The sequence below is a fragment of the uncultured Eudoraea sp. genome (assembly GCF_947258925.1).
Lineage (GTDB): Bacteria > Bacteroidota > Bacteroidia > Flavobacteriales > Flavobacteriaceae > Eudoraea.
The window spans coordinates 1-42,082 of record NZ_CAMYKG010000042.1 but is presented as its reverse complement, the minus strand read 5'-3'; the positions used below and the strand labels follow the sequence as shown (position 1 = coordinate 42,082).

The window sequence follows — 42,082 nt, the reverse complement described above, 5'->3', positions numbered from 1 at the left end:
CTTAACAGAATGGTGTACTTTATGAAAATTCCATAAGAAGGAATATTTGTGAAGGAGTATGTGCGTAAACCATTGTACAAAATCCAGAACAATAAAAAATAAAAGTAATTGCAACCACATGGGGTATGAAGAAATATCTACAATGGCCAGGCTTTTGGCTGTTATACCCAAATCGCTAAATAGAGCCTCTAACAATTTATAGAAACCACTAATGGCAATTGCGAAAAGGAAGAAATTAAAAAACATATAAAAAGCATCCAGCCAAAAATCCTTTCTAAAAATTGATTGGTCTTTTCTCCAGGGGAAAAGAATTTCAAGAATCCAAACGACTAATGAAATACCCACAAGGCCCCAAAAATAATTGGTATACCAGGGTACTTCAAACAGGATGGACTTCCAGGTCCATTCTACACTTCCTGTAAAAGCTGAGACAAACGCATCGATATATTTTTCCATAACTTTTTATTTTATAATATTAAACTATCTTTTTCATAAGGTAATTCGTCAAAAAAACTCCATTCCACCCAGGATCCATCATAGTTCCTGACATTTTCAAACCCCATTAACTCTTGCAGTACAAAGGTAGTTAAAGATGATCTGTAACCGGTATGGCAATAAACAACAACTGTATCTTTTAAATTCATTTCCAGGGCGTTGTATAACACTTGCAATTCTTCAATAGACCTGAACTTTTTACTATTCCTGAGATCAATCGCTTCTGCCCAATCTATATGAATACTATTTGGTATTCTCCCTGCTTTTGATGCTCCTTTTTTAATGAGGGTTCCACTGTATTCTTCTGAACTGCGAGAATCAACAATAATAATATTACTGTCCTCGTTACCTAGTAAGCTAATTAGTTCTTCCTTATCAATCCATATATCCTCATTGCCTTTTTCGGGAAGGATGAATTGCGTGGGATCGTATTTTACAGGTGTTACAGTAAGTTTTTCACCTGTCCCTACCCAGCTCTTTAAACCGCCATTTAATATCTTCACAGAATCAAAATTATACTCATCTAAGATACACCATAAACGTGCTGCATCAGACGATCCTTTATCATCATAAATTATAATTAGATCGTTATTTTCTATACCTAACCTACTAAAGAGCCGTTCAATGTTTTCCTTATCTGCTCTTATTCCTTGGTAAGGGAGTGAGTTATCTGAAACGTCTGTACGCCAAATATTTATAGATCCATATATATGCCCTGTCTGATAGTTCTCCGGACTTCTGAAATCAACTATTTTTATATTTTTATCTTCAAAAATTCCAGCCAGTTCTTTTGCCTCAATAAGATGTTCTCTTGACACATAATCATTTTGGGCAATACCTGGTTTTTCTTTTACTTCGTTGCATGAAACCAGCAAAAAACAAAATAGAGCAAATTTGCTAATCCTTGAGATCATACCATTCAATGTTGGATAAAATTTCCCGTCTTCCTTTTTTCCCCGGCGGATAATTTGTTACCAGATAGTCTACTATAATTTCTTCATTTTTTCCAAGGTCCCACAAATTTTGGGTTTCCTGCATCCATCGGATAGTAGCGATCCATCTTTCTTCGTTCATCCTGTTTTGGGTGACCAATTTTGCAGAATGGCAATTGGTACAATTGTTTACTACCGTCATCAGACCTTCTGCATCAACAAGTCCGGTTCTTATATGGATCCCATTTTCAATTTTGTCGAAATCGTCCTCTTCCGGAATAGCAACATACTCCTGCTCCGTTTCCGGTGCTTTTTTTCTGGTCCAATCAGGATTTGACAACAACAAGAGGATTCCAACAGCCCCCACAATGAATAAACCGAATAAACCTGCCATAAGCCTATATATGGCTTTTACCTGTTGTTTAAACGTTGAGTGTTCCTGCATTTACGTAACTTTTACTGCTATCCTGTGACATGCGTTATTCAGGTAACCTTTCGGATTCCAGCCGGGTAAAAGCATTGGCTGACTTATTCCGCGGGAATCCGTAGCGCGAGCCCAAACTTCGTAATAACCTTCCTTTGGGAATTCTACAGAAGCTTTAAAATGCTGCCATGCCAGTCTGTTTGCCGGTTTTTCAAGAGGACACGATTGCCATGTGGAACCAAAATCTATTGAATATTCCATTTTTAAGACTTCAAGTTCACCTGCCCAGGCATGGCCCCGGATATCCAGTTTTTTGCCTTTATTGATCATGGCCCCTGATTTGGGATAGGTGATCAAAGATTTCACAGGCATAGATTCAATAATACACATATCCTCATCTTTAACCTTATCACCCGGCGCAACCGGATTACAAGGGACTCTGTATGCCGTACCAGTCATTTTAGGACCATCATGCACCTTATTTCTGATACTAATCCTGTTAATCCATTTTCCTGAAACTGAGGCCGGCCAACCCCCGGCCACCAGTCTTAAGGGGTAACCATGAGCTAAAGGTATATCCTTGTCATTCATTTTGAAGGCCAGGAGGGTTTCTTCCTGAATTGCCTTAGCTATAGGGGCACCTCGAGAAATTGGCTCTTTCCCAGGGTCCCGGCTCAAGTGTATATCTGCAGCATGATACCCAATATAAACCGCGTCATCTTTTAGTCCAACATCTTCCAAAACGTCTTTTAATCTGATTCCGGTCCAGTTAGCGCAGGAAACAGCCCCAACCGTCCATTGATTTCCCTTTGCCGGTGGATCAAATTCACTTCTTCCATTGCCACCACATTCCAGGGTTAATTGATAGGTATACTGCGGGAATTTAGATTTTAATTCTGCTAGCGTATATGTTTTTTGTTGGCGTGCCGATTCCCCGTCGAAAGTTAAAGTCCATTTATTTATGTCTATATTTTCCGGGATTAGGCCATTATTTCGAATGAACATAAACTTGTTTGGTGTTACTTTGTCATCCAAAAGGTGGGCCTTTGCCTCAATATTCCATGGTTTATCGTTCAACACTTCCATTCCGGTGTCCTTTTCAAACATTTTAAAAGGGTCAGGGTCCTGTAGAGCCAGAGGTTTATAGCCTTCTGGAAGAACCGCACCAAATACAATATCCGCACCTATTACTGATGCCATGGAACCTAAAGTTGCCTTTTTAACAAAGTTTCGTCTTTTCATTAGATTAGTTTATATCCAAAATATTAAAATTAAGAATTTATTTAATAAAGTGCATGTAACAAATGTTACTAATCTCAAAATGATTTTTAGGGACAGCAAGGAAATAGCATGCTACTAAAAATCGTATAACACGACTAGATTTCGAGTTTTTTATGTTTGGCGCACTTCTCATAAAATAAAAGACATGGGTAAATTTTAAAGTCCAATTTGCAACCTATTGTTCAATTCATTTTTCTTATATTTAGTAAGATTCTCATTTTAAAATTCAGGTTATGATCATTCATAATTTCGGAGCTGAAAACTCCTTGCTAAATCAATTTGTTGCTGAACTCAGGGATATAAACATTCAAAAGGATTCCATGCGTTTTCGACGGAATATTGAGCGGATTGGGGAAATCCTTTGTTATGAACTAAGTAAAACACTGAATTATAAAGTAAGTACAGTTCAAACACCATTTGGATATAAACCTATGGCCCTGCCATTGAATAATTTAGTCCTATGTTCAGTCCTAAGAGCAGGGCTGCCTTTACATAGGGGGCTATTAAATTATTTTGACAAAGCGGAGAACGCTTTTATTTCGGCATACAGACAACATCCTGACGGAGGAGACGATTTTGATGTCATTGTTAAGTATTTTGCTGCTCCCGCTTTGGGTGGTAAAACATTGGTGTTAACAGACCCCATGCTCGCAACAGGAAAGACGCTGGAGAATGTTTTCAAGGCCTTAAAAGGACATGGCGAACCCAAACAAATTCATATAATTTCTGTAATTGGTTCTACTTCCGGAATTGCATATGTAAAAAGTGTTTTTCCTGAAAATACCCATCTGTGGATTGCTGCAATTGATGATGAACTAACCGGTAAAGGGTATATAATTCCTGGATTAGGCGATGCGGGTGATCTCTCTTACGGTACCAAACTCTAAATGGTCAATTATCCAAATCAGATACTATATTAATCAGGGCCCTATACTTCCCATATAAGTAAAATGTCTTAAATATTCTGTAACAAAAGTCACCGGATATTGGTAACATTGGTTACTGTCTGCGCATTTTTCTAAAACTAATTTTGCTTCAAATTTATTGGTTGATGAAGAATATATTACAAATACTGGCCTTACTTAGCGTTCTTATGCTGAATGCGCAAAAGGATGTACTAATTACCAGGGGGGAGGTTTTGAACCGAGTAATGGAGCAGAATACCTCTTTAAAAATTGCTGAGAAGGGCATAATTTCTGCTGAAGGTGATTATAGACAAACCAATGCCGTGCTTTTACCAAATATTAGTGTGTCACATACAGGTTTGGCCACTAATAATCCGTTAATGGCTTTTGGGGTAAAACTAAATCAGCAAATTGTCACCCAAGCCGATTTTAATCCTGACCTACTGAACAACCCACGTCAAATTGAGGATTATGCAACCCGTTTTGAGATTCAGCAGCCTTTGCTGAATTTCGATGGCTTTTACCAGCGCAAGGCGGCGAAGGCTAAACTCAATGCCACAGAATACCAATCTGAACGTACCCGTGATTATTTAACCATGGAGGTGGAAAAAGCCTATATGCAGTTGCAACTGGCTTATAAAACCGTAGAAGTTCTGGAAAAGGCCAAAGAAACTGCAATGGAGAACAAGAGGTTGGCCGACAACAGTTTTAAACAAGGATACCTTCAAAGATCCGATGTACTGGCTGTAGAAGTAAGGGCAACTGAAATTGAAAATCAACTGCAGTATGCAAAGAGTAATATTAAGAATGCTTCTAATTATTTGTCGGTCATGATGAACGACTCTACCTACAACATTTGGACTCCTGCAGATACCCTTCAAGTTTTTACGGATAATTTTTCTATGATAAAAGTATCAGAAAATAGAAAAGATATTTTGGCAATGGAATCATCTAAAGAGGCTTATTATCAAATATATAAATCAGATAAAATGAGCTTTTTACCTAAGCTGAATGCTTTTGGAACTTACGAATTGCATGATGAAAAAGTGTTCCGGGGTGGCGCCAGCGGCTACCTCTTTGGAGCAGAATTAAGATGGGATATCTTAAACGGAACGAAACGTTTCGGCAAAGCACATAAAAGCAAGGCGGAATTTGAAAAAGCCAAATTGGAATTAGAGCTATATAGATCAGAGAGTCAGGTTGAGTTAAACAAGGCTAGACGTATGCTGCAGGATACCAAAAATAATCTGGAGCTTACTGCTCTCGCTTTAGAACAATCAAGGGAAGCTTTTAGAATTCGTAGTAATCGTTTTGCACAGGGTTTGGAAAAAACAACGGACCTGCTTTCTGCGGAAACGCAATATGCCCGGAAGCAACTGGAATATTATTTTACAATTTTTCAGCATAATTCTGCGGTAGCCTATATAACATATTTAACCAAAGAATAATTAAAAATTGATAATCAAAAGAAATCGAAATATGCAAAAAATATATATCATACTTGTTATGCTTTTTTTATGGAGCTGTGGAAAAACAGATAAGGAGGTGCAGAATACCAATCTGCCGGCAATTGCTGTAAAAGTAAGCAAGGTAGGTGAGCTTGATAGTCATCCTGTGATTTCAACCAGTGGTAAGATAGAAGCTGTTAAAAGTGCCAACCTGAGTACCCGCATTATGGGGCACGTAAATAAAATACATGTGCAGATAGGGGATAAGGTTGTTAAAGGGCAGTTGTTGTTGAGCATCAATAATACGGATCTTTCTGCCAAGCTTGCTCAGGTTAATGCCGGGATTGCTGAGGCTACAGCAGCTTATAACAACTCTGAGAAAGACTTGAAGAGATTTACCATATTATTTAACGAAAATAGTGCCACACAGAAAGAGCTGGATGATATAACGGCGAATTATAATATGTCTAAAGCGAGATTGGAAGCCGCAAGGCAAATGAAAAATGAAGTGAATGCACAATTTTCTTATTCAGATCTGCGGGCTCCTTTTAATGGGGTGGTTACCAATAAGTTTATAAAACCGGGAGATATGGCAAGTCCGGGAATGCCTCTTCTTGAAGTAGAAGCCCCTGGGAAGTATCAGGTATTGACTTTAGTACCGGAATCTGATATAACAAAAATCAAAAAGGGCATGAAAGTGGCAGTGAGCCTAAACTCCATAAATGAAAATATTGAGGGAGAAGTAGTTGAATTAAGTAGCTCATCTAAAAATACCGGTGGACAATACCATGTTAAAGTGGCCTTATCAGAGACAAACGTCCCAATCTTATCCGGGATGTATGCCACAGTTGATTTTCCTGTAGCAGCCGATAATCAATCCAGAGCAGTTTTAATCCCTATTGATGCGATTATTCAAAAAGGGCAATTATCAGGGGTTTATACAGTGAGTGAACGTAATACAGCACTACTCAGATGGCTTCGATTGGGCCGGTCTTATGGTGATAGGGTTGAGGTTTTATCGGGCTTAACAACAGGTGAAAGTTTTATTCTTTCATCTAATGGTAAATTATATAATGGGGCGAAAATATCCATACAGTAGATCAGTAATTGTTATATGAGACAATTGTTGGGTAACAAAATCTAAAGGAATAATAAGCATATGAAAGAAGGATTAGCAGGAAAAATTGCAAAGTCGTTTATAGGATCAAAACTAACCGTGCTCCTGATGATCGTTTTTATGATCATTGGGGTATATAGCTCCTTTTTAATTCCAAGGGAAGAGGAACCTCAGATTGACGTTCCCATCGCTGATATTTTTGTGGGTTACCCGGGGGCCAGCCCGGCCGAAGTTGAATCCAGGGTATCCAAACCACTCGAAAAACTTATCTCCAATATCAAAGGTGTTGAATATGTTTATTCTACTTCGATGAATGAACAGGCTATGGTTATAGTACAATTTTATGTGGGCGAGGATATTGAAAGATCATTTGTTAAGCTCTATAATGAAATTAATAAGCATATGGATATCATGCCGGAAGGTGTAACCTTTCCTTTGGTTAAAACCAGGGCTATTGATGATGTACCAATGCTGGGCTTAACGCTCTGGAGTGAAAATTATGATGATTACCAATTAAAGCAGATAGCACAGGAACTAACAGATGAAATTGAAAAGATAAATGATGTTTCAGCCATACAAAAAATTGGCGGCAGAAACAGGCAGCTGCGCATAGTATTGGATAAAGATAGGATGGCGGAAAGCGGTCTTGATTTCCTTACCGTTGCCCAAATGATTAAAGCCAATAACAGTCAGCTTAGTAGCGGATCCTTTGATAAGTATGATACAGAGTTTATAGTAAGAACCGGAAGGTTTTTGGAAACTACACAGGATGTTGAAAATCTGGTAGTAGGGGTACAGCAAGATCAACCCATCTACCTCAAGCAAATTGCCACAATATTTGACGGGCCCGAATTGCCAAAAAATTATGTTGCCCTTGGTTTTGGACAGGCAAGTGAAAATGCACAACATTATAATTCTGAATATCCTGCTGTTACCATTTCCATAGCCAAACGAAAGGGGGCAGATGCAATGAAGATTTCTGAAGTTATTATCAATAAAGTAGATCACTTAAAACGAAATTTGATCCCTTCAGACGTACATGTAGAAGTTACCCGTAATTATGGTGAAACTGCTTCTCAAAAAGTGTCTGAATTACTTATGCACCTCATAGGTGCAATTATTGCCGTAACCTTTGTGGTAATGTTGGCGATGGGCTGGCGCGGTGGATTAGTGGTCTTTTTATCTGTTCCGATTACCTTCGCCCTTACGCTGCTCAGTTACTATATGTTAGACTATACACTGAACAGAATTACACTTTTCGCTCTGGTATTTGTGACAGGTATTGTAGTGGATGATTCTATCATAATTGCGGAAAACATGCACCGCCATTTCAAAATGAAGCGTTTGCCGTTCAAACAAGCCGCACTTTATGCTATAAATGAAGTTGGGAACCCGACAATTTTAGCAACTTTTACGGTTATTGCATCCGTATTGCCCATGGCCTTTGTCTCCGGGTTAATGGGGCCATATATGTCACCTATGCCTATCGGAGCTTCAATTGCTATGATATTGTCTTTGTTTGTGGCACTTACAATTACACCTTACCTCGGTTTTATATTTCTTCGCGAAAAGGAAAAAAAGGGAAAGAAAAAAGAAGAGAAACAAATAGAGGAAACCCTTATCTATAAGTTCTATGAGAAATTTGAGAAACCGTTGCTCGAAAACAAAAAGAAACGCTGGATCTTCCTGGGAATAACCTTCTTTTTATTATTGGCTTCTGTTGCTATGTTTTTTACAAAGTCCGTTGCCGTAAAAATGCTCCCATTTGATAATAAAAATGAATTTCAGGTGGTAATAGATATGCCGGAGGGTACGACTCTTGAACGTACTGCTGTAGTTGCAAAAGAAATTTCCCAGTATTTAGCAACACGTCCGGAGGTTATAACCTATCAGAGTTATGTTGGAACTTCGGCTCCGATAACCTTTAATGGGCTGGTCAGGCATTATGATCTAAGAGAAGGAAGCAATGTTGCCGATATCCAGGTAAACCTTGTGGACAAGCATAATAGGAAAGCTCAAAGCCATGAGATAGCCAGTCTCATGCGTCCGGAAATTAGAAAAATTGGAGAAAAATACAATGCAAACATAAAAGTGGTTGAAGTGCCTCCGGGCCCCCCGGTTTTATCAACTATTGTGGGAGAAATTTATGGACCTGATTACAACGGGCAGATTTCTGTCGCCAATCAGTTAGAAAACCTGTTAAACAACACCGAAGATGTAGTGGATGTGGATTGGATGGTAGAGGCAGATCAAACCGAGTATGAATTCATCATTGATAAGCAAAAGGCAATGCTATATGGTGTGGCACCGGCGCAAATTACCCAAACCTTAAATTTAGCTCTCTCTGATGGGGCAATTACTAATCTGTATGATGAAGATGCATCCAACCAGGTGGGACTGGTACTATCCCTGGATGAAAAAGAGAAATCCACTATTAATGATATTTCACAACTCAAAGTCAAGTCCCAAATGGGTACAATGAATAGTATTGGTGATTTGACAGAAATTAATAAAACCATTTCAGCCAAAAGCATATATCGAAAAAATCAAAAACGGGTGGTTTATGTGACTGCTGATATGGCTGGCGAATTGGAGAGCCCGGTCTATGCTATCTTGGGGATGACAGATAAATTAAAGGAAATAAATGTTCCGGAAGGCTATAAGCTGGACGAACTCTATATTAAGCAACCCGATTTTGAAGATGATTATACTGTAAAATGGGACGGGGAGTGGCAGATTACGTTGGAAGTATTCCGGGACTTGGGAATAGCATTTCTTGGGGTAATTGTCATTATTTATATCCTGATTGTGGGATGGTTTCAGAATTTTAAAGCACCTGTTGTGATGATGGTAGCAATTCCACTTTCTCTGATTGGGATCGTTTTAGGGCATTGGTTATTGGATGCATTCTTTACTGCCACCTCATTTATTGGGATGATTGCCCTTGCAGGAATTATGGTAAGGAATTCGGTATTGCTTATAGATTTCATTAATCTTCGGGTTACGGAAGGAGTTCCATTAAAACAAGCGGTTATAGAAGCCGGGGCAGTTCGTACCACTCCAATCCTTCTAACTGCAGGTACTGTTGTAATTGGAGCATTTGTTATCCTTTTTGACCCCATATTTCAGGGATTGGCCATTTCACTAATGGGTGGTACAATTGCATCAACAGTCCTTACTTTGTTAGTGGTACCACTGGTATATTATTTAATAGAACGAAAAAATCACACGATATGAAACTACTAATTGTAACTGTTGTTGAGCAATACGAAGAAGCTATTCTAAAACTTTTTAAAGAAGCCAATATTGAAAATTTTAGCGGCTCTGAAATTGATGGATATAAACAGCATGCATCTCTATTAATGACTTCAAATTGGTTTCCGGGTGTGAAAGGAGGCGTAGAATCAAGCCTGTTTTTTTCTTTTACAGAAGATGAAAAAATTGATACCCTTTTCAATTTGATTACAAATTTTAATGATAACCTGGTAACTAATAATCCTGTAAAGGCCATTGTAGTTCCCATTGAAAGATCAATATAAAACTCAAATTATGAAAAATAGAATTGTTAGGGCAGTAGCCGGAACATTTATCTTACTTAGCTTATTATTAGCGATTTATGTGAATATCAATTGGTTGTGGTTTACCGCTTTTGTTGGTGCTAACTTGTTGCAGTCTTCTTTTACCAAATGGTGTTTAATGGAAGATATTTTGACTAAATTTGGTATAAAAGATTGACTTAATTTGATTTGCCTAATAAAATCTAGGTCAAACTTTCGGCAAACGCACTTCAATTAGTCTGCACTTATTAAATTAAAGGCCCCGAAGGATTGACTATGATATTTTTATAGAATCATAATAACTTTTTATAACTTTTAAAGTAAGGTTTAGCTCGAAAAACCTACTTTTATGCAGTAATAAGTATAGTTTAATTTGTTGATTATGTCAGAAAAAATAGAACGTGTTAAAACACTAATATTAGGCTCAGGACCAGCTGGTTATACTGCAGCTATATATGCCGCAAGAGCTGATCTAAAGCCTGTTATGTATACAGGAATGGAGCCGGGGGGGCAATTAACTACAACTACAGAAGTTGACAATTTTCCGGGATATCCTGATGGTATTGACGGGCCAACTATGATGGTTCAGCTACAGCAGCAGGCAGAACGTTTTGGAACAGAGGTCCGGATTGGAATGGCTACCTCGGTGGATTTCAGTGAAGAGGTTGGCGGAATTCATAAAGTTACTGTAGATGATTCTAAAGTTATTGAGGCAGAAACGGTTATTATTTCCACAGGTGCAACAGCAAAATACTTAAACATTCCCAGCGAACAAAGATTGCGAGGGGGAGGAGTATCTGCATGTGCTGTTTGTGATGGATTCTTCTACAAAGGTCAGGATGTAGCTATTGTAGGAGGAGGCGATACAGCTGCGGAAGAAGCATCTTATCTGGCCAATATTTGTAACAAGGTTACTATGTTGGTCCGTAAGGATTATATGAGAGCTTCCAAGGCTATGCAGCATAGAGTTAACAGTTTGCCAAATATTGATCTTCGATATAATTCCGAAGTGGACGAGGTCTTAGGGGATCAGGTTGTAGAGGGCTTACGAATTGTGAATAACAAAACAGGAGAAAAGGAAGAAATACCTATTACAGGGTTCTTTGTTGCTATTGGCCATAAACCGAATACGGATATCTTTAAAGGTCAGTTAGAGATGGATGATACCGGTTATTTGATAACACCTGGTAAGTCTACCAAAACTAGTAAGCCCGGAGTTTTTGCCAGTGGAGATGTTCAGGACAAAGAATATAGACAAGCCGTAACGGCAGCAGGAACAGGCTGTATGGCAGCTTTGGATGCAGAACGCTATTTGGCTACTATAGAATCTCCGCAAGCAGTTTCCTGAAAAATAGCTTAAATTTTCACCACACTTAATAAAAAAGACCGCCAGGGATGGCGGTCTTTTTTATGGCTAATTTATTCTTAATCTATTCGTTTGTAGTTTTCTGAAAAAGTTCGTTCACCCTCGGCATCAGTACTTATTTGACTATATGTTTCATTTCCCAGTACCAGCTCAAAAGTAAATTTTCTTAGAGCCTCCAGATCTCTCATCATACCTTTATCGCCGTATTCTATGGTTTCTATTAACTCATTCTCCGTTAATGTATAAGTTCCATAGCCGAACCTTCCAACAACGTCATTCCCATCGGCGTCTTTGGTATCGCTCGAAGTAGTACGAGACCACATTACCTTACCGTTGTAATACATTTTAACTTGTCTGTAACCTTCGGCAAGAGGTACGGTATCAATAACATTTTCGCCATCGTAGTTATAAAAGCTTTGTAACTCCCATGTGCCTTCAATTGAATGCATCGTATCAGGTTTCAAAGATGTTAGCGCAGCAGCACCGATCAGGAGCACCATCAATAAAACCAAGCCCATTAATTTCTTCATGTTAGTGTATTTTAAAATGATTCTTAAATATACGTTAAAAGTTACAATTTTTTTTATAAAAATAACTGTTTCTCAGTGATTAAATTAAGAATTAGTGAGGGCTGATTATTGGTTTAATGGTATATCAAAGAAGGAATTAACCAATGATGCAAGTTTTGTGATGTCCTTCTCAGTATGCAAGGCAGTTAACACGAGCCTGCTTCTTATACTGGTCGCTTCAGAAGGATAATTAAAATCTGTAACTATAATACCATTATTGTAAAGAAATTTAGTTAAGCCGGGCTTAGAATATCCAAATACCGGGAATCCGGGGATAAAGCTGAAATTTCCCAGATCATTTATCTGATCTAAAAATAATATTGTATGTTCATCCAAGATCTTTTTTTTGGTCTTATAAATTGGTTGGGCTTGTATTAATGTAGCCATGCTCGCTGGCGATGCCGGGGAAGCCCCTGCAAAAAAATCCGTTTTCTTAACCTTTTGCAACAAGATCTTAGTTCCAAAAATAGCACCTGCATCAATCCCTAATCCTTTGCTTACGGAACAACATACCAGTAACTCTTTTGGTTCAAATTTGGAAAGGATACTAAAAATCCCACTATTTCCGGGTCCAATTTGACCAATACCGTGGGAGTCATCGGCCACTAGCACACATTTGCTTAAAGGAAGCGATCGCAATCCATCAAACTTCGGATAATTATAACCAGAGAAATCAATGGAATCTAACAGGATTACAGGAGTTATTCCCGAATCAGATGCCAGATGCTCCCTTAGTGCGATATTCAACGCAGAATAGGTAATATAAGGTTTAACATCGGATTGGTATAGGGCAGAATGGCAATTTGGTGTATAAAACAGCCTATATTTATTGTTATTAAATAAGCTACATAGCAATTGGCCTGCCAGATACCCGGAAGATAAGGTCACACAATCTTCGCTACCTACCCAATTCGCAAGATATTTTTCGGCTTTACCGTAAATTGATAACTGGATATTAGAGTTTCTGGATGCGCCATAACTGGTGCCATACTTTTTAATATTTGCAATAAAGGTTTTCCGGAAGTCAATATCCACTTGCACCCCAAAATAGGAGGTTCCACCAAAATAAAGGAATTTCCGCTGATCAATGGTAATCTCACGACCGGGAAAAGAATCGATATCTGCAGTCATCTTATTAGTTCTATTCCGCTGCCATTTATTTTTGGAAATACAACACGGCCGCTATCTTCAATAATAACCCCTTTTGCAATATCGTCAGCCAATAGCATTGCCCCATCCATATCTACATAGTCCAACATGGGTAATAACTGTGCAATTGCAGAAATTCCGACCGTTGATTCGGTCATACAACCTACCATTACTTTTAGTCCTAATTGCTTTGCGTTATCTATCATTCGCAAGGCTGGCGTTAGTCCGCCGCATTTGGTTAATTTTATATTTATCCCATTAAAATGCAGAGCGCATTTGGCTACATCATTTTCATGGATACAACTTTCATCTGCAACTACAGGAAGAACACTATGATGCATTACTTTTTCCATTCCCTCCCAGTCATCAGCTTTTAATGGTTGTTCTAAAAACTCAACGCCTAACTCCTTTAACAAGGGCGCATTGTGGATAGTCTCTGCAGCAGTCCAGGCACAATTAGCATCAATTCTGAAGATTGCGGATGTATGTTTACGCAGCTCTTTTATAATTGTTACATCATTTTCTGTACCTAATTTAATTTTGTAAATGGGCCAGGGTTTTTCCCTCATTTTAGCAACCATTTTATCAACAGTATCCAAGCCAATAGTATAATTCGAAATGGGATAGTTATCAATAGATGTACCCCAGATCTCATATAAGGGCTTGCCCAAAATCTTTCCATAAAGATCATGAGCGGCAAGGTCCAGTGCACAAAGGGCAAAATTACTCAAACCCTCTGCCGCAATAAACGTGTAAAACTCTTTTGCAGTTTTAAAATTATAGGCCTCTATGGTCGGGCGAATTGCTTCAATTTCAGAGATCATGCTTTCACAGCTTATCCCGTAATATGTATTGGAAGTTGCTTCCCCATAACCTGTAAAGCCAGCTGATGAAAGTGAGACTATTAGTGTGGATTGGAAATCATGTGATTCCCTTGAAATAGTAAAAGTATGTTTTAGAGGTAAGAGGTACTCCTTTAGGCTGAGATCCATTAACGGGTTATTTACTACTAATATAAATAAATCCCATATATCATAAAATAAAACCCCGGCATTCTAGCCGGGATCTACCAATTATAATTTGGGATGCTGTATAATTTTAATATTTCTTTTAGTTCTTATGTACACTACCGGAAACAGATTTTTTCTTTTGTACAGTTGCTTCCCCGGTATATGAGATATCAGCACCACTGCTGGCATCTGCGATAAGTGATTCAGAGACATTTACTGAAATATCCGCCCCACTACTTGCATTAGCGCGGCAGGTTTGCACTTTGAAATCCCTGGCTTTAATATCTGATCCACTGCTTGCACTCGCATGCAATACGTTTGCTTCTCCGGATATTTTAATATCTGCCCCACTGCTGGTATCTGCATCTACTTCGTCTGCGTTTAATTCAATTTGTAAATCAGATCCACTACTCGCACGCAATGTTATTTTATCTGATTCAATTACACTTTTTCCTATTAAATCCGCACCACTGGATGATTGAAGTCCGGTAATATCCGGCATGGACACATATACTTTTTTAGTTGCTCTTCCAATATTTTCTATGGCATGGATTTTTAACTTACCATCTCTGATATCTGTTCCGATTAGATCGATAACATTTTCGTCGGCTTCCACCATAATTTCAAAATCTTTGGCTTGTGTGACATAAACATCCAGACCTTCTGAGGCTGATACCACCGTAAATTCATCGGTAATCTCGCGGCGGTCTTCTGCTATAACTCCGTTTCCTTTTTTGCCGTCACCAAAACTAATATCGAAAGCACAAGAGGAAAAAAAGAGTGCCAGGATTAATGCGATTGTAATTCTTGCTAAAGTTGTCATGATAGTTGTTTTTGTATTACCCAAATTTGCACTTGAGATTTGATTAATGATTGTTTTTAATTTATAGGTTAAAATTCTCTGTTTTTATTTGAAATATAGAATTTGAATTACTGAACTGTTGAATTCGAATTACGAATTGTTGAGATTCAGTTGTTATCATCGGTTTTGATTCGTACCCCATCCTCATCAATTTTCATTTTAAAGGAATCCCCGTTGTCTTTGATGTCAATATCTACACCTTCTCCATTTATAATTATTCGACCATCCTCAATTTCATCATCTTCCTGTTCCAGATCCTCCGGACAGTCCAGGCACTGCAGTACACCATTGGCATTCATAAGCCACTGATAATCCACAATTTCGCTTCGATAAATGTCTTGGTCATATCGTGTAAGTCGTCCTATGTGACGTTTTGCAGATTCAAAAAACCGTGACACGCACTTCCTGGTCCCTCACTTTGTTTTTGGCATCTGTAGTATGGAAATTATCTAATAACAGCGTATTGCCGGTTGTCGCATAATTATAATTGATCTCGCTCGCCCGATCCCTTGCTGCACTAAAAGAGCTGCCATCTGCATCCTTTCTGATTCGAATATGAGCTATGGAATCCTCAGATTTCCTGATGTCAAAGCGTACATCGTCGTTAAACAATATTCTATCCCCATTTTCATCATAAGCAATTGTCATCCCGTTTATGCCAACATTTTCCTGATCTTCGTAAAGCTCACTGGATCTTAAGCTAATTCGAAGGCTGTCAGTACCCTGATTAAAATTCAGGTCATCCTTTACCGTAATTGTTCCGTTAAAAGCATGAGCTGAAGCCTGCTGAATACCAAGGACAGTTAATCCGATTATGGATAGTAACCACAAGCCCAGCAAGGAGAATTTAGCTATGTTTCCGATAGACTGTAGATTGGTCACTAGAATTTTCAATCCCAGGTACAACAGGAAGAAGAATGGAATTCCTACTGCAAAAAAGCAAAGCAGGGAAACAAGCCAAACCGGTGCTGACGTGGAATTTACCATATCATAAAAATCGATACCTGGGATATGTACTATATCCAAAATTCCAACTGTGAACAGACCAACAAAGAGAGCAATTAAAGTAGCTGCACCTATAATTATTAACAGGATTCCGATAAATTTTCCAAAAACTTTGAATAAAAACATTATGATATCGCCAAGGGCATCAAAAAATGTCCGTCCACCACTTTTTACTTTATTACCTACTTTTTCATAGTCTACGCTCTTTACTTTATCCGCAACGTCATCAAAACCCTCTTTGACTTTTTTTTCAATGTTACTGATGTTTACCGGCTCGCCACGCATGTCTAATTTCTGAGAAGTTGTTACCGCTTCCGGTACCAAAATCCACAGAAGGATATAGGCAATAAATCCAAACCCACCGGTGAATATGGCCAGTATTATGAAAATAAGGCGTAGCCATATCACATCTAACCCGAGATAATGTTCCAATCCGGCACATACCCCACCAATATATTTGTTGTCGATATCCCTGTATAGTTTTTTAATTCTTTGACGTGGTTCACCAGTTCTTCTGGGTTCATCTTCAAAGATGTCTTCATCGACCATATAATCTTCAGGTTGCCCCATGACATTAATGACCTCATCCACCTCTTTAAGAGTAATAACCTGTCTGTCGTTTTCCACTTTCTCCTGAAAAAGTTCAGCTATCCTGGATTCGATATCAGCAATGATTTCATCGCTACCTGTCGTTCCTGCAAATGAGCGCTTAATGGATTCCAGATATCGCTGTAATTTGTTAAATGCTTTCTCATCAATATGAAAAAGTATATTTGCGAGATTTATATTTACTGTTTTATTCATTGTTAGATATTTTTAGCATTGGTAACCAAATTCACTGCACTTCTCAACTCGTCCCATGTAATATTTAATTCTTTCAGGAAAAGTTTTCCTGTTTCGGTAAGTCCGTAATATTTTCTGGGTGGTCCCGAGGTTGATTCTTCCCACCGGTAATTTAATAACCCGGCGTTTTTTAGCCTTGTTAGCAGGGGATAGATTGTACCCTCAACCACAAGCATTTTAGCGTCTTTCAAGGTTCCGAGTATTTCGGAGGCATACTTGTCTTCCCCTTCCAAAATGGAGAGAATACAATATTCCAGAACCCCTTTGCGCATTTGTGCTTTTGTGTTTTCTACGTTCATAATTTCATAATTCTATTAATTAACTGTTCGTTTTTACTAACTCATTTGATCGATGTTTAAACTCCTTTTTTATGATGAATAATTCCAATAATTCAGCTTGATTAAGACTGATTATTATTTTATAAAATTTATAGTTATCGGGTATTTAAAATACTCACCTTCATTTGTTCTCAATGTTGCTAAAATGGTGTAAACGATATTAATGATAAACAGGCCGACTTGAAGCATACCCGTAATTCCAATGGGCCATAACCACCATCCAAAATGTAAATTTTCACCCAAAAAATGTAAGTTGATATTGTTGAACTCATTATAATGGCGAAGGTTGAAAAAACCCCCATCAAAAATGTTCGGCAAAAATCCAAGAATAAATGGAACTGCGATGATTCCCAAGATAATGGAGTACAATAAGAGGCTAATTTGAAAATTTAGCGCTTGCTTACCATTATAATCCACAAAGCTTTTTTCGTTCTTATTTGCAATCCACAGTACCAGTGGCAAAAGGAAGTTTCCAAATGGAATAAAGTACTTGCTCAGGGTAGATGCATGAATAACTGCAGATAAATTTCTTTCGTGTTTGGTCAATGTCTCTGTCATGGCATATTAGTTTCTTATGCAAATATATATACAAAAGAAGGTATTGTGCAAAACATAGTACTATAATTTAACACTAATTTAACATTTATTGGTTGAACAATAATCTCTACATTTACAAATATTTTAGTTTCAATGAGCATGAACGCCGGGAAATTCAATGTCTATATATTTTTTAAGTTACCATCGGCCTGGTGGAGTGGTGTACGTCTTCGATATATAGATCATGAAAAAGCCATAGTTACGGTAAAACACAGGTGGTTTAATCAGAATCCTTTTAAATCTATGTTCTGGGCTGTACAGGGAATGGCGGCTGAATTTTCAACCGGGGCTATGGTAAGTACACAAATTAGGGAGCGCGGGAAAAATATATCCATGCTTGTAGCCAATAATAAAGCGAATTTTTCTAAAAAGGCAACGGGTAAGATCACCTTCACCTGCCAAGATGGACATAAAATAAAAGAAGCATTGGACCAAACAATAGCCACCGGAGAGGGCCAAACCTTTTGGATGAAATCCGTGGGATTAAACGAACAGGGACTTGTGGTTTCTACTTTTGATTTTGAGTGGACTGTAAAACTAAGAAGCTGATTTTTGTAATGTGATGTGATATTGTAACATTTTGCTATTAAAATCAACTAATTAATGTTAACCTAAAATTTTAATAATGAATGCACACGAAATAGACTATCAGATTTACGGGGAAGAAATGCAATATGTAGAAATAGAACTGGATCCGCAAGAAGCAGTGGTTGCCGAGGCTGGCAGCTTTATGATGATGGACACAGATATACAGATGGATACCATTTTTGGAGATGGATCAAATCAGGATAACAGTGTTCTTGGAAAGATATTTTCCGCTGGTAAGCGCATACTTACAGGTGAGAGCTTATTCATGACTGCTTTTTTAAATGTTAGTCAGTCTAAAAAAGAAGTTAGTTTTGCTTCTCCATATCCGGGGAAGATAGTACCGATTGATTTATCCGAAAAACAGGGAAAGTTTATTTGTCAGAAAGATGCTTTTCTCTGCGCGGCTAAAGGGGTTTCAATTGGAATAGAATTTTCTAAACGCCTTGGCAGGGGTTTGTTTGGTGGGGAAGGTTTTATTATGCAAAAACTGGAAGGAGATGGTATGGCTTTTGTTCATGCCGGTGGTACCCTCGCCAAGAAAGAATTAGGTCCCGGTGAGATTTTAAAAGTGGATACGGGTTGTATTGTTGGATTTACAAAGGATATTGACTATGATATTGAGTTTGTTGGAGGAATCAAAAATACCGTATTTGGTGGTGAAGGCCTTTTCTTCGCCTCTTTGAGAGGTCCCGGAACGGTCTATATTCAATCTCTGCCTTTTAGCAGGCTGGCCGGAAGAGTTTTGGCGGCTGCACCTAAAGGAGGGGGAAAGGACAAAGGCGAAGGTAGTATTTTAGGAGGATTGGGGGATCTTCTGGACGGCGACAACCGTTTCTGAACAAAATTCCAATACAAATAGATACTAGACTGGTTTCCTGATGGATTTTAAAAAACTATTTGATTTCTTAGAGGCTTTAGCAAAGAATAACTCCAAGCTCTGGATGGATAATAACCGAAAGAGGTACAGGGAAATCAGGGAAGAATTCATTCTATGGCTTGATGATGTGGATCAAACCCTGGCTGGTTTAGACCAATATTATTATCCTACTCCCGGCAAAAAAGGAATCAACAGGATTAATAATAACCTCATGTTCCATCCAAATAAACCGGTTTATAAGGATCACTTTGGGGCCGGATTAGATAAAGCACCCGGTACAGGGGATTTCTATATTCAGATTGGGATAAATGAATCTTTGCTTGCAGGGGGTATTTGGCGACCAGAACCAAAGGCGCTCCGAAGTATAAGGGATGCCATAGATTATAATGGGGAAGAATTATTGAAAATCATAAATAAAGAATCATTTAAAACCAGCTTTGGTTCTCTATATGTTGATGAAAAGTTGAAATCTGCCCCTAAGGGGTTTACCAAAGAGCATCCTTACCTTGACTTATTACAGCACAAATCTTTTGGGGTGGTTTACCCCCTTACCAAAGAACAGGTTTTAAGTGATGATTTTAAAGAAAGTATTATTGATGTTTATAAAGAAATGCTTCCTTTTAGAAGGTATTTGAACAATGCACTAACAGTCTAATCAAACTTTATTCACCTTAAAATGGAACTCAGTCAACATGAGTAAAAGCAACATCCAAAAGATCAGAAAAGAGGTTTTATCAGATAATTGGTATACTTTATACAAGTACACCTATGAATATCAAAAGAGCGACGGGCATTGGGAGAATCAGATGCGCGAAGTATATGATCGGGGAAATGGCGCGGCTATTTTATTGATTAATAAGAAAAAAGGCAGCATTATCCTTACTAAACAATTCAGAATGCCCACTTATGTCAATGGAAATACATCCGGAATGATGATAGAAGTATGTGCGGGTCTTTTGGATGGGGCTCATCCGGAGGACTGTATTAAAAAAGAAGTGGAGGAAGAAACCGGTTACAAAATAAACCAGGTGCAGAAAGTATTTGAATCCTATATGTCTCCCGGATCTGTAACCGAAATACTACACTTCTTTATCGGGGAATATGAAGATCAAATGAAAATAGGAGAAGGCGGAGGTGCTGAAGATGAAAGTGAGAATATTGAGGTATTGGAAATCTCATTTGATAAAGCCATGGGGATGCTAGTGAATGGGGAAATCAAAGATGCAAAAACGATTATGTTGTTACAATATGCCAGTTTAAACCACTTACTTTAAAGGTTATCCCTTATCCATTTAAATAGATATTCCATTTGTTCTTTTACCTCACTGGTAGAATTTGTAAAATGATTATTCATAAAACTGAAGATTAGGGTTTTACCTGATTTTGTTATCAGATAGCCACTAATATTATGATTATTACCCAGTGTTCCTGTTTTGGCATAAACATAAGAATCAGGATTACCAGGGTACCAGTCGGTAATTGTGCCCGAAACACCGCCCTCGGCAAATAAACTGAATAATCGATCTTTTGGAAATTCCTTATACATCGCATTTAAAACATATACCATGGATTCGGGAGTAAAAAGGTTGTACCTCGAGAGTCCGGACCCATCCACCCATCTGGGGGGCTGATTTAATTCTTGCAGATGATTTTCTAACATATGCCCAATGGTAATTTCAGTGTTTAATGAGTCTGACAAAGTTGATGAAGCAAGAAGTAATAATTGTTCCGCTAAAAAATTATCACTTTCCTGCATCATCCTTTTATTAATGCTATCCGTGGGTAGACCGGGCAGTACCATTTTGTTTTCACAGGGGATATTGTTCGTTAATCCTATTTTTTTGTCTAAAGCCTCCTCTAAAAGTACCCGGACAATTTCATTATCCAGCTTAAAAGGGATTTCCAGTGTGTCCTTCCTTTGTGGATCAAAATAGAAAATATTAGTGGAAATATCCCTGTTCTTAGGATGCTTCAAGAGTCTAACATTATCCTTAAAAGAATTTGGGTATATATTTAAAGCATCAGTTAATGTATCGGTGTGAGATATGGTCACCACATTGCCAAAAATTGGCAAAGCACTTCGCTCGGGAGAATAATATCCATCGTAATCCTCCCAGGCCCATCCCGGCCCATAACGGCTGTCTGTGAAGTTACTTTGGTTTAATGCTATATTTTTAAAACCTTTTAGAAATTGTATTACCGTACTATCCTTAAAAAATGGATGAAGCATTGATGGATCACCTGTACCTTCTATAAACAAGGAGTCCTTGATAATACAATATTTCAATGCCGGCAGGTTTTTGGGCAGCATGACCAAGGAGGAATAAAGGGTAAAAATTTTTGTATTACTCGCCGGGGTAAAATATTTATCGCTGTTGAAACGGTATAAAGTATCCATGGCAATTGGATCATAGATCATAATCCCCGTAAAGTGATTTTGGAAAGTTTCCAGCTTTAAAGTACCTGTAACAGTTTTGTTTAATTTTCTAACAACTTTAGTCGATGTACAGGCTCCAGTAAAAAGAGTGAAATATGATAAAGAGCAAATAAGTAGTATTTTTTTCAACTTAGTTATCTTCATATGCTTGGTGAGATCACAGACCTTAACATGAATTTATTCAATTTTTAACGAAATGTACGCAATAATATATAGCTTTTTTTGGTTATTTTTGACTTAACAATCACAATTAAAACAGATTTTTAATATGGCTAAATCAATGCTGGAGTATTATAAAACGGTACTTCAAAAAGTTAGTTTTGATGTAAAACTCTTTAGTAAAGAACTGAAAAAAGCAATTTCTAAACTTTTACCTGACGAAATTGAAGAATTGAAAGTCTGGTTGCAAAATTTTATTACAGATAAACCAGAGTTACAACCCACATTAATTTATCTAAACGCATAATCTTAAAGCCACCTAAAAAGGTGGCTTTTAATTTTTTTGAATGGGACTGATAATTTTTACATCCTGAAAAGCTATCGCTCCGCGTACAATTCCCGAAATCACATCTTTTAGTGCATTGGTAATCTGTATTTTAAGTTCGCTCTTGTGATAAATAAGGCTTACTTCCCTGGCCGGTGAGGGCTTGTTGAAATATTTCAAATTTTTCTTTTTCTTTTCATCTAATTCCAGCGTATTGAGGTAAGGTAAAAGGGTCATACCCATATTTTCATCCGCCAGACTTACCAAAGTTTCAAAACTACCGCTTTGCAATTGGAAATGCTCATCCTCATATTTTTTTGGGGTCTTACAAAGGTTAATTATTCCATCACGAAAACAATGCCCGTCTTTTAGCAACAAGATATCGTTGATATCTAAATCGCTCGGATTAAGTTTTGCTGCACCCCTCAGTCTATGATTATCCGGAACGTAACCAACAAAAGGTTCGTAGTATAAAGGGCGTTCTATAATATATTCAATTTCCAGTGGTGTTGCAGCAATGGCCGCGTCCAAATGCCCTTCATGGATATTCCTTATTAGGGTTTCCGTGCTTTGCTCCTTAATGATCAGATTTACTTTGGGGTATTTGTTGATAAAAGTTTTGAGAAACATTGGAAGTAATGTGGGCATTACTGTTGGTATTATACCCAAAGTATATTCGCCTCCTATAAACCCTTTTTCCTGATCTACTATATCTTTTATTCGTTCGGCTTCATTGACAATGTTTTTTGCTTGTGCAACAATTTTTTCACCCGCCTCGGTAATTCGGATAGGTTTTTTGCTTCTGTCAAAAATCAGAACATCTAATTCATCTTCAAGTTTTTGTACCTGCATACTCAGCGGCCAGCGTAAAATTCTGGTATTCTGCAACAGCCAAAACGTATTGCAATTGTGTAATGGTCATCTGTATAATTTTGAGTAATACAAATATAAAAACTATCAATAAAATTTATATTAAGGAAGATAGATATTTGTTAATTTTATAGAAAATAATATTAAAATGGAGAAATTAAATAGTATTGGTCTTAATGCTGCTAAATCCAAGGCACTCAGTAAAGATTTGAACGAATTGTTAGCTAATTTTCAAACTTACTATCAAAACCTAAGGGGAATTCACTGGAATATTAAAGGAAAAAGTTTTTTTGACTTACACGTAAAATTTGAAGAACTGTACAATGATGCAAATCTCAAAGTTGATGAAATTGCTGAACGTATTTTAACGCTTGGTGAAGTCCCACTGCACACTTTTGAAGACTATAGGGCACATTCTATAGTACCCATTGGTAAAAATGTACGAAAGGATGAGGAGGCCATTAAATTAATAGTCAATTCCATCAAGGAACTACTAATAATTGAACGTAAAATCCTGGCTGATTCGGATGAAGCCAATGATGAGGGAACTAATTCGATGATGAGTGATTTTATTACGGAACAGGAAAAAACGGTATGGATGATGAAAGCCTGGTTGGCAGAAGAGATTTAAAATACCATCATTAAAATTTTGGAGTAGGGCTGCTCATGTTTCATTTTTTCAGTGGCCCTCTTTATAGAACACAAAATGCCCGTTCAATTCGGGCATTTTGTGTTTAGACAAACCTCTCCTTACACCTTATAGTCGAATATTTATCTCAAGATTTTCTTCTTTAACTTCAAATTGGGCATTCTGAAATGTTGGAGGTCCCATAGACATTTCACTATTGCTCATCCCATATTTTTCCGTGGGCATGCCCGAATAATCATAATCCATTTGTTTATTTTCATTGGTGTCATGAAGCGTGGAAATAGCATACAATCCGGGTTTTACATTTTCAAAGTTAAAGGTGATACTGCCTTCTTTCGCGTCATTCATATAATTTTGTATACCCGGGCCTTTCATGAATGTTTCCTGAGTATGCAGGGCCGTAAGAATTTGGCCATTGTTGCTTGAAATATTTTCAATAGTTACGCTTATAGACACACCTTCTGTGTCCTGTGCATTTGCAATGATTCCTGAAATAATGAAACTTAAAATAAGTGCTAATGTTTTCATGTCCTTGTTGTTTAGATGTTAATGATAGTTCAAAACTCTAAATACCCGGAATAATTTAAAATTATTAAGTACTGAACTGTAATAAAAAGGGATTGAATTGTATTCCTTTTGGCGGACCTCAATTCATCATGAATAAATTACAGCTGGGTAAACATCTTTATAGCTTACCAAAAAAGTGACCCAATTTTGCCAGGATAACACCAAATAGTTACGTTATGAAGTGGTTTACCTGGCTACTGGTTTTTCTCCCATGTTACTGGTCTGTATTCGGGCAAGTTACTATAACGGGCAATGTGAAGGATATAAAGGATAATTCTATTGCCGGTGCTAATGTGTATCTGGAAGGCACCTACGATGGGGGTTCTACCGATTCATCCGGAAATTTCTCATTCGTTACATCTGAGCTTGGAACTCATGTGCTAATAGTTTCTATGATAGGTTATGAAACTCATATGGAAGCTGCTGATGTAAGTTATTTTTCAGATCAAAAAATAATTTTGAATGAAGCCATAAATAACTTAACCGGAGTTACCCTTACGGCCGGAGCATATGAAGCCGGAGGCGATTCAAAGGCTTCTGTACTTAAACCTTTAGATATTGTTACGACAGCAGGAGCATTAGGGGATGTTTATGCTGCCATCCAGACTTTGCCTGGCACTTCTACCGTAAACGAAGATGGCAGATTGTTTGTAAGAGGAGGGGAAGCGGAAGAGACCCAGGTTTTTATTGATGGCTTACGAGTATTTCAACCTTACAATGCTACTGCAAATAATGTACCTACAAGGGGTCGTTTTTCGCCCTTTCTTTTTAAAGGTATTACCTTTAGTACCGGAGGCTATTCCGCGGAATACGGACAAGCTTTGTCTAGTGTTTTATTGCTAAATACAGAAGATAAACCTGTACAGGAAAAAACGGATATTTCCATAATGAGTGTTGGTTTGGGAGTTGGCCATACTAAAATTTGGGGTGATGAGTCCCTTAGTATAAACACTTCTTATATTAACCTGGCGCCCTATGAAGCATTACTTCCTTCGGATCAGGGCGTTCTATGGAATTCACCTTATGAATCCTTATCCGGTGAGGCAGTTTTCAGGAGTATTAAGGAAAATAGCATCTTCAAGGCTTATGCGGGCTTTACCCATGCCGATTTTGATATTGAACAAGAGAACATAAATTTCGAGGAATTTGTACCCTATCAATTAAAGAATAGTAATTTTTACCTAAACACCAACTACAAAAGATTTCTTGCCAATGAATGGTCTTTTAAAGCCGGAGCCAGTATCTCATACGATGGGAATGACATAGGTATATTCCAGGATAGGATAAAAACCAATCAGCTTGCTGCACATTTAAAATTTAAAATTAGGAAAGGTTTTACAAATCGATTTAATCTCATTTTTGGAGTTGAGCATTTTATAACCGATTATTCAGATAATTTCGAGTCTCTGGATGATTTAAATTTAGAAAGTTATTTCAACGATAACCTCAGTGTTTTTTTTACTGAAGGATCACTTTTTTTAAGTAACCATTTTGCAGTGAAGTTGGGGGCAAGGGCCGAATATTCAAATGCATTAAAGGAGTTTAACTTTTCGCCCAGGGTTTCGTTTGCCTACAAAAGTGGGGATTATGGACAATTTTCACTGGCCTATGGAGATTTTTACCAAAACCCTAAGATTGATTATTTGAAGTATGATACGGACTTAGAGATGTCCAAAACCAAACATTATATTTTAAATTATCAATTTATAAATAGCGGTAGAACTTTTAGGGCAGAGGCTTATTATAAGGACTACAGAAACCTTGTTAAATTTGATACCTCCCTACCTCAATTCGACTCTGGTTTTAACAATAATGGAAGTGGATATGCCGCAGGATTGGATCTCTTTTGGAGAGATGACAAAAGCATTAAAAATTTGGACTACTGGGTTTCTTATTCATATTTGGATACGGAACGGGATTATCTAAATTATCCCCAAAAAGCAACACCAAACTTTGCCCCAAATCATAGCTTTTCAGTGGTTACCAAATATTGGATTGATAAATTCAGATCCCAGGTGGGCTTGTCTTACACTTTTGGTTCCGGAAGACCATATGATAATCCTAATACGTCGGGTTTTCTGGCTGAAAAGACCAGCCCATATAATAACCTGAGTTTTAACTGGGCTTATCTGATTGATCAGCAAAAAATCCTGTACTTCTCTGTGAGCAATGCACTTTCTTTTAATAATGTCAGTAACTATGAATATGCCAATACCCCTAATTCAAATGGTGTTTTTGAAAGATTGGCCATACGGCCACCAGCCGATTCTTTCTTTTTTGTTGGGTTCTTCTGGACAATTAGTACAGATAAAAAAAGTAATCAGTTGAATACCTTATAAAGCTCTTCTATGCCCTAAATAAGAAGATATTAAGGTTAATTTTTTGCATCATCATTCGTAATTTCATTATCGTCGACAAAAATGCACAAAAAACCGGCAATAATCATGGAAAATCCGCCGATAATCAAAGCATAGATCGAGATATTCCCAAAAAAGGTTTTTAGTAAAAATCCTAGAATGCCTGCAGCTACAATTTGGGGAATAACTATAAAGAAGTTAAACACTCCCATATAATAGCCCATTTGGTTTGAGGGCAGAATACTGGACAACATTGCATAAGGCATAGATAATATGCTGGCCCAGGCAATACCCACTCCAATCATTGATACCAGTAATAAATTAGGATCGGATATAAAATACATTGAAAGTAATCCCAAACCTCCCAAAACCAGCGCAATTAAATGTGTCATTTTTCTACTCAGTTTTTTGGCAACTACGGGCAATAGAAAAGCCACCAGAGCAGCAATTCCATTATATATAGCAAAGCAAATTCCAACCCAATCTGCTCCTTCGTTGTATAGTGCCGACGCCGTATCCGAAGTTTCATAGATATGGCTGGTCACGGCTGAGGTCGTGTAGATCCACATAGCAAAAAGCGCAAACCAAGAAAAAAATTGAACAAATGCCAGTTGTACCATGGTTTTGGGCATTTTAAAAATACCCATAAAGGACTCCTTAAGTCCGGTAAATACCCCAATTTCAGCATTTTCACTTCTAAGTTTTTCAATATCATCCGGTGGATATTCCTTGGTGTTAAAAACGGTCCACATTACAGCAGTGAAATAGGCAATACCCCCTATATAGAATGACCATTTTACAGAATCAGGGATACTTCCATCCGAGGTTACATTTTCTACACCAAACCAATTAGTCATTAGGTAGGGTAGGGCCGAGGCAATTACAGCTCCTAAACCAATAAAAAAACTTTGCATTGCAAATCCACTTGTCCGCTGTTCATTGGGCAGCATGTCCCCTACAAATGCTCTGAATGGTTCCATGGAAATGTTAATAGAGGCGTCTAAAAGCCACAACATTATTACAGCCATCCAAAGCGCGGTTGAGTTGGGCATTGCGAAAAGAGCTATTGTGGCCAGGATTGCACCAATGGCAAAAAATGGTCTCCGCCTTCCCCATTTAGGATGCCAGGTTCTGTCACTGTAATACCCAACAATAGGCTGCACAAGAAGACCGGTTACCGGTGCCGCTAACCATAAAATTGGCAATTCGTCTTTGGAGGCTCCCAGGGTCTCAAATATTCTACTCACGTTGGCATTTTGCAAAGCGAATCCGAATTGTATTCCCAGGAAACCGAAGCTCATATTCCAGATTTGCCAAAAGGTTAATCGGGGTTTAACGGAGCTAATCGAAATTTGTGACATATTTTTAGTTTGGATGGTAGGGATGTAGTTAGGTGATAAAAATAGTTTTTTTTTATGAATATACCCGATAACAAACATTGGCAACAAGCAACCGTGAAATAGCTATTAATTTCTCACCTATCAATTTTACTATCTGAATTGAATTGCATTTTTATCATCTTTTATTATGGGCACCCAATAGATGAGTACAGTCCATAAACACTCTTTGTTTAATACTACTAATCCGGTAAATGGTGGATTGCATTAAAGGACTTTTTCGTAAAAATCCAAATTCACACAGGCCATAGAGTTTCTATGGCTCTGGAATACTATAATAGTTGGGGCGCTTATGTTTAAATCCGCTGAGAATTAATAATTGCCTTAATCTAAATTGAGCAAGACTTTTTCAATCAGCGCTTTGGTAGCCCGTATACCTTCGGGTTCACTTAATCTTTCACCTTCATACTCAATTCCGATATATCCATTGAACCCTGAATCTTTTACGATTTCAAGGAACCTTCTATAATCCAGAAAAGTTTCAGTACCATTCCGGTCAAAATTGTAAGCCTTGGCACTTACTCCTTTTGCATACGGTAAAAATTCTGTAACTCCTTGATAAGGATCATACATTTCCGTGCATTTGTCGTTCTGTGTGCTTCCCCATTTGGCATTAAGGCACCAGTTACCAAAGTCCGGTAAGGTCCCTAATTTGGGATGATTAACTTCTTTTATTATTGAGGTTATAAACTTTGCGTCAGACGTATGTAGTCCATGATTTTCAATCAGAACATTTATATTTTCCTTGCCCCCATACTCAGATAAGTTTCCCAAACCATCCACTAAGGAATTCTTTAAAGTATTTCTATCTCCCTTTCCGAAAGCATTTACCCTTATGGAATGACATCCCAGTAATTTAGCGGCATTTATCCATTTATAATGATTTTCTACCGCTTGTTTGCGCTCACTTGTATTCGGATTTCCCAAATCTCCTTCATCATCAACCATAATTAAAAGGTTTTGGACACCGGCTGCATCTGATTTACTTTTGAGTTGATTCCAAAACTTTTGATTGGTACTGTTTTCTTTATAAAATGCATTTACGTATTCAACGGCATTGATACCAAATGAGTTTTTTGCGATGTCCGGAAAATCAATTGCTTTTAATTCTCCTTTGAAAAAAGCCCTGTTTAAGGACCATTGTGCAAGTGATATCTTGGGGCCGGAGGACTTCATAATTGAATATGAAGAAAAAACCTCTGTGAAGGGCATTGAAAGAGCGGTACCTCCAAGGAGCGCCTTTTGAATAAAGGATCTTCTGCTTTCCATTAGTGAGATTGTTCTAATTTTTCATTTTGACCTCTCTTGCCCACTATTTCAACAATCCAATAGATCAATTGACCCAATCCGCTGACAAAAATGAACAATAAGATCCATAGCAGTAGTGTATGGCCTTGCTTGAGATTCGGATTTTGAAGGGCATGGACGATAAAAAATACTAAACTTGCAATTGACAATAGGATTACTAAAAAAATCATAATCATAAATTGACCCACCCATTGAAAAACTAATTCCGGGGGTCCATCATGAGTTTGTTCTAATTCGGGAATATTACTTAATATGGAAAAAATAAAAAGAAAATACCCCAACATGATAATAAAGAAAATTATTATCGGCGACAGGGCAAAGAATGCCTGCCAATATTTATTGTGAATCATACGCCGGTTGTATATCCATAAAGTTAAGAAATATTTTCTTCAACCGGTATAATCCATTTTATGGATTATTCGCAAGATTATTCGTTTTTATATTTTTCAAACCAGGCTAATACACTTGCTATCTTGGCCACCAAATTGCTGGGTTTATTGGCAATACCATGAGAAGCTCCGGGAATTCGAACCATTGCAGTTTCTACTTTTTCCAGTTTAAGTGCCGCGTAAAACTGCTCGGACTCGGCGATGGGAGTACGGTAATCTTGCTCACCGGTCAATAGCATTGTTGGAGTGGAAATATTTCCCACATAGGAGAGGGGTGATCGTTTGAGATAACTGCTCGGATCTTCCCAGGGTTTGTTAGGGAACCAATATTTATAGAAAAAACCCGGACCATCTGCATAAAGAACAAAACTATACCAGTTAATAACAGGTTTAGCTACCACGGCTGCTGCAAATCTGTCGGTCTTTCCAACTATCCATGCAGAAAGGACACCTCCTCCGCTACCTCCTGTGACAAACATGTTCTTTTCATCAACTATACCTTTTTTAATTACTGCATCAACTCCAGACATCAGGTCATCATAATCGTGGTTGGGGTAATCATGGTGAATAAGATTCCCAAATTCTTCTCCATAACCGCTACTCCCTCTGGGATTTGTGTATAAGACCAAATATCCCTGAGCGGCGTATAATTGAATTTCTGCTGAAAAAACAGATCCATAACTCGCAAAAGGTCCGCCGTGAATTTCGAGAATAAGAGGGTATTTTTTGGAGGGATCATAATTCGGTGGTTTAACCAACCAGCCTTGTATTTTTCTTTGGTCAAAGGAAGATTCCCACCAAAGCTCTTCAACCTTTGCAAGGTTTCTATATGAAAATATATCATCATTTAGGGCCGTAATTCTTCGGGCACTGTTTTTGTAAAATGTTCCTAAATCTGCCGGATGCCCTGTACTCCCCAGGGTATAGGCAAATTTGTTGTTATTGGAAACGGTAAAGGATGCGGCATTGTAGGGCCTGCCTAAAGATAGACCCCCCAATTTATCTACCATCTTCGTCATTTTACCCGATGTAGAAATGAAGCCAATTTTCGTATCTCCTTTGTCATTGTATTGAAAATAAAGTCCCTTGCCATCACCGGACCAACGTATGTTCTGGATGGTCCTGTCAAAATCTCCGGAAAGTAGCCTGGAATTTGTTCCATCAGCATTCATGATGTATAATTTTGAAATCTGATAGCCTTGATATTTATCATCCAAGCCGGTATAAGCAATATGCTTTCCATCTGGTGAAAGTACTGGCCCATTATCCGGGCCAAGCCGATTTGTAAGTGCTCTGACTGAATTATCAGCCAATTTTAGTTCGTATATTTCACTATTTCTGGGTTCAAATTCATGATTCTCATGAAGATTTGCTGAAAAATACAAGCTGCTATTATCCTTAGACCAAATAGGAGTACCGTGATTATGTTCAGAAAAGGTAATTTGCCGGGGAGTTCCTCCATCCGTGGATAGTATAAAAAGCTGTCTGTTACCACCCTTGTAATAGCCCTGGCCATCTCTACGATAATTTAGCTCATCAATATAAATCGGTGGTTTATTCCATTTTGCACCTTCCGGTTTTGGAGGTAGTTTAACGATAGACTCAGACTTTTTAGGGGCAAACATTGTAAATGCCAAATGTGTATCATCATGTGACCAACTCACTGCTGTTGGAGATGATTTAGAGTTTGTCAGTGCCACGAATTCCTTTGTATCCATCCACATCATAAAGAGTTTATTTTTGTTATCCTGCATATTGGATTTGAAAACAATACGAGTGCCGTCGTGTGACCAACGTGGGGCCACATCATTATGATTTCCTGTAGTCAGAGGCCGGTTTTGGGTACCATCAAAATTGACTATCCACAAATTGGAAAGATTCTTGTCTGTCATAATATCCTTAAAATTCCGTACATAAATAATTTTGGTCCCATCCGGTGAGACCTGTGGATCAGAGACAAATTCCAAATTAAAAATATCGGTGAGTTCGAGATTGGACTTGTTTTGTCCGGAAACTACGCTGCTTAATACAAAGGCAATGATGAAGAAAGATAAAACTTTATGCATGATGTGGATTTTGGATTTCTGGGAAAATTAGTAAAGTTTGTTGTAATGCTCTAATTGTGACACCAATAATTTTTACTACCGGGAGTGCATAGTGATCAAAAATAAAACCCGGTTTCCCGGGTCTTAAGTAGTTGGTTAGTTAAGTATATTCTGTCAGTACTACGTGGTAAAGATCTTTATGATCTTTACAGAGCTGCATCCTTCAATAGGAGATCTATTGTCTGGCTTGAGCACTAACGGTGCCTCCAAGACCACTTAGATCTTCTCTATAGGTCCATAATTCCGAGCGGTCACCTTTTGTGGCGGCCTCTACATCCTTCAGAAAATCAGCAAAGCTCCCTGAGCCATGTACTTCTTCATACTTTTTCATAAAAGTATCTTCACGGCCCATCCATCCAGAATTGCTAAAGAAATTTACAAATGCCATATCTCTGCCATCTTCAGTGTCCGGCATTTCATTAGTGTAAACACCATAAGGTTCATCCGGACTCTTTTCAAGATTAACTTTTTTAACTCGTTCCAGGATACTAATCATTTCAGGATATTTGAATCGTTTAAAATCTACCATAAATACTGATAAATATTTTAAATTAAAATCATTTGGAAAATTAGAGAAATTTGGATGAAACCTCCAGTAGGTAACGTCACTCTCAGCGGTAGTGTAGGGAACCACATTTTTACTCCAATCCTCATCATGACCATCCACTGCAGGTCTGCTGTCCATTGCGCTCCAGGGTAGCGGACCCATTACCCACATGTATTTCCCGGCATTTTTTCCGTTCGAGATCCAATAAACACGGGCACCATGTATTCCTTCAGCATGATATTTCTTATTGTGTGCAGCCAAGCCTGCTTCCAATTCAGCTGTTTTAGATGGTACAGCTGTAATCATGACATTTTCCATGACCATGTATTCGTCAGTGTTCTGTGAGATTACCAAAAAGGGAATCATTAACAATAAGTAAATAATTTTTCTCATTTTGTATGTTTTAATTAGTCAATTTTAATTTTCCATTTCTTCTTCGACTTCTTCCATTTCGGCCTCTATCTTTTGCATCACAGCCATATATTCCGATAAATCATAATAGGCATGTTCTTCCACTATTTTGCCATCTGCAAATTGCACCGTCAGGTGAACCGGTATTGTAAGCTTCTGATTATTGGCTGCAATAGTTCCTTCCCAGGTACCCCAGAAATTCACCCATTTTTCAGCCTTATCGTCAACCACCATTTCATAGAAGATGTCCTTGTCTGTAAATCCATAACTGGATGCACCTGCAAGCAGATCTTTAAGCCCTTCCAGTACTTCTGCCGCTGAACTCTCATCCAGGGTATTGTGGGATAATTTAGCCGTATCGGCATAGTGAGACATCCATGTAGTCCAATCTCCTTCATTGTAGGCTTTAATATGGGCTTTTGCCACATCTATTTCCGGGGAAGAAGAGAAGTATCTTGGTTCCGCATTTTTACAGCTTATAAAAAATGTAGTAGCCAGACAGATTAAAAGAATTTTTTTCATGTTTAAAATATTTAATTAAGGGTTAGTGAATAAAATAGACCCCATCGATTTTTTCAATCAATGAGGTCATTAGTTAATTTTTATTTGGAAGGACTATAAGCCATATCGGGTCTCATACTTCCCGTAAATTCTTCATATTTTAATAAATTACTTCTTAGTTCGCCATATAATTTGGGCCATTCATCACCCAAAAGCTCGTTATTAGCGGTTACTTTCGCACTATAGTCAGCAGAATTCTTTGCAGCTGCGGCCACCATATAAAATTCCCCCCTGGTGCCAAAACCACTTTTGTAAACTCTGTAATAGAATTTGGAGCCTTTGCTTGCAAATAAATTGGTTATCTCTTCCATAGTCTTTTTTACCATTACACGATTTGAAGGTGTAATATGGAAATAGAAGAATTTGCGATAATCTTCGCCTTCAGGTGTTTGCGTAATACCATCTGGCATGTATGAAAGTGACTCGTCTAAATGTATAACATAATCCTGTTCAACATCATAACATTCATCCATTCTGTTAAACATATTGGAGAAAGTTTCTTTACCCATTTTTTCCATAAGGGTAGCGAAGATGGGCTTATCAATATCTGCCATATTAGCAATAGGGGATACCCACAGGTAGCGGTCATCCTCTGTATTAGTCACTATAGTACTTATTTCCTGAATGTTGTGTTTCTTTAAGTTATCTGTAAGTTCTTTACAGACCGCTTCGTAATCGGCTACTTTGGAAGGTTTTACTACATCTTCATGAACCCAATATGCCTGGCTATCGCTTTGACAGAAGGCTGTAGTGCCCATTACCAATCCTAAAAGTAAACTTGTTAATTTTGCATTTAATGTTCTCATTGTTTATTAAATTTTAGTTAATGAATTAATATTTACGATTTAATTTATTCCAATATTGGCGCTTCCAACGTATAACCCAGCTGCTGAAGCAGGTCTAGTTCGTTATAGTACACATCCTCTTTATATAATTTTCCCTCATCTGTAAAATAAAGATGTGATAGTCCCTGAATTTTTATTTTTTTCCCGGTTGCCGGCATTTCGCCAAAAATGCCTGTATTACTTCCTGTGCATTCCCAATTCATAAAGAGATTGTTCCCTTCGATATATAAATTATTGTATTGAATTTTTAAATCAGGAAATCCTGTAAAAAAGACATTCATATGAGCCCCTAATTCATTTTCATTTGCAGCAACGTTGATTCCATTGAGAATTCTAATAAAATCCTTTGCTACTAATTCATTTAGTTTGGTAACATTCTGATCATTCCAACAAGAATCAATAAACACATCTAAATTTTTAGTTAGTCTTTCATCCATAGACAATTGATCACTTCGTTGTTTGGAATTGCATGCCGTAATTACAACTAATAGAATTAAAATACATGTAATTGATTTCGACATGTCTTACAGAAAGTTTCCTCCATAGATACTTGCAATACCTATTCTTTATGCTAAAGAAACAATAGCAGGGTATATATGAAAGCATAAGCGGACGAATTGCCCTTATTACTGTCCGAAAGTCTATTTTAATTTAACGAAGCAATAATTAATGTTATAATTTGTATATTTAAAAAATACTGGCCCCATCGGTTAAGATTTGAATAAAATGATAAGCCGATTTGATAAGGTTTTAATATTCTGCCTTTGTTCATTTTTGAACCATCACCTTGGTCTGGCCCAGATTGTAGATTTTAAAAGTGAAAATTCCTACAAGAGAGTATTTGTTGATACAGATAATTTTGGAATTTCTTACTTAGATGTCCTTGAAAACTCCTATCGCCAAAGTAATACAGATACAATTCAATTTAATATTCTGAATGACCTGGCTTATTACTGGCATACCAGAAATTTAACGAAAGCACTGCAATTTGCAGAAGAAGGATTACGTCTTACCCATGAAAAGAAAGACACCCTTTGGGAGGGAAGGCTCCAAATTACTGAGGGAGCCATTCTTTTAAGAATGGAAAAACTGGATAGTGCAAGGACTGTTCTGGAATCTGCAATGAAAAAGGTGTTGAAGAAGGATTTGCCATTACTGTATACACAATTGGGTTATGTATATGAAAGGAAAGGTAAACTAGACAAGGCCGCCGATATAGCCATGGAAACCTTGCAATTGGGTGAAGAATTAAAAGATAAAAGGGCCATAGCAGTTGCCATGAGTGATTTAAGCAATTTATTCTGGAAACAGTCGCGTTATGAACGAGCCTTGGAATATGGTTTAAAGTCATTGGCCCTTTTCGAGGAACGAGGCTTAAATGACCTCGATTATGACTTTACACTATATGTTGTTGGTAATTGTTATTTGGCTTTGAACAGACATGATGAGGCCCTTAATTACTTTGAACATTCTATTGCTATTGGTGAACGGTACGGGTTCTATAATAATTTGTGCGATGCGTATATCTCAAAGGTATATTTAAAGGCTTATTTGAACAACTTTGACGAGGCAGAAATAGCAGGTAAAAATGCCTTAAAATATGCGAATTTGCTGGATAATAACTTTATGATGATGCGTTCCTGGTTGGCAATAGGAAAATTACAGAACCTCCAGGGTAAATATATATCCGCGATAGATAGTTTAGAAAAGAGTATTGCTATTGCAACAGATGATTTTGGGGATAGTTTTTATCTGAGTCAGGCCTATGAAGAATTAGGGAAAGCCTATGCCGGGAATCACAATTACCGGGAGGCATATCAGGCCTATGCGCAATATGATAAACTTAAAAAACTAATTTTTACGACCGAAGCAGATCAACACATTTCATTATTGCTTACAGAGTTTGACTTGGCCCAAAAGGAGAGCACCATTATGGTACAGGAAAATCAATTGAAAAAGCAAAGATCCACTCAGTTGCTCATGACACTTATTGGCGGATTATTGCTTTTCATTTTATTGTTATTATACAATACAGTTCGCACAAATAAGAAGAAAAATGAATTACTCAAAAAGCAAAATACTGAAAAGGAATTTTTGCTTAAGGAAATACATCATCGCGTAAAAAATAATATGGAAGTAGTATCAAGTCTTTTATCGCTGCAATCCGAACAAGTCGGGGATTCCAAGGTTGCGGATGCCATGCGTAAAAGTCAACATCGTGTTCATAGCATGAGTATGATCCACCAAAATCTATATGTAGGTAAAAGCCTTTCTTCTATAAAAATGAAAGCGTATTTTTTAAACCTGGGAAGCTTCATTTTAGATATTTATGGGGCCTCTGATAGAGTTCAATTAATATGTGAGATGAAGGAACTCGATCTGGATGTTGATACTGCAATCCCAATAGGATTAATTGTTAATGAATTGCTCACTAATTCACTTAAATATGCATTTCCCGATAACCGGTCAGGTGAAATTCGGATTAGCCTTAAAGAATCCGGAAACCAGCTACAACTCGATGTGTCCGATAATGGAATAGGAAAAAATTATCACCATAAGATTGAGGGAACAGGATTTGGGACCCAATTAATAGACTTATTAACCAGACAATTAGACGGTAAAATGACCTTAAATATTAATAAAGGAACAGCTGTTTCTTTCGAATTTCAAAACCACAAAGCAGCCTGAACATGGAAAACATTATTCGAATTTTAATAGTAGAAGATGATATGATTATTGCAGCTAATCTTTCATTGCAACTGACAAAATTGGGTTATGAAGTTATAGGAATTGTATCTCGTGGGGAGGACGCAATCACTACTGCAAACCAAAATAATCCTGATATTATTCTTATGGATGTAAATCTTAAAGGTTCCATAGATGGTATTGATGCTGCTATTGCAATTCACCTGCAAAATGAAATACCTATCATATATTTAACGGCCAATAATGACGACCTGACTTTTGCAAAAGCAAAAGCTACACAACCTTATGCATTTATATCCAAGCCATTCAATATAATAGATTTACAACGCTCGATTGCTTTGGTGGTTGAGAAAATTGGGAAAAAAGGCAGTTTACAGCAAGATCAATTTGAAAGTAACTTGCAGGTACTACCCGATCGAATATTTGTCAGACATAATGGAAAAATGGTTAAAATACTATTAGACCAGATTCTGTTTATTGAGGCGGAACGCAATTACTGCAATATAGTAACAACTATAGGTAGATATCTGGTTGTAAGCACTTTAAAAACAATTGAATGCGAATTAAAGGATAGTTGTTTTATACGAGTGCACAGGTCGTTTATAGTGAATATTTGTAAATTGGATGTTGTGGCGGATAGTCATTTAGAAATTGAAAGAAAGGTTATTCCCATTAGTAAATCTTATAAGGAATTATTATTGGGAAGATTACATACTATTTAACGAATTCATTTAAACTATTCTTTATTGTTTAGATAGAATTCAACCCACCTTTTAATTCTTTTTCATGGCTTTGGCTATTTCTTTACTTCCCGGGCTACCATTTTTATCTAATTCTTCAATAATTTTCCGATGATCTTGTTGCCTTCCCTGTGATAACTTATATGCTGCCTGAATTTTTTTAATTTCAACCTCAAACCCTACTATACCTTTAACCTGTTTTAAGGTGTTTTTAGACAAATTATTAAGAGATATTGGATGCTCTGACTGCTTTTCATATTTGTCGACCAATTTATGAAGAGAGGCCATCAGGGCTTTCTCTTCCTGTATTTTTAACCTCCCATAAATATGGACTGCGATATAATTCCATGTAGGAACTTCTTCCTCTGCGTACCAGGATGAAGAAACATAGCTATGTGGTCCGTTAAATATACACAGGACTTCATCGTTTTCGGTAAAATGTTTCCATTGTGGATTTGCCTTTGCCAGATGACCGTAGAGAATGTCATTTCCATCATCGTCTTTGTCGAGTTCCAGGGGGATATGTGTGGCCCAGGGTTTTCCCGTATTATTGGATATTAAAATTCCAAAGGAATTATTATCAAGGAAGTCTTTTACTTCCTCAAGGTTCTCATTTTTATATTGTTGAGGTATATACACGGTTTCCAGTATTACTATTGTGAACAAGGGAGGTCTAAATTACAATTAGTCACTCAAAAACTACAATTGAGAAAGTTTTTTTTACTTCCGCGATGGTTTTGGGTCAATTTTGAACTGTAAACCATTAAAATATAAAAAATGAAAATCAAATTATTAGTAGTATGTCTGATGATAAGTTTATCCGCATCTAGCCAGGATAAATATACAACAGGGATGCAAAAGGCATTTGCCCTTTGGGGTGCCGAAAAGGCAATTGAGGCGTCCAATCTTTTTGAACGTATCGCAATGGCCCAAACAGACAACTGGTTGCCATATTATTATGTAGCCCAGATAAATACATTGCAATCTTTTGGTGAAACAAATGAGGAAAAGTTAAGCCGGCAGTTAGCCAAGGCCCAGGAATTTATTGACATAGCGAAGGCGATATCACCTGAAAACCCGGAAATACTTATACAACAAGCTATGATCCATACGGCTTGGATCGCTTTTGACGGGGCCACATATGGGATGACTCTATCTGCTAAAAACGCTGCTATTTATGCTCACGCTTTGGATCTTGCTCCTGATAACCCCAGAGTTGTATTGTCTAAGGCGGAATGGGACATGGGTTCAGCGAAATACTTTGGTAAGGATACAACCCCCTATTGTAAAGACGTAGCACGGTCAATAGAACTTTTTACTAACTTTAAACCTGAGGGGCCATTTTACCCTAATTGGGGCAAAGAAAGGGCTATTATGATTCTGAATAATTGTAATGATCCGGAAGTAAACAAATAATTAAGTTTATAAAGAATGAGATACCTGTTTAAGACATTTTTGGTTGGTGTAGTTATAGGTCTGGTCTTAACTGTGATTTTTATTGCTATTGAATTCTTAACAAATGGTTCGGTCGAATTTGATAAAGGATTTTTCATAGGTGTTGGTTATAACATGCTTTATTCCGTAATACTGACCATCATTAACAGTTCTTTTTTTGATTATTTGAATCATAAGGTTGTTTGGAAAAAATATCGCAGGTACAGGCTTGTTATCGGAGCATTGGGTGGAATAGTGCTAACTATGATAGGTATTCTTTGGATAAGAGTAATGATAAGAATGGGTTTCGAAGGAGCTAGTTGGGAGGAATTTCTTGCTGGGGAAAGGGCTAAATATTACCTGATAGCGCTATTGATAACCATAGTGTTTACACTCTTCTTTCATGCATTTTACTTTTACAGGGCTTTACAGGATAAGAAGGTCAAGGAACAGAAAATAATTGCCGGGACAGCATCGGCAAAGTTTGATGCTCTGAAAAATCAATTAGATCCACATTTTTTATTTAATAGTCTAAACGTGCTTACCAGTTTAATTGAGGAAGATCAGGATCAGGCACAAAAATTTACAACCTCGCTTTCTAAAGTATACAGGTATGTACTTGAACAAAAAAACAAGGATCTCGTTACAGTCGATGAGGAACTGCAGTTTGCCAAAACCTATATACGTTTGCTGAAAATGAGGTTTGAAGACAGTATTATCTTTGATATCCCTGAGAAGTGCAGTAATCCTGAAGCCAAAATAGTACCGCTTTCTTTGCAACTTTTGTTGGAAAATGCTGTAAAACACAACATCGTTACCAGCTCAAGACCTTTGCATATTAAAGTTTTCGAAGAAGGTAATTCGCTTGTTATACAAAATAATTTGCAAGAGAAACAGGTGGTAAAGAAAAGCAGTGGGGTAGGACTGCGGAATATTCAACAGCGTTATAGTATCCTGTCCAACAAAGAAGTTCAAATTACAAAAACAGCTAAGGACTTTTCCGTCGTGCTACCCATTCTTATTAAAAAGGTTAGTATGCAAGAGTCACAGCAAAGTTATATCAGCGATAAGCGATATCAAAAAGCCAAAGAACGAGTAGAGGCAATTAAGGGTTTCTATGGAAATCTTACTGCATATTGTATTGTAATCCCATTTTTAGTATGGTTAAATTTTAGGACAACGAGCTTTCCGTGGGCGATCTTTCCTGCCATGGGATGGGGTTTTGGACTACTGATGCATGGAATGGAGGCCTATGGCTATAATCCTCTATGGGGAAAGAGATGGGAGGAAAGGAAAATTAAAGAATTAATGGATAACGATAAGTTTTAGGAAAAGATTCGGTTATTTCAAAATCACAACCCATCCGTTATTTCATACGTTTGAGAAACTTAAATTTAGAATTTTATCTGGTATTTCGGAATTTAGAATTGTAATTAGTATCAGAATCATTTCGAACATAGGAATTATGGAAAATAAGAGGATAGAGTCAAGTTATTTTAGAGCAAAAGAAAGGGTAAAAGCTATAAAAGAATTTTATGTCAGTGGTATTTTATACTGTTTGGTTATTCCTATTCTCATAGGGATTAATTTTCAGACTACCAGCTTTCCCTGGGCAATTTTTCCGGCTCTGGGCTGGGGCTTTGGCCTTATCGTCACAGGTATGGCTGCCAAAGGAATTAATCCACTGTGGGGGAAGGAATGGGAGCAAAGGAAAATTCAGGAATTAATTGAAAATAATAATTTTTGAGTAATTCAGAAATCAAAACAATGGGTAAACCATTTTTGAAATAACACTAAATTATGGATAACCACTAATAAAAATATCATGGAAGATTTTAAAAAAGAAGCAAAATACCTGCGAGCCAAGGAAAGAGTTATGGCCCTAAAGAAATTCTACGGAAACCTCTTATCATACGTGCTGGTTATAAGCCTGCTGGCAGCAATTAATTACTGGACTAATGATTGGCGTTATATGTGGTTTCTATGGGCCGCATTCGGATGGGGAATTGGGATATTTTTTCACGCGATTAAAACGTTTAACCTAAATCCATTTTTTGGTAAGGATTGGGAAGAGCGCAAGATAAAAGAGATCATGCGGGAAGATGAACATCAAAACAAGTGGGAGTAAACTAATTAGAAAAAATGATTCTTATGGATATTGACAATAATGAGAAGTTTGAAAGAGCCAAGAAGCGAGTAGAGGAGATAAAGGGATTTTATATACATTTGGCAGTTTATATAGTGATAAATTCTTTTATTCTAGTAAATGTCTATATAAGGACTATGGCGGAAGGGGAAAGCTTTTGGCAGTTTCCCACATTTTTTACAATGATATTTTGGGGAATAGGACTTGCATTTCACTGGGCGCACGTATTTAATTATAATCCGTTGTTTGGTAAAAATTGGGAAGAACGCCAAATTCAGAAGTATATTGAAAAAGATAAGCATGAAGCTGACAAATTCAAATAGTGAATTTTATTGGATAAGTGTTTAATTATTTAACAAATAATAGCAATTGAGTAAATTTTTAGAATGAAAGTATTGATAATTGAAGATGAAAAGCCCGCCGCAAGAAGACTCGCAAGGCTGCTCAACGAACTTAATGTTAATGTATCCACTATGCTTCATTCTGTGGAAGAATCAATAAGTTGGTTTGAAAACAATGAACATCCCGATTTGATTTTTCTGGATATTCAATTATCCGATGGTTTATCTTTTGAAATATTTGATGTTGTTGAAGTGAGAAGCGCAATCATTTTTACTACGGCCTATGATGAATATGCGCTACAGGCATTTAAACTAAATAGTATAGATTATCTGTTAAAGCCAATTGATGATGAAGAGTTAGAAAGTGCAGTGCGAAAATATCAAAACCTGAAACCGGATCACAATCAAATAAGTCTGGATTTTGA

At 37.4% G+C, this 42,082-nt stretch carries 44 protein-coding genes and 2 pseudogenes; 22 read left to right on the top strand and 24 right to left on the bottom strand.

Annotated elements, in window-relative coordinates:
- The 4 genes and pseudogenes from Q0X77_RS13510 to Q0X77_RS13495 form a co-directional block, all read right to left on the bottom strand.
- Positions 1-456 (bottom strand): annotated as a pseudogene (locus tag Q0X77_RS13510) (sterol desaturase); the annotation flags it as partial.
- 11 nt (positions 457-467) lie between these two features.
- Positions 468-1,409 carry a sulfurtransferase gene (locus tag Q0X77_RS13505; protein ID WP_297798234.1) on the bottom strand — a complete coding sequence of 314 codons (942 nt, stop codon included), beginning with the start codon at positions 1,407-1,409 and terminating at the stop codon, positions 468-470.
- Entirely contained in the window at positions 1,393-1,872 is a 480-nt protein-coding gene (locus Q0X77_RS13500; RefSeq protein WP_297798232.1) for a monoheme cytochrome C, read from the bottom strand. Before Q0X77_RS13500 ends, Q0X77_RS13505 begins: the two co-directional genes overlap by 17 nt.
- The gene (locus Q0X77_RS13495; RefSeq protein ID WP_297798230.1) at positions 1,873-3,093 is read right to left on the bottom strand and encodes a sulfite oxidase; all 1,221 of its coding nucleotides are present in this window, start codon (positions 3,091-3,093) and stop codon (positions 1,873-1,875) included.
- A gap of 272 nt (positions 3,094-3,365) precedes the next feature.
- Between Q0X77_RS13495 and upp the strand changes: the two genes are divergently transcribed.
- The 7 genes from upp (at position 3,366) to trxB (ending at position 11,507) form a co-directional block, all read left to right on the top strand.
- Positions 3,366-4,019, top strand: a complete 654-nt coding sequence (gene upp / locus Q0X77_RS13490) for a uracil phosphoribosyltransferase (RefSeq protein ID WP_297798228.1) — start codon at positions 3,366-3,368, stop codon at positions 4,017-4,019.
- A gap of 164 nt (positions 4,020-4,183) precedes the next feature.
- A complete protein-coding gene (locus Q0X77_RS13485) occupies positions 4,184-5,485 on the top strand; it encodes a TolC family protein (RefSeq protein ID WP_297798226.1) in 1,302 nt (433 codons plus the stop codon).
- A 31-nt stretch (positions 5,486-5,516) separates the two neighbouring features.
- Complete coding sequence (locus Q0X77_RS13480; protein ID WP_297798224.1) at positions 5,517-6,584, top strand: efflux RND transporter periplasmic adaptor subunit; 1,068 nt, start codon at positions 5,517-5,519, stop codon at positions 6,582-6,584.
- A gap of 60 nt (positions 6,585-6,644) precedes the next feature.
- Positions 6,645-9,839, top strand: a complete 3,195-nt coding sequence (locus Q0X77_RS13475; RefSeq protein ID WP_297798222.1) for an efflux RND transporter permease subunit — start codon at positions 6,645-6,647, stop codon at positions 9,837-9,839.
- The gene (locus Q0X77_RS13470) at positions 9,836-10,141 is read left to right on the top strand and encodes a hypothetical protein (RefSeq protein WP_297798220.1); all 306 of its coding nucleotides are present in this window, start codon (positions 9,836-9,838) and stop codon (positions 10,139-10,141) included. Before Q0X77_RS13475 ends, Q0X77_RS13470 begins: the two co-directional genes overlap by 4 nt.
- A gap of 10 nt (positions 10,142-10,151) precedes the next feature.
- Positions 10,152-10,337 carry a DUF2892 domain-containing protein gene (locus Q0X77_RS13465; RefSeq protein ID WP_297798217.1) on the top strand — a complete coding sequence of 62 codons (186 nt, stop codon included), beginning with the start codon at positions 10,152-10,154 and terminating at the stop codon, positions 10,335-10,337.
- Positions 10,338-10,541: 204 nt separating this feature from the next.
- Positions 10,542-11,507 carry a thioredoxin-disulfide reductase gene (gene trxB / locus Q0X77_RS13460; RefSeq protein WP_297798215.1) on the top strand — a complete coding sequence of 322 codons (966 nt, stop codon included), beginning with the start codon at positions 10,542-10,544 and terminating at the stop codon, positions 11,505-11,507.
- Between the two features lie 77 nt (positions 11,508-11,584).
- Here the strand turns inward: trxB and Q0X77_RS13455 are convergent, their stop codons facing one another.
- The 8 genes from Q0X77_RS13455 to Q0X77_RS13425 form a co-directional block, all read right to left on the bottom strand.
- A complete protein-coding gene (locus Q0X77_RS13455; protein WP_297798213.1) occupies positions 11,585-12,055 on the bottom strand; it encodes a hypothetical protein in 471 nt (156 codons plus the stop codon).
- Positions 12,056-12,160: 105 nt separating this feature from the next.
- A complete protein-coding gene (locus tag Q0X77_RS13450) occupies positions 12,161-13,225 on the bottom strand; it encodes a pyridoxal phosphate-dependent aminotransferase family protein (protein ID WP_297798210.1) in 1,065 nt (354 codons plus the stop codon).
- Positions 13,222-14,235 carry a dipeptide epimerase gene (locus Q0X77_RS13445; protein WP_297798208.1) on the bottom strand — a complete coding sequence of 338 codons (1,014 nt, stop codon included), beginning with the start codon at positions 14,233-14,235 and terminating at the stop codon, positions 13,222-13,224. Before Q0X77_RS13445 ends, Q0X77_RS13450 begins: the two co-directional genes overlap by 4 nt.
- 118 nt (positions 14,236-14,353) lie before the next feature.
- A complete protein-coding gene (locus tag Q0X77_RS13440) occupies positions 14,354-15,076 on the bottom strand; it encodes a head GIN domain-containing protein (protein WP_297798206.1) in 723 nt (240 codons plus the stop codon).
- Positions 15,077-15,222: 146 nt separating this feature from the next.
- A complete protein-coding gene (locus Q0X77_RS15405; RefSeq protein WP_366939233.1) occupies positions 15,223-15,513 on the bottom strand; it encodes a hypothetical protein in 291 nt (96 codons plus the stop codon).
- Positions 15,497-16,924: a PspC domain-containing protein gene (locus Q0X77_RS13435; protein WP_366939232.1), complete on the bottom strand. Its 1,428-nt coding sequence runs from the start codon at positions 16,922-16,924 to the stop codon at positions 15,497-15,499. The genes Q0X77_RS15405 and Q0X77_RS13435 overlap by 17 nt, the downstream gene beginning before the upstream one ends.
- 2 nt (positions 16,925-16,926) lie before the next feature.
- Positions 16,927-17,262 (bottom strand): PadR family transcriptional regulator, encoded by a 336-nt coding sequence (locus Q0X77_RS13430; protein ID WP_297798204.1) that lies wholly within the window; start codon positions 17,260-17,262, stop codon positions 16,927-16,929.
- Between the two features lie 114 nt (positions 17,263-17,376).
- Positions 17,377-17,859 carry a DUF4870 domain-containing protein gene (locus Q0X77_RS13425; RefSeq protein WP_297798202.1) on the bottom strand — a complete coding sequence of 161 codons (483 nt, stop codon included), beginning with the start codon at positions 17,857-17,859 and terminating at the stop codon, positions 17,377-17,379.
- Positions 17,860-17,991: 132 nt separating this feature from the next.
- Between Q0X77_RS13425 and Q0X77_RS13420 the strand changes: the two genes are divergently transcribed.
- The 4 genes from Q0X77_RS13420 to nudK all read left to right on the top strand — a co-directional run bounded on the left by Q0X77_RS13420 (position 17,992) and on the right by nudK (position 20,637).
- Positions 17,992-18,447 carry a DUF4442 domain-containing protein gene (locus Q0X77_RS13420; protein WP_297798200.1) on the top strand — a complete coding sequence of 152 codons (456 nt, stop codon included), beginning with the start codon at positions 17,992-17,994 and terminating at the stop codon, positions 18,445-18,447.
- A gap of 76 nt (positions 18,448-18,523) precedes the next feature.
- Positions 18,524-19,324, top strand: coding sequence for a TIGR00266 family protein (locus Q0X77_RS13415; RefSeq protein WP_297798198.1), 801 nt, complete (start codon positions 18,524-18,526; stop codon positions 19,322-19,324).
- Positions 19,325-19,364: 40 nt separating this feature from the next.
- The gene (locus Q0X77_RS13410) at positions 19,365-20,018 is read left to right on the top strand and encodes a DUF2461 domain-containing protein (RefSeq protein WP_297798196.1); all 654 of its coding nucleotides are present in this window, start codon (positions 19,365-19,367) and stop codon (positions 20,016-20,018) included.
- Positions 20,019-20,055: 37 nt separating this feature from the next.
- On the top strand, positions 20,056-20,637 hold the full coding sequence (gene nudK, locus Q0X77_RS13405) for a GDP-mannose pyrophosphatase NudK (RefSeq protein ID WP_297798194.1): 582 nt from the start codon (positions 20,056-20,058) through the stop codon (positions 20,635-20,637).
- On the opposite strand, the gene Q0X77_RS13400 is transcribed toward nudK, so the two are convergent.
- The gene (locus Q0X77_RS13400; RefSeq protein WP_297798192.1) at positions 20,634-21,929 is read right to left on the bottom strand and encodes a D-alanyl-D-alanine carboxypeptidase; all 1,296 of its coding nucleotides are present in this window, start codon (positions 21,927-21,929) and stop codon (positions 20,634-20,636) included. The genes nudK and Q0X77_RS13400 overlap by 4 nt on opposite strands.
- A gap of 139 nt (positions 21,930-22,068) precedes the next feature.
- On the opposite strand from Q0X77_RS13400, the gene Q0X77_RS13395 reads away from it, so the two are divergent.
- Complete coding sequence (locus Q0X77_RS13395) at positions 22,069-22,266, top strand: hypothetical protein (RefSeq protein WP_297798190.1); 198 nt, start codon at positions 22,069-22,071, stop codon at positions 22,264-22,266.
- 27 nt (positions 22,267-22,293) lie between these two features.
- Here the strand turns inward: Q0X77_RS13395 and Q0X77_RS13390 are convergent.
- Positions 22,294-23,206 (bottom strand): annotated as a pseudogene (locus tag Q0X77_RS13390) (hydrogen peroxide-inducible genes activator).
- 96 nt (positions 23,207-23,302) lie between these two features.
- Between Q0X77_RS13390 and Q0X77_RS13385 the strand changes: the two are divergent.
- Entirely contained in the window at positions 23,303-23,785 is a 483-nt protein-coding gene (locus Q0X77_RS13385; protein ID WP_297798188.1) for a Dps family protein, read from the top strand.
- Positions 23,786-23,911: 126 nt separating this feature from the next.
- Here Q0X77_RS13385 and Q0X77_RS13380 read toward each other — a convergent pair whose 3' ends face one another.
- Complete coding sequence (locus tag Q0X77_RS13380; RefSeq protein WP_297798186.1) at positions 23,912-24,331, bottom strand: DUF2141 domain-containing protein; 420 nt, start codon at positions 24,329-24,331, stop codon at positions 23,912-23,914.
- A gap of 215 nt (positions 24,332-24,546) precedes the next feature.
- Here Q0X77_RS13380 and Q0X77_RS13375 point away from each other — a divergent pair, with 215 nt between their 5' ends.
- Positions 24,547-26,709 (top strand): TonB-dependent receptor, encoded by a 2,163-nt coding sequence (locus Q0X77_RS13375; protein ID WP_297798184.1) that lies wholly within the window; start codon positions 24,547-24,549, stop codon positions 26,707-26,709.
- A gap of 35 nt (positions 26,710-26,744) precedes the next feature.
- Here the strand turns inward: Q0X77_RS13375 and Q0X77_RS13370 are convergent, their stop codons facing one another.
- The 8 genes from Q0X77_RS13370 to Q0X77_RS13335 form a co-directional block, all read right to left on the bottom strand.
- The gene (locus tag Q0X77_RS13370; protein WP_297798182.1) at positions 26,745-28,028 is read right to left on the bottom strand and encodes an MFS transporter; all 1,284 of its coding nucleotides are present in this window, start codon (positions 28,026-28,028) and stop codon (positions 26,745-26,747) included.
- Positions 28,029-28,448: 420 nt separating this feature from the next.
- A complete protein-coding gene (locus Q0X77_RS13365) occupies positions 28,449-29,393 on the bottom strand; it encodes a TIM barrel protein (RefSeq protein WP_297798180.1) in 945 nt (314 codons plus the stop codon).
- Positions 29,393-29,782 (bottom strand): hypothetical protein, encoded by a 390-nt coding sequence (locus tag Q0X77_RS13360; protein ID WP_297798178.1) that lies wholly within the window; start codon positions 29,780-29,782, stop codon positions 29,393-29,395. Before Q0X77_RS13360 ends, Q0X77_RS13365 begins: the two co-directional genes overlap by 1 nt.
- Before the next feature lie 77 nt (positions 29,783-29,859).
- The gene (locus Q0X77_RS13355) at positions 29,860-31,887 is read right to left on the bottom strand and encodes a S9 family peptidase (RefSeq protein WP_297798176.1); all 2,028 of its coding nucleotides are present in this window, start codon (positions 31,885-31,887) and stop codon (positions 29,860-29,862) included.
- A 214-nt stretch (positions 31,888-32,101) separates the two neighbouring features.
- Entirely contained in the window at positions 32,102-32,866 is a 765-nt protein-coding gene (locus tag Q0X77_RS13350; RefSeq protein WP_297798174.1) for a hypothetical protein, read from the bottom strand.
- Positions 32,867-32,890: 24 nt separating this feature from the next.
- Positions 32,891-33,406, bottom strand: a complete 516-nt coding sequence (locus Q0X77_RS13345; RefSeq protein WP_297798172.1) for a nuclear transport factor 2 family protein — start codon at positions 33,404-33,406, stop codon at positions 32,891-32,893.
- 80 nt (positions 33,407-33,486) lie between these two features.
- Positions 33,487-34,251, bottom strand: a complete 765-nt coding sequence (locus Q0X77_RS13340; RefSeq protein ID WP_297798170.1) for a hypothetical protein — start codon at positions 34,249-34,251, stop codon at positions 33,487-33,489.
- A 44-nt stretch (positions 34,252-34,295) separates the two neighbouring features.
- Positions 34,296-34,811, bottom strand: a complete 516-nt coding sequence (locus Q0X77_RS13335; RefSeq protein WP_297798168.1) for an ester cyclase — start codon at positions 34,809-34,811, stop codon at positions 34,296-34,298.
- Between the two features lie 253 nt (positions 34,812-35,064).
- On the opposite strand from Q0X77_RS13335, the gene Q0X77_RS13330 reads away from it, so the two are divergent.
- Positions 35,065-36,978 carry a tetratricopeptide repeat protein gene (locus Q0X77_RS13330; RefSeq protein WP_297798166.1) on the top strand — a complete coding sequence of 638 codons (1,914 nt, stop codon included), beginning with the start codon at positions 35,065-35,067 and terminating at the stop codon, positions 36,976-36,978.
- A 2-nt stretch (positions 36,979-36,980) separates the two neighbouring features.
- Entirely contained in the window at positions 36,981-37,718 is a 738-nt protein-coding gene (locus Q0X77_RS13325; protein WP_297798164.1) for a response regulator, read from the top strand.
- Between the two features lie 51 nt (positions 37,719-37,769).
- On the opposite strand, the gene Q0X77_RS13320 is transcribed toward Q0X77_RS13325, so the two are convergent.
- Positions 37,770-38,375 (bottom strand): FMN-binding negative transcriptional regulator, encoded by a 606-nt coding sequence (locus Q0X77_RS13320; protein ID WP_297798236.1) that lies wholly within the window; start codon positions 38,373-38,375, stop codon positions 37,770-37,772.
- 138 nt (positions 38,376-38,513) lie between these two features.
- On the opposite strand from Q0X77_RS13320, the gene Q0X77_RS13315 reads away from it, so the two are divergent.
- The 6 genes from Q0X77_RS13315 to Q0X77_RS13290 all read left to right on the top strand — a co-directional run.
- Positions 38,514-39,152: a hypothetical protein gene (locus Q0X77_RS13315; RefSeq protein WP_297798162.1), complete on the top strand. Its 639-nt coding sequence runs from the start codon at positions 38,514-38,516 to the stop codon at positions 39,150-39,152.
- Positions 39,153-39,167: 15 nt separating this feature from the next.
- Positions 39,168-40,499 carry a 2TM domain-containing protein gene (locus Q0X77_RS13310; RefSeq protein WP_297798160.1) on the top strand — a complete coding sequence of 444 codons (1,332 nt, stop codon included), beginning with the start codon at positions 39,168-39,170 and terminating at the stop codon, positions 40,497-40,499.
- Between the two features lie 136 nt (positions 40,500-40,635).
- Positions 40,636-40,917, top strand: coding sequence for a 2TM domain-containing protein (locus Q0X77_RS13305; RefSeq protein ID WP_297798158.1), 282 nt, complete (start codon positions 40,636-40,638; stop codon positions 40,915-40,917).
- A 78-nt stretch (positions 40,918-40,995) separates the two neighbouring features.
- Positions 40,996-41,298, top strand: coding sequence for a 2TM domain-containing protein (locus Q0X77_RS13300; RefSeq protein WP_297798156.1), 303 nt, complete (start codon positions 40,996-40,998; stop codon positions 41,296-41,298).
- A gap of 23 nt (positions 41,299-41,321) precedes the next feature.
- The gene (locus tag Q0X77_RS13295) at positions 41,322-41,639 is read left to right on the top strand and encodes a 2TM domain-containing protein (RefSeq protein WP_297798154.1); all 318 of its coding nucleotides are present in this window, start codon (positions 41,322-41,324) and stop codon (positions 41,637-41,639) included.
- Between the two features lie 63 nt (positions 41,640-41,702).
- Positions 41,703-42,082, top strand: a 380-nt coding sequence (locus Q0X77_RS13290; protein WP_297798152.1) for a response regulator, incomplete at its 3' end; no start/stop codon positions are given.

Coding starts and splice junctions, on each gene's coding strand:
- Q0X77_RS13475 (WP_297798222.1), top strand. CDS start 6,645: ATGAAAGAAGGATTAGCAGGAAAAATTGCAAAGTCGTTTATAGGATCA.
- Q0X77_RS13325 (WP_297798164.1), top strand. CDS start 36,981: ATGGAAAACATTATTCGAATTTTAATAGTAGAAGATGATATGATTATT.
- Q0X77_RS13350 (WP_297798174.1), bottom strand. CDS start 32,866: ATGAGAAAAATTATTTACTTATTGTTAATGATTCCCTTTTTGGTAATC.
- Q0X77_RS13420 (WP_297798200.1), top strand. CDS start 17,992: ATGAGCATGAACGCCGGGAAATTCAATGTCTATATATTTTTTAAGTTA.
- Q0X77_RS13380 (WP_297798186.1), bottom strand. CDS start 24,331: ATGAAAACATTAGCACTTATTTTAAGTTTCATTATTTCAGGAATCATT.
- Q0X77_RS13470 (WP_297798220.1), top strand. CDS start 9,836: ATGAAACTACTAATTGTAACTGTTGTTGAGCAATACGAAGAAGCTATT.
- upp (WP_297798228.1), top strand. CDS start 3,366: ATGATCATTCATAATTTCGGAGCTGAAAACTCCTTGCTAAATCAATTT.
- Q0X77_RS13480 (WP_297798224.1), top strand. CDS start 5,517: ATGCAAAAAATATATATCATACTTGTTATGCTTTTTTTATGGAGCTGT.
- Q0X77_RS13340 (WP_297798170.1), bottom strand. CDS start 34,251: ATGAGAACATTAAATGCAAAATTAACAAGTTTACTTTTAGGATTGGTA.
- Q0X77_RS13430 (WP_297798204.1), bottom strand. CDS start 17,262: ATGAACGTAGAAAACACAAAAGCACAAATGCGCAAAGGGGTTCTGGAA.
- Q0X77_RS13295 (WP_297798154.1), top strand. CDS start 41,322: ATGGATATTGACAATAATGAGAAGTTTGAAAGAGCCAAGAAGCGAGTA.
- Q0X77_RS13300 (WP_297798156.1), top strand. CDS start 40,996: ATGGAAGATTTTAAAAAAGAAGCAAAATACCTGCGAGCCAAGGAAAGA.
- Q0X77_RS13440 (WP_297798206.1), bottom strand. CDS start 15,076: ATGACAACTTTAGCAAGAATTACAATCGCATTAATCCTGGCACTCTTT.
- Q0X77_RS13455 (WP_297798213.1), bottom strand. CDS start 12,055: ATGAAGAAATTAATGGGCTTGGTTTTATTGATGGTGCTCCTGATCGGT.
- Q0X77_RS13500 (WP_297798232.1), bottom strand. CDS start 1,872: ATGCAGGAACACTCAACGTTTAAACAACAGGTAAAAGCCATATATAGG.
- Q0X77_RS13485 (WP_297798226.1), top strand. CDS start 4,184: ATGAAGAATATATTACAAATACTGGCCTTACTTAGCGTTCTTATGCTG.
- Q0X77_RS13335 (WP_297798168.1), bottom strand. CDS start 34,811: ATGTCGAAATCAATTACATGTATTTTAATTCTATTAGTTGTAATTACG.
- trxB (WP_297798215.1), top strand. CDS start 10,542: ATGTCAGAAAAAATAGAACGTGTTAAAACACTAATATTAGGCTCAGGA.
- nudK (WP_297798194.1), top strand. CDS start 20,056: ATGAGTAAAAGCAACATCCAAAAGATCAGAAAAGAGGTTTTATCAGAT.
- Q0X77_RS13395 (WP_297798190.1), top strand. CDS start 22,069: ATGGCTAAATCAATGCTGGAGTATTATAAAACGGTACTTCAAAAAGTT.
- Q0X77_RS13505 (WP_297798234.1), bottom strand. CDS start 1,409: ATGATCTCAAGGATTAGCAAATTTGCTCTATTTTGTTTTTTGCTGGTT.
- Q0X77_RS13450 (WP_297798210.1), bottom strand. CDS start 13,225: ATGACTGCAGATATCGATTCTTTTCCCGGTCGTGAGATTACCATTGAT.
- Q0X77_RS13465 (WP_297798217.1), top strand. CDS start 10,152: ATGAAAAATAGAATTGTTAGGGCAGTAGCCGGAACATTTATCTTACTT.
- Q0X77_RS13435 (WP_366939232.1), bottom strand. CDS start 16,924: ATGAATAAAACAGTAAATATAAATCTCGCAAATATACTTTTTCATATT.
- Q0X77_RS13425 (WP_297798202.1), bottom strand. CDS start 17,859: ATGACAGAGACATTGACCAAACACGAAAGAAATTTATCTGCAGTTATT.
- Q0X77_RS13495 (WP_297798230.1), bottom strand. CDS start 3,093: ATGAAAAGACGAAACTTTGTTAAAAAGGCAACTTTAGGTTCCATGGCA.
- Q0X77_RS13345 (WP_297798172.1), bottom strand. CDS start 33,406: ATGAAAAAAATTCTTTTAATCTGTCTGGCTACTACATTTTTTATAAGC.
- Q0X77_RS13315 (WP_297798162.1), top strand. CDS start 38,514: ATGAAAATCAAATTATTAGTAGTATGTCTGATGATAAGTTTATCCGCA.
- Q0X77_RS13355 (WP_297798176.1), bottom strand. CDS start 31,887: ATGCATAAAGTTTTATCTTTCTTCATCATTGCCTTTGTATTAAGCAGC.
- Q0X77_RS13385 (WP_297798188.1), top strand. CDS start 23,303: ATGGAGAAATTAAATAGTATTGGTCTTAATGCTGCTAAATCCAAGGCA.
- Q0X77_RS13445 (WP_297798208.1), bottom strand. CDS start 14,235: ATGGATCTCAGCCTAAAGGAGTACCTCTTACCTCTAAAACATACTTTT.
- Q0X77_RS13310 (WP_297798160.1), top strand. CDS start 39,168: ATGAGATACCTGTTTAAGACATTTTTGGTTGGTGTAGTTATAGGTCTG.
- Q0X77_RS13365 (WP_297798180.1), bottom strand. CDS start 29,393: ATGGAAAGCAGAAGATCCTTTATTCAAAAGGCGCTCCTTGGAGGTACC.
- Q0X77_RS13370 (WP_297798182.1), bottom strand. CDS start 28,028: ATGAGCTTCGGTTTCCTGGGAATACAATTCGGATTCGCTTTGCAAAAT.
- Q0X77_RS13415 (WP_297798198.1), top strand. CDS start 18,524: ATGAATGCACACGAAATAGACTATCAGATTTACGGGGAAGAAATGCAA.
- Q0X77_RS13375 (WP_297798184.1), top strand. CDS start 24,547: ATGAAGTGGTTTACCTGGCTACTGGTTTTTCTCCCATGTTACTGGTCT.
- Q0X77_RS13305 (WP_297798158.1), top strand. CDS start 40,636: ATGGAAAATAAGAGGATAGAGTCAAGTTATTTTAGAGCAAAAGAAAGG.
- Q0X77_RS13360 (WP_297798178.1), bottom strand. CDS start 29,782: ATGATTCACAATAAATATTGGCAGGCATTCTTTGCCCTGTCGCCGATA.
- Q0X77_RS13410 (WP_297798196.1), top strand. CDS start 19,365: ATGGATTTTAAAAAACTATTTGATTTCTTAGAGGCTTTAGCAAAGAAT.